This is a genomic window from Sphingorhabdus sp., assembly GCF_046292425.1.
In the GTDB taxonomy this organism is placed as follows: Bacteria; Pseudomonadota; Alphaproteobacteria; order Sphingomonadales; family Sphingomonadaceae; genus Sphingorhabdus_B.
Window position 1 is genome coordinate 1 of record NZ_JBKBQV010000002.1, and the last position, 57,671, is coordinate 57,671.

At 53.5% G+C, this 57,671-nt stretch carries 54 protein-coding genes (1 of these 54 running past the window's edge); 21 read left to right on the forward strand and 33 right to left on the reverse strand.

The window, feature by feature from the left end; translation table 11 throughout:
- The 6 genes from hfq to dusB all read right to left on the reverse strand — a co-directional run.
- The coding region (gene hfq, locus ACK4S7_RS00655) for an RNA chaperone Hfq (RefSeq protein WP_409643436.1) at positions 1 to 373 on the reverse strand (373 nt) is incomplete at its 3' end.
- Positions 374 to 488: 115 nt separating this feature from the next.
- The gene (locus tag ACK4S7_RS00660; protein ID WP_409643438.1) at positions 489 to 1,889 is read right to left on the reverse strand and encodes a sigma-54-dependent transcriptional regulator; all 1,401 of its coding nucleotides are present in this window, start codon (positions 1,887 to 1,889) and stop codon (positions 489 to 491) included.
- Between the two features lie 2 nt (positions 1,890 to 1,891).
- Positions 1,892 to 4,129, reverse strand: coding sequence for an ATP-binding protein (locus ACK4S7_RS00665; protein ID WP_409643440.1), 2,238 nt, complete (start codon positions 4,127 to 4,129; stop codon positions 1,892 to 1,894).
- Positions 4,130 to 4,238: 109 nt separating this feature from the next.
- Positions 4,239 to 5,660, reverse strand: coding sequence for a sigma 54-interacting transcriptional regulator (locus tag ACK4S7_RS00670; protein WP_409643442.1), 1,422 nt, complete (start codon positions 5,658 to 5,660; stop codon positions 4,239 to 4,241).
- Positions 5,657 to 6,748, reverse strand: a complete 1,092-nt coding sequence (locus tag ACK4S7_RS00675; protein WP_409643444.1) for a two-component system sensor histidine kinase NtrB — start codon at positions 6,746 to 6,748, stop codon at positions 5,657 to 5,659. Before ACK4S7_RS00675 ends, ACK4S7_RS00670 begins: the two co-directional genes overlap by 4 nt.
- Positions 6,749 to 7,744: a tRNA dihydrouridine synthase DusB gene (gene dusB / locus ACK4S7_RS00680; RefSeq protein ID WP_409643446.1), complete on the reverse strand. Its 996-nt coding sequence runs from the start codon at positions 7,742 to 7,744 to the stop codon at positions 6,749 to 6,751.
- Between the two features lie 82 nt (positions 7,745 to 7,826).
- On the opposite strand from dusB, the gene ACK4S7_RS00685 reads away from it, so the two are divergent.
- Positions 7,827 to 8,969 carry a bifunctional 2-C-methyl-D-erythritol 4-phosphate cytidylyltransferase/2-C-methyl-D-erythritol 2,4-cyclodiphosphate synthase gene (locus tag ACK4S7_RS00685; protein ID WP_409643449.1) on the forward strand — a complete coding sequence of 381 codons (1,143 nt, stop codon included), beginning with the start codon at positions 7,827 to 7,829 and terminating at the stop codon, positions 8,967 to 8,969.
- Between the two features lie 2 nt (positions 8,970 to 8,971).
- Positions 8,972 to 9,484 carry a CinA family protein gene (locus ACK4S7_RS00690; protein ID WP_409643451.1) on the forward strand — a complete coding sequence of 171 codons (513 nt, stop codon included), beginning with the start codon at positions 8,972 to 8,974 and terminating at the stop codon, positions 9,482 to 9,484.
- On the opposite strand, the gene ACK4S7_RS00695 is transcribed toward ACK4S7_RS00690, so the two are convergent.
- Positions 9,448 to 9,906 (reverse strand): type II toxin-antitoxin system RatA family toxin, encoded by a 459-nt coding sequence (locus ACK4S7_RS00695; protein WP_409643454.1) that lies wholly within the window; start codon positions 9,904 to 9,906, stop codon positions 9,448 to 9,450. The two genes, ACK4S7_RS00690 and ACK4S7_RS00695, sit on opposite strands and share 37 nt — an antisense overlap.
- Positions 9,907 to 9,920: 14 nt before the next feature.
- Complete coding sequence (gene lipA / locus ACK4S7_RS00700; protein ID WP_409643457.1) at positions 9,921 to 10,847, reverse strand: lipoyl synthase; 927 nt, start codon at positions 10,845 to 10,847, stop codon at positions 9,921 to 9,923.
- A gap of 51 nt (positions 10,848 to 10,898) precedes the next feature.
- Between lipA and ACK4S7_RS00705 the strand changes: the two genes are divergently transcribed.
- The 4 genes from ACK4S7_RS00705 to ACK4S7_RS00720 are packed head-to-tail and all read left to right on the forward strand — an operon-like array spanning position 10,899 to position 13,446.
- Positions 10,899 to 11,882: a sodium-dependent bicarbonate transport family permease gene (locus tag ACK4S7_RS00705; RefSeq protein ID WP_409643459.1), complete on the forward strand. Its 984-nt coding sequence runs from the start codon at positions 10,899 to 10,901 to the stop codon at positions 11,880 to 11,882.
- 3 nt (positions 11,883 to 11,885) lie between these two features.
- A complete protein-coding gene (locus ACK4S7_RS00710) occupies positions 11,886 to 12,197 on the forward strand; it encodes a P-II family nitrogen regulator (protein ID WP_409643461.1) in 312 nt (103 codons plus the stop codon).
- Entirely contained in the window at positions 12,197 to 12,820 is a 624-nt protein-coding gene (locus tag ACK4S7_RS00715; RefSeq protein WP_409643463.1) for a carbonic anhydrase, read from the forward strand. Before ACK4S7_RS00710 ends, ACK4S7_RS00715 begins: the two co-directional genes overlap by 1 nt.
- Positions 12,817 to 13,446 (forward strand): pyridoxamine 5'-phosphate oxidase family protein, encoded by a 630-nt coding sequence (locus tag ACK4S7_RS00720; RefSeq protein ID WP_409643465.1) that lies wholly within the window; start codon positions 12,817 to 12,819, stop codon positions 13,444 to 13,446. Before ACK4S7_RS00715 ends, ACK4S7_RS00720 begins: the two co-directional genes overlap by 4 nt.
- Here the strand turns inward: ACK4S7_RS00720 and ACK4S7_RS00725 are convergent.
- The 3 genes from ACK4S7_RS00725 to ettA are packed head-to-tail and all read right to left on the reverse strand — an operon-like array spanning position 13,417 to position 16,884.
- Complete coding sequence (locus ACK4S7_RS00725; protein ID WP_409643467.1) at positions 13,417 to 14,370, reverse strand: hypothetical protein; 954 nt, start codon at positions 14,368 to 14,370, stop codon at positions 13,417 to 13,419. The genes ACK4S7_RS00720 and ACK4S7_RS00725 overlap by 30 nt on opposite strands.
- Positions 14,367 to 15,197 (reverse strand): diacylglycerol/lipid kinase family protein, encoded by an 831-nt coding sequence (locus ACK4S7_RS00730; RefSeq protein WP_409643469.1) that lies wholly within the window; start codon positions 15,195 to 15,197, stop codon positions 14,367 to 14,369. Before ACK4S7_RS00730 ends, ACK4S7_RS00725 begins: the two co-directional genes overlap by 4 nt.
- 7 nt (positions 15,198 to 15,204) lie before the next feature.
- Positions 15,205 to 16,884 (reverse strand): energy-dependent translational throttle protein EttA, encoded by a 1,680-nt coding sequence (gene ettA, locus ACK4S7_RS00735; RefSeq protein ID WP_409643471.1) that lies wholly within the window; start codon positions 16,882 to 16,884, stop codon positions 15,205 to 15,207.
- A 113-nt stretch (positions 16,885 to 16,997) separates the two neighbouring features.
- Between ettA and ACK4S7_RS00740 the strand changes: the two genes are divergently transcribed.
- The gene (locus ACK4S7_RS00740; protein WP_409643473.1) at positions 16,998 to 18,395 is read left to right on the forward strand and encodes a M28 family peptidase; all 1,398 of its coding nucleotides are present in this window, start codon (positions 16,998 to 17,000) and stop codon (positions 18,393 to 18,395) included.
- Positions 18,392 to 18,628 (forward strand): hypothetical protein, encoded by a 237-nt coding sequence (locus ACK4S7_RS00745; protein WP_409643476.1) that lies wholly within the window; start codon positions 18,392 to 18,394, stop codon positions 18,626 to 18,628. The genes ACK4S7_RS00740 and ACK4S7_RS00745 overlap by 4 nt, the downstream gene beginning before the upstream one ends.
- Before the next feature lies 1 nt (position 18,629).
- Here ACK4S7_RS00745 and ligD read toward each other — a convergent pair whose 3' ends face one another.
- Together ligD and ACK4S7_RS00755 are read right to left on the reverse strand one after the other, a co-directional pair.
- Entirely contained in the window at positions 18,630 to 21,095 is a 2,466-nt protein-coding gene (gene ligD, locus ACK4S7_RS00750) for a DNA ligase D (RefSeq protein WP_409643478.1), read from the reverse strand.
- 6 nt (positions 21,096 to 21,101) lie between these two features.
- Positions 21,102 to 21,992, reverse strand: coding sequence for a Ku protein (locus tag ACK4S7_RS00755; protein WP_409643480.1), 891 nt, complete (start codon positions 21,990 to 21,992; stop codon positions 21,102 to 21,104).
- Positions 21,993 to 22,501: 509 nt separating this feature from the next.
- Here ACK4S7_RS00755 and ACK4S7_RS00760 point away from each other — a divergent pair.
- Together ACK4S7_RS00760 and ACK4S7_RS00765 are read left to right on the forward strand one after the other, a co-directional pair.
- Positions 22,502 to 22,864, forward strand: a complete 363-nt coding sequence (locus ACK4S7_RS00760; protein WP_409643482.1) for a response regulator — start codon at positions 22,502 to 22,504, stop codon at positions 22,862 to 22,864.
- A 57-nt stretch (positions 22,865 to 22,921) separates the two neighbouring features.
- Positions 22,922 to 23,674 (forward strand): esterase/lipase family protein, encoded by a 753-nt coding sequence (locus ACK4S7_RS00765; protein WP_409643484.1) that lies wholly within the window; start codon positions 22,922 to 22,924, stop codon positions 23,672 to 23,674.
- A gap of 41 nt (positions 23,675 to 23,715) precedes the next feature.
- Here ACK4S7_RS00765 and ACK4S7_RS00770 read toward each other — a convergent pair whose 3' ends face one another.
- Complete coding sequence (locus tag ACK4S7_RS00770) at positions 23,716 to 24,645, reverse strand: NAD(P)/FAD-dependent oxidoreductase (protein WP_409643486.1); 930 nt, start codon at positions 24,643 to 24,645, stop codon at positions 23,716 to 23,718.
- An 80-nt stretch (positions 24,646 to 24,725) separates the two neighbouring features.
- Between ACK4S7_RS00770 and ACK4S7_RS00775 the strand changes: the two genes are divergently transcribed.
- The 3 genes from ACK4S7_RS00775 (at position 24,726) to ACK4S7_RS00785 (ending at position 28,222) form a co-directional block, all read left to right on the forward strand.
- Positions 24,726 to 25,235 (forward strand): CinA family protein, encoded by a 510-nt coding sequence (locus ACK4S7_RS00775; RefSeq protein ID WP_409643488.1) that lies wholly within the window; start codon positions 24,726 to 24,728, stop codon positions 25,233 to 25,235.
- A 100-nt stretch (positions 25,236 to 25,335) separates the two neighbouring features.
- Positions 25,336 to 25,905: a hemerythrin domain-containing protein gene (locus tag ACK4S7_RS00780; RefSeq protein ID WP_409643490.1), complete on the forward strand. Its 570-nt coding sequence runs from the start codon at positions 25,336 to 25,338 to the stop codon at positions 25,903 to 25,905.
- A gap of 364 nt (positions 25,906 to 26,269) precedes the next feature.
- A complete protein-coding gene (locus ACK4S7_RS00785) occupies positions 26,270 to 28,222 on the forward strand; it encodes an MASE1 domain-containing protein (RefSeq protein WP_409643492.1) in 1,953 nt (650 codons plus the stop codon).
- A gap of 16 nt (positions 28,223 to 28,238) precedes the next feature.
- Here the strand turns inward: ACK4S7_RS00785 and ACK4S7_RS00790 are convergent, their stop codons facing one another.
- The 16 genes from ACK4S7_RS00790 to ACK4S7_RS00865 all read right to left on the reverse strand — a co-directional run bounded on the left by ACK4S7_RS00790 (position 28,239) and on the right by ACK4S7_RS00865 (position 45,148).
- Positions 28,239 to 28,955, reverse strand: a complete 717-nt coding sequence (locus tag ACK4S7_RS00790) for a prepilin peptidase (protein ID WP_409643494.1) — start codon at positions 28,953 to 28,955, stop codon at positions 28,239 to 28,241.
- A 56-nt stretch (positions 28,956 to 29,011) separates the two neighbouring features.
- Positions 29,012 to 29,707, reverse strand: a complete 696-nt coding sequence (locus ACK4S7_RS00795; RefSeq protein ID WP_409643496.1) for a type II secretion system protein N — start codon at positions 29,705 to 29,707, stop codon at positions 29,012 to 29,014.
- Positions 29,704 to 30,183 carry a type II secretion system protein GspM gene (gene gspM, locus ACK4S7_RS00800; protein WP_409643498.1) on the reverse strand — a complete coding sequence of 160 codons (480 nt, stop codon included), beginning with the start codon at positions 30,181 to 30,183 and terminating at the stop codon, positions 29,704 to 29,706. The genes ACK4S7_RS00795 and gspM overlap by 4 nt, the downstream gene beginning before the upstream one ends.
- Positions 30,180 to 31,265 carry a hypothetical protein gene (locus tag ACK4S7_RS00805; protein ID WP_409643501.1) on the reverse strand — a complete coding sequence of 362 codons (1,086 nt, stop codon included), beginning with the start codon at positions 31,263 to 31,265 and terminating at the stop codon, positions 30,180 to 30,182. Before ACK4S7_RS00805 ends, gspM begins: the two co-directional genes overlap by 4 nt.
- The gene (gene gspK / locus ACK4S7_RS00810; protein WP_409643504.1) at positions 31,262 to 32,248 is read right to left on the reverse strand and encodes a type II secretion system minor pseudopilin GspK; all 987 of its coding nucleotides are present in this window, start codon (positions 32,246 to 32,248) and stop codon (positions 31,262 to 31,264) included. The genes ACK4S7_RS00805 and gspK overlap by 4 nt, the downstream gene beginning before the upstream one ends.
- Entirely contained in the window at positions 32,245 to 32,880 is a 636-nt protein-coding gene (gene gspJ, locus ACK4S7_RS00815) for a type II secretion system minor pseudopilin GspJ (RefSeq protein WP_409643506.1), read from the reverse strand. The genes gspK and gspJ overlap by 4 nt, the downstream gene beginning before the upstream one ends.
- Before the next feature lie 5 nt (positions 32,881 to 32,885).
- Entirely contained in the window at positions 32,886 to 33,269 is a 384-nt protein-coding gene (gene gspI, locus ACK4S7_RS00820) for a type II secretion system minor pseudopilin GspI (RefSeq protein WP_409643508.1), read from the reverse strand.
- Positions 33,259 to 33,753, reverse strand: a complete 495-nt coding sequence (locus ACK4S7_RS00825) for a GspH/FimT family pseudopilin (RefSeq protein ID WP_409643510.1) — start codon at positions 33,751 to 33,753, stop codon at positions 33,259 to 33,261. Before ACK4S7_RS00825 ends, gspI begins: the two co-directional genes overlap by 11 nt.
- Entirely contained in the window at positions 33,725 to 34,207 is a 483-nt protein-coding gene (gspG, locus tag ACK4S7_RS00830; protein ID WP_409643638.1) for a type II secretion system major pseudopilin GspG, read from the reverse strand. The genes ACK4S7_RS00825 and gspG overlap by 29 nt, the downstream gene beginning before the upstream one ends.
- Complete coding sequence (gene gspF, locus ACK4S7_RS00835; RefSeq protein ID WP_409643513.1) at positions 34,204 to 35,421, reverse strand: type II secretion system inner membrane protein GspF; 1,218 nt, start codon at positions 35,419 to 35,421, stop codon at positions 34,204 to 34,206. The genes gspG and gspF overlap by 4 nt, the downstream gene beginning before the upstream one ends.
- Positions 35,414 to 36,970, reverse strand: coding sequence for a type II secretion system ATPase GspE (gspE, locus tag ACK4S7_RS00840; protein ID WP_409643516.1), 1,557 nt, complete (start codon positions 36,968 to 36,970; stop codon positions 35,414 to 35,416). Before gspE ends, gspF begins: the two co-directional genes overlap by 8 nt.
- On the reverse strand, positions 36,970 to 39,150 hold the full coding sequence (gene gspD / locus ACK4S7_RS00845) for a type II secretion system secretin GspD (RefSeq protein ID WP_409643518.1): 2,181 nt from the start codon (positions 39,148 to 39,150) through the stop codon (positions 36,970 to 36,972). Before gspD ends, gspE begins: the two co-directional genes overlap by 1 nt.
- A complete protein-coding gene (locus tag ACK4S7_RS00850; RefSeq protein ID WP_409643520.1) occupies positions 39,147 to 39,959 on the reverse strand; it encodes a type II secretion system protein N in 813 nt (270 codons plus the stop codon). Before ACK4S7_RS00850 ends, gspD begins: the two co-directional genes overlap by 4 nt.
- A gap of 189 nt (positions 39,960 to 40,148) precedes the next feature.
- Positions 40,149 to 42,845, reverse strand: a complete 2,697-nt coding sequence (locus tag ACK4S7_RS00855) for a TonB-dependent receptor domain-containing protein (protein ID WP_409643522.1) — start codon at positions 42,843 to 42,845, stop codon at positions 40,149 to 40,151.
- Positions 42,846 to 42,926: 81 nt separating this feature from the next.
- On the reverse strand, positions 42,927 to 44,498 hold the full coding sequence (locus tag ACK4S7_RS00860) for a hypothetical protein (protein ID WP_409643524.1): 1,572 nt from the start codon (positions 44,496 to 44,498) through the stop codon (positions 42,927 to 42,929).
- Positions 44,499 to 44,773: 275 nt separating this feature from the next.
- The gene (locus ACK4S7_RS00865) at positions 44,774 to 45,148 is read right to left on the reverse strand and encodes a tetratricopeptide repeat protein (RefSeq protein WP_409643527.1); all 375 of its coding nucleotides are present in this window, start codon (positions 45,146 to 45,148) and stop codon (positions 44,774 to 44,776) included.
- Positions 45,149 to 45,382: 234 nt separating this feature from the next.
- Between ACK4S7_RS00865 and ACK4S7_RS00870 the strand changes: the two genes are divergently transcribed.
- The 3 genes from ACK4S7_RS00870 to ACK4S7_RS00880 are packed head-to-tail and all read left to right on the forward strand — an operon-like array spanning position 45,383 to position 47,238.
- Complete coding sequence (locus ACK4S7_RS00870) at positions 45,383 to 45,889, forward strand: hypothetical protein (RefSeq protein ID WP_409643529.1); 507 nt, start codon at positions 45,383 to 45,385, stop codon at positions 45,887 to 45,889.
- On the forward strand, positions 45,886 to 46,344 hold the full coding sequence (locus ACK4S7_RS00875) for a phage holin family protein (protein ID WP_409643531.1): 459 nt from the start codon (positions 45,886 to 45,888) through the stop codon (positions 46,342 to 46,344). Before ACK4S7_RS00870 ends, ACK4S7_RS00875 begins: the two co-directional genes overlap by 4 nt.
- 12 nt (positions 46,345 to 46,356) lie before the next feature.
- Complete coding sequence (locus ACK4S7_RS00880; RefSeq protein ID WP_409643533.1) at positions 46,357 to 47,238, forward strand: DUF3618 domain-containing protein; 882 nt, start codon at positions 46,357 to 46,359, stop codon at positions 47,236 to 47,238.
- 148 nt (positions 47,239 to 47,386) lie between these two features.
- Here the strand turns inward: ACK4S7_RS00880 and ACK4S7_RS00885 are convergent, their stop codons facing one another.
- Positions 47,387 to 47,599 (reverse strand): hypothetical protein, encoded by a 213-nt coding sequence (locus ACK4S7_RS00885; protein WP_409643535.1) that lies wholly within the window; start codon positions 47,597 to 47,599, stop codon positions 47,387 to 47,389.
- 207 nt (positions 47,600 to 47,806) lie between these two features.
- Between ACK4S7_RS00885 and ACK4S7_RS00890 the strand changes: the two genes are divergently transcribed.
- From ACK4S7_RS00890 to ACK4S7_RS00900, 3 genes are all read left to right on the forward strand, one after another.
- Entirely contained in the window at positions 47,807 to 48,958 is a 1,152-nt protein-coding gene (locus tag ACK4S7_RS00890) for a zinc-dependent alcohol dehydrogenase (protein WP_409643537.1), read from the forward strand.
- 9 nt (positions 48,959 to 48,967) lie between these two features.
- Positions 48,968 to 49,471, forward strand: a complete 504-nt coding sequence (locus ACK4S7_RS00895) for a hypothetical protein (protein WP_409643539.1) — start codon at positions 48,968 to 48,970, stop codon at positions 49,469 to 49,471.
- A 104-nt stretch (positions 49,472 to 49,575) separates the two neighbouring features.
- Positions 49,576 to 50,355 (forward strand): ferredoxin--NADP reductase, encoded by a 780-nt coding sequence (locus tag ACK4S7_RS00900; protein ID WP_409643542.1) that lies wholly within the window; start codon positions 49,576 to 49,578, stop codon positions 50,353 to 50,355.
- Positions 50,356 to 50,375: 20 nt separating this feature from the next.
- Here ACK4S7_RS00900 and ACK4S7_RS00905 read toward each other — a convergent pair whose 3' ends face one another.
- Complete coding sequence (locus ACK4S7_RS00905; protein WP_409643544.1) at positions 50,376 to 52,727, reverse strand: zinc-dependent metalloprotease; 2,352 nt, start codon at positions 52,725 to 52,727, stop codon at positions 50,376 to 50,378.
- Positions 52,728 to 53,254: 527 nt separating this feature from the next.
- Between ACK4S7_RS00905 and ACK4S7_RS00910 the strand changes: the two genes are divergently transcribed.
- Together ACK4S7_RS00910 and ACK4S7_RS00915 are read left to right on the forward strand one after the other, a co-directional pair.
- Entirely contained in the window at positions 53,255 to 54,262 is a 1,008-nt protein-coding gene (locus tag ACK4S7_RS00910) for a hypothetical protein (RefSeq protein WP_409643546.1), read from the forward strand.
- Between the two features lie 79 nt (positions 54,263 to 54,341).
- The gene (locus ACK4S7_RS00915; protein ID WP_409643548.1) at positions 54,342 to 56,900 is read left to right on the forward strand and encodes a hypothetical protein; all 2,559 of its coding nucleotides are present in this window, start codon (positions 54,342 to 54,344) and stop codon (positions 56,898 to 56,900) included.
- Positions 56,901 to 56,964: 64 nt separating this feature from the next.
- Here the strand turns inward: ACK4S7_RS00915 and ACK4S7_RS00920 are convergent, their stop codons facing one another.
- Positions 56,965 to 57,671, reverse strand: the final stretch of a protein-coding gene (locus ACK4S7_RS00920) for an acyltransferase family protein (RefSeq protein ID WP_409643550.1). Its footprint extends 1,201 nt past the window's final position; only the last 707 of its 1,908 coding nucleotides appear in the window; its start codon lies off the right edge, out of view — the gene reads right to left on this strand; its stop codon occupies positions 56,965 to 56,967.

Genomic DNA, 57,671 nt, shown 5'->3' on the forward strand with positions numbered 1-57,671 from the left:
AAAAAAGATCATATGCGACAATAGCCCCTTGCAGCATGACGCCATTCACAAGAAAGGTCGTTACTGCCTCGCCCTTATCGCACATCGCGTGCAGGAATACGTCCTGCAACATCCCCGGGCGGTGCGCGGCACGGGACATCATGTCGTCAAAAAGCGACCTATCTGGCGACGCTGACGGCATAATTGTTGAAATGGAATGCTTATATACAAGCTGCGACATCCCGTCCCGGCGCAGAAGCACCGAGAAATTGTCAAACCACGTTACAACACCTTGAAGCTTTACACCCTTTACCAAAAACATGGTCACTGGTGTCTTGGATTTCCTGAGGGAGTTCAGGAAAAGATCTTGAAGTCCGTTATTTTTTTCAGTCATTGTGCTTATCCGATTATATTTATTGTTAAGCTCGGCCCGACTGAACGCCCATCAACCAGCCTGACAACCCAGCAAAAACGTTCTTACACCAATGACGTCATCTCCGCAATTGCGCTCACATCTCGCCATCTTGGCTAAAATCCAAGGCATTCTTTCGTACGGTGATGCCGAGTAGCTTAAGCTTCCGGTGGAGCGCGGACCGTTCCATTCCGACAAAAGCCGCAGTCTTAGAAATATTACCCGAAAAACGCTTGATTTGCACCCGCAGATACTCACGCTCGAACGCTTCACGAGCCTCCCGCAGTGGTGCCCCCATCAAGGATGTTACATTATGCTCTGCACCTTCGTAGCTGTTGATTATTTCAGACGGCAGCATATCGGCTTCAATTGTCGCAACGCCGTCAGCTGGCGCCAAAATAATCGTTCGTTCAATGATGTTCCGCAACTGACGGACATTGCCCGGCCATTCGCAAGCCTGAAGCGCGGCCATGGCGTCATCAGAAAAATGTGGCGGCGAAATGCGATGCTCCGATGCAAATCGAGCCGCATAATGATTGACTAGGTCGGGGATGTCTTCACGTCGTCCGGACAGCGGCGGAATTTCAACCGGAACAACATTCAGCCTGTAAAACAGGTCCTCGCGGAAACGACCCTCAGATATTTCAACCGCCAAGTCCCGCGCAGTGGCCGAAACAAACCGGACATCCACTCTAATTTGTCGATCGCCCCCTACCCGCACGAAACTTTGATCAGTCAACACGCGAAGAATTTTGCCTTGCGTCGTTCGAGGCATATCGGCCACTTCATCAAGGAACAACGTGCCTCCATGAGCCTTTTCCAGCATTCCTGCCTGAACCAGTCGGCCATCTTGCTCAATACCAAACAGTTCCTCGTCAAACCGTTCCGGTGACAAACGTGCGGCGCTAACGGATACGAACGCCGAGCCTGCCCGGGGGCTCCAGCTATGGAGCAAACGCGCCGCCACCTCTTTGCCAACGCCAGCCGGACCAGTGATCAACATCCGGCTGCCCGTTCCAGCAACTTTTTTTAGCGTTGCGCGGACTGCGTTGATGGACGCGGACGATCCCGTTAATTCCTCCGAGTGACCAACGCGCGCTCTCAACGCCGCATTTTCAGCGCGTAAACGCTCAGTTTCAGTCGCTTTTGAAACCAGGTGCAGCAATTTGCTGGCTTCAAACGGCTTTTCGATAAAGTCGGCTGCCCCGTGGCCGATTGCGGCGACGGCGGTATCGATATTGCCGTGTCCAGAAAACACTATCACCGGAATTTGGGGATCGCGACTTTTAATAGCGCGCAGAAGTTCAATGCCATCCATCGAGGAACCACGAAGCCAAACATCTAACAGGATAAGCGACGGCAAACGTGCGTCAAGCGCCGCTAGCGCCTCTTCCGCAGACGATGCGGTCCGCGTACCGTATCCTTCATCGTCAAGGACGCCTGAAACCAGGTCCCGGATATCTTGTTCGTCATCTACAATCAGTATGTCGAGTGCCATAATCAGCCCATAACCTCATCTGAATTGGAAGGAGTCGGCGCAGGTCTTGCTTTTCCGACTTTGGATGCCACGAGTGCCGGACTAAATTTCATGGTCACGACTGCACCCTCGGGAACATTGTCTGCCAGTGAAATTTCGCCGAAATGTTCTTCAATTATTTTTTTCACAATCGCCAGGCCTAGGCCAGACCCGGTTGCGCGATTGGTGATATAAGGTTCCATAATCCGCTGTCGATCGGCAGGTAGTCCAATCCCGTTGTCGGCAATCTGGATGGTAAGCACGTCGCCCTGCATGTGTAAATCAACGAATATAGCACCATCAAATTTGCTATTTTTCCTTTTTTCTTCAATAGATTCAACCGCATTTTTAAGGATATTTGTGATTGCCTGTCCTAATTGCCTGCGGTCCGAGATAAGTGTCGGGATCGACCCACCCTGGTTGTAAGTGAAAGTTATGTCGGGATGCGCGACTTCAAACATGAAAACAGCATGGCCAACGATGTCGTGAACATTTTCGGCTCGGAACAGCGGTTTTGGCATCCGTGCAAATGACGAAAATTCGTCAACGATATTGCGCAAGTCACCCACCTGACGAACTATTGTGCTGGTCAGTTGTTCAAATATCGCTTGGTCCTGTGGGATATTTTTGCCGAACCGGCGTTGTAAGCGTTCCGCGGCTAACTGGATCGGAGTCAGTGGGTTTTTGATCTCATGAGCAATTCGCCGGGCCACGTCGGACCATGCCGCGCGGCGTTGGTCGGCAAGCTGCTGGCTAATATCCTCGAATGTGACAACGCTCCCCTGTTCACGCGGAGATACGGTGACAGCAACGGTAAGAGGCTCTGGACCGTCCCCCAATTGAACCACCCCACGCGGGCTTTCGCTGGCTAAGGCAGCAAGCGCCGGAGCAACGAGCTCAAACTTCTGGCCGACAATGCTGTCCATATTGTTCTTGAGCAGCTTTTCTGCGGTAGAGTTCGCCAACTGGACAACGCCATTGCCATCAACAGAAACAACACCTGCGGATACCGATTCCAGAACAGCCTCGATGAACAGCCTTCGCTCGCCAAGTTGATGATTGGTCGCAAGCAACACGCCCGTCTGTTCCTGCAGGCGCTCCGTCATACGATTAAACGATTGGGAAAGAAATCCAACCTCGTCATCGCGAAACTGATCTATGCTCACGCGGGCTGAAAGATCGCCGTCCGCTATCTTTTGTGCCGCATCAACTAGGTTATTTACAGGCCGCACCAGTCGGTCCGCAACGCGCAGGGCAACCCACAAGGTGATACCAATAATCATAAGAGAGACGAAATAGAGCGCAAGATTGAATTGAATTTGCAGCGCACGCGACCGCGCAACCATCTTATCATAGTCCCGAAGGACCGATTGCGCTTTTTCGCCAAGCGCAAATGATGGCACCGATAAAGCCCGACTAGCGTACAAATAACTGCGCGGTTGATCGAACAGAACCGTTACTGCCTCAATTCGGTCAGCACGGTTGGCAATAACCATCCCCTCACCGGCGTTTAATTTCTTCAAGATGTCGGCGGCAATCCAATCCTGTTTCCGATCATCATTTTCGGTGGCAACGGCCTCCGTTCGTTGGATCCCGTCAATACCCACAGAAACAATGGCTGATTCACTTAGCCGACGACGGAATACCTGCTCGAGATAATAGCTTAAAAACGCCGGATCATCGGCATTTGTCTGGCTCAATGCATTCCGAAAATCGCCGGCCATGGTCTGGGTTTCGTCGCCGACATCCTTGGCGTTAACTTCATAATATCCCTTGGCCAGTTCGCCTGCATTTTCGAGCATTCCGCGCGCGGAGCCTGAAAACCAGAATTGAACGCCGCTCTGGAATAATAAGGAGGCGAATATCACGAGGAGAACCGTGGGAACTGCCGTGATAGCCGAGAAAATCGCAACCAAACGCACGTGAAGAAGCTGTTTACTTCCAATGTTGCTATTCTCTGCCCGCTTAAGCGCGACGCGGCGTCCAAAAAGTACAAGCAACAAAGTAGCAGGCAATAGATTGCTCACCAGCATCGTTGCCGATGCCGCGGGTGCCAATGGTTCTGACCGGGGTCCTTGACCGATCAAGAGCAAGGCAGTGACAACAGCCACGACGATTAACATCACAGCACTGGCAATTTCGAAAAATTTTATCGACTGGCTGTTGCCGAGTAAATCGGCAACACGGTCGAACAGGTGACGAACAGCGGAACGTGCGGTCATGTGCTTCGTTAATCCGATTGTTGCCATAAAGACACTGTGGCAGTCATTGCGTTGCCTGAAAAGCACAAACTCATGACGAAAGAGCCGAATATCGCGTTATGCGCTCGGTTTAGCGTCCGCCTGACGGCCCGATCCCGTAATCCGTGAGTTTTTTACGCAGGGTATTGCGGTTGATGCCCAACAAAGCGGCTGCCTTTAACTGATTGCCTTTTACTTGGCGCATAACATGTTGAAGCAAGGGAATCTCAAACTGAGCCAGTGCGCGAGGATATAATTTCTCGCGCAAAGCCCCACGTTGTCTTTGATCGCGTAAAAACTGAGCTACCGCAGCTTCGAAACTGGCACCCTGAATTGGCGCGTCGACTTCGGGCGCAGGCTCAATAAACTGCATGATGGTGGCATCAGTAATAACGTCTTCGCGGCACAGTAACGCGAGCCGATAGATTAAGTTCTTCAGTTCTCGAATGTTGCCTCGCCAAGGCATCGCCATCAGATGGCTTATCGCATTATCGTCGATTTTTCGAACGGGTAGACCGTCTTTCGCCGCCATGATAAGGAAATGCTGTGCCAGCAAACCTATGTCTTCTGTGCGGTCACGCAAGGGCGGCATTTCAATCGGCACAACATTCAGGCGATAAAAAAGATCTTCCCGAAATCCCCCTTTTTCGATTAGATCGGCCAGGTTCTGATTGGTCGCGGCGACAATGCGCACGTCCAAGCGAATACTTGCTTTTCCACCAATGCGGCTGATGACACCGCTTTGCAGCGCCCTTAACAGCCGTGTTTGTGCATGCATCGGCATATCACCAATTTCGTCCAGAAATAACGTGCCGCCTTGGGCCTGCTCGAAACGGCCAATTGACTGGCCGACAGCGCCTGTAAATGCACCTTTCTCGTGGCCAAAAAGCTCGGCCTCAATCAGTTCGCTTGGAATTGCAGCCATGTTGACGGCGACAAAGGGTCCGGTCTTGCGATGTCCAAGATTGTGAATGGCTTCGGCGACCAATTCCTTTCCCGTGCCACTTTCACCGGAAATCAAGACAGACAGGTCGTTGCGCAGGAGGCGCGCTACCATGCGGTAAACATCCTGCATTGCAGCGCTTCGACCGATCATTGGAAGGTTAGCTTCAGTCAGCGATTCAAATGGGTCATCTGCAGTGGACCGCCGCTTTTCAATGCCCTGCTTTACAGCCAACACAAGATCGTTCAGGTCAAACGGCTTGGGAAAATATTCAAACGCGTTAATCTCGCTGGCTCGCACGGCGGTTTCCAGAGTGTTTTGCGCAGACATGATGATCACGGGCATTTCGGGCGTTTTTTCCATTGCCTCCTTCAATGTCGCAAGGCCATCGCTATCCTTTAACATCACATCGGTCAGCATCAGGTCAAAATGCCCATTGTCCAATGCTGTGTCACGTGCGGCTACGGAATCGCACAACATAGTTTCGATATTTTCCGCTTCAAGCGCAGCGCTCACGACCAGACCAATAGACGCGTCGTCCTCAACTATTAATACCCGTGCCGGCTTCATATGCCCGTTTTCCCTGATGCGACCGGCAGCAAAAGCCGGAATATGGTTTGTCCCTGCACCGCATCGCGTTCAAAAAGCACGCGGCTATTCATTTGCAGGACTAACTTGCGCACTATGGCGAGACCCAGCCCCTGCCCGTCGCGTTTCGTGGAAACAAATGGCGAAAACAGCTCATCCGCAATATGGTCAGGTACGCCGGGCCCATTGTCGGATATGGCAATTTCAACTGGTAACTTCAGGGACCGTCGGTCGACGTCCGCGTCGCGCAATGCCCCGCTCATGACGTATCGTGTTGAAATTCCAATAACACCGTCCAATCGCCCCTGCAACGCGTCCGTCGCATTCTGGAGCAGGTTTATCAGCACCTGAACCATCCCGTCAGCATCAATGAGAACATCTGGCAAAGATGGATCATAATTTATAGATATCTCTGGCATGGCTCGGTTGGCTGCACGAAGTGACCGGATGGCGCGTTCGATAAGCAAGTGGATATTGGCAGGCGCCAGTTCGGTGGGTTCCGACCGACCTAGCTTTTGCATCTGGTCAAGTAGCCTGGCAATCCGGTCGACTTCGTTGACAATCAAGTCGGTTAAGGCGACATTTTTGTCATCAACTTGGCGGGCAAGTAATTGCGCCGCGCCCTTGATACCCGCCAAGGGATTCTTGATTTCATGCCCCAATATCGCTGGCGCACCCATCGCTTGCTGCTGCCCGCTATCGCGCTGCTCGCCGATATGTTCACGGCCACCGTTGCGGGGCGATATGATCGCGATTCTCCAGTCCGGGTCCTTGGACACCGACGACAGGCTGATATCGACTGTAATCAAACCATGAGGCGTTTTAAGCTCCATGTCCTGGGCAGATATGTCATTGTCGGATGACAACAACGCAGCGTTCATTCGTTCACTTTCGAAAATCAGCGTTTCGTCAATCCGCTGCCCCTCAAGCCTGCGTTTGCTTCGGCCAAAAAACGCTTCGCTGGCGTCATTTGCATATTCGATGCAATGGTTAGGCGAAATCAATACCACGGGAACCGCAATGCTCGCCAGCATCTGGCCATAGTCTGGACGATGCAGCGGCTCCGTCATTTATGCGGCGGATTTCGTAAGGAACGGCTCATAAAAGCGCGTCAGTTCGTCTATAACGATGTGGGGGTCGTCGATCCTGTTCACGAAATTCCGGAATTCAGCTGAACCATTGAGGCCCTTGGTATACCATCCGACATGTTTGCGCGCGATCCGCACCCCAACGTCGTTTCCATAATGGTCAAGCATCGCGCGGTAATGGTTGATGATCACATTGAATTGTGTGTCAATGCTGGGGTCGTCAATAGTCTGTCCCGTGCGGAACCAGTGCATCATCTGCCCCAATAGCCACGGCCTCCCATAAGCGCCCCGTCCCACCATAATGCCATCCGCGCCACTCTGCGACAGCGCCTGCTGCGCGTCATCAATTGTGCATATGTCGCCGTTGACGATCACGGGCAGGGACACCGCGTCCTTAACTTTGCGTACAAAGGCCCAATCAGCCGAGCCTTTGTACATCTGGTTCCGTGTACGGCCGTGGACAGTAATCATTTTAGCCCCGAGGTCTTGAGCAATGCGGGCAAGTTCTGGAGCATTCAGGCTGCTATGGTCCCACCCCATGCGCATCTTGACCGTCACCGGGACCGACACAGCATTCACCGTCGCCTCGATCAGGCTAGCGGCTAAGGGCAAATCACGCATTAGCGCGGATCCAGCGTCTCCGTTCACGACTTTCTTAACTGGACAACCCATGTTGATGTCGATGATTGCAGCGCCGCGATCTTCATTAAGCTTTGCCGCCTCACCCATTTCGTAAGGCGTGCACCCGGCCAGCTGCATCGAAACTGGCTCTTCGATCGCGTCCCACTCGCATTTCTGGATGCTCTGGCGTGTCTCACGAATCATCGCCTGGCTGGCAATCATCTCCGTGACATTCAGACCAGAGCCAAACTGGCGCACGATTCTGCGAAACGGCATATCGGTAACGCCTGTCATCGGCGCGAGAATGACCGGGCAATCGATTTTGATGTTGCCGATTTGAATGGGTTTAAGTTGCATCGTCTATAACTGCCTAAAATTTAGGCAGGCCGTTACCCGCTTTCAGCTTGGCGGGCAAGCCTGCTGTCGCTAGAGCGCGCAAATGGCATCTCGTCCACACACCGTTGCGCTAATTGTCGCCGCAGGCTCAGGTAGCCGCGCTGGCGGCAAACAGCCAAAGCAATTTCGACTTGTACGCGGCAAACCGATGTTGTGGCATAGCTATGCGGCTTTAACCAAGCATAACGCTGTCGATCGAGTCTATGTTGCTATTGGTGCTGGCCAAGAAGCCGAAGCAGCGGCGGCACTTGCTGGTCTCGAAAGTCCTATATTTGTCCAAGGCGGTGCAACCCGGTGCGAGAGCGTATATTTGGGGCTGAAAGCGATTGCCGCGAAAGGCCCGGTTGATCAGGTCCTTATCCACGACGCCGCGCGGCCCTTCCTCCCTGCCCAAGTTATTGATGATCTATTGAATGCCCTGACGCTAGCACCCGGTGCCGTCCCTGCCCTGCCCGTCGTCGACAGCCTTTCTCGAGGCGGTGAGGTTCTGTCTGAGACTGTCGAACGTAATCATCTGTGGCGGATACAAACACCGCAGGCTTTTTCCTTTCAGGCAATATATTCAGCGCACCAGTCCTGGACCGGTGAAGAACCTACCGATGATGCACGGATGCTAATGGCGCAGGGCGGCGAAGTGCGCATAGTAACTGGCGCGGAAGCGCTGAACAAATTTACCTTCACAAGCGATTTTGCAGGAAACGACATGCCGTCAGTCAGAAGCGGAAACGGTTTCGATGTTCATCGTCTCGTTCCAGACACGGAATTGTGGCTTTGCGGGGTGCAAATACCGCACGATAAAGGGCTCGCCGGCCACAGCGATGCCGATGTCGCCATGCATGCGCTGACCGATGCGATTTTGGGCGCAATTGCCAAAGGTGACATTGGTGATCATTTTCCCCCGAGCGACCCGCAATGGCGGGGTGCGTCTTCGGACCGTTTTCTCAACTATGCAATGAGGCTGGCCCGGGAAGACGGCTTTGATCTTGCAAATGCCGATGTCACAATTATCTGCGAGCAGCCCAAAATCGGTCCTTTTAGGGGACAAATGCGTGCGCGCCTTGCGGAAATTATGGCTGTTGATGTGGATCGTATTTCGGTAAAGGCAACCACCACCGAAATGCTTGGCTTCACGGGTCGAGGCGAAGGTATCGCCGCCCAAGCCACCGCCACTTTTGAGAAAATATGATCATGGATTCTGTCTTACCGTCCGAAATTGCCGAGCTTGCCGCGCGCGTTGTTGCCGAAAACAAGGCGGCCGGACGCATGGTCGCCATTGCAGAAAGCTGCACAGGTGGACTTGTCGCGGCTGCTCTTACCGAAGTACCCGGTAGCAGCGCAGTTCTGGGATATGGTTATGTAACTTACAGCAACGACGCCAAAATGAAGATGCTTGGCGTGAATGAAGATATTATCGATACTTTCGGCGCCGTGTCAGTCGCCGTGGCGTGGGCCATGGCGCAAGGCGCACTTAAAAAAAGCGGCGCTGACGTTGCCGTGGCCATTAGCGGCGTCGCCGGCCCCGATGGCGGATCGGCCAACAAACCCATCGGCACTGTTGTTTTTGCAGTCGCGTTAAAAGGTCAAAATCCCGAGGACGTGGTCGGCGACCGAAAGTCCTATGGATCAGACAAAAGTCGCGCTGATATCCGTGCTTTTGCAACACTTCACGCGCTGGAGCTGTTGCTCCCTTCGGCACCGTAGAGCGCGTCGGCCCGTTCAATAAAAGCAGTCGTCATCTTCCGAAGCGCGGAGTCAAAAAACTGCCCCGCCAGTGCCTCAAACACGCGGTTCCGGAATGAAAAATCGACTGTGAAGTCCACGACAGAGCCGCCGCCTTCAATATCTTCGAACTTCCACGCATTATGTAAATGCTTCATTGGCCCGTCGAGATAATCCACAATAATCGATGTTTTGGGGGATTTGACCACACGGCTACTGAAAGTTTCCCGCAGCGACTTGAATCCGACGATCATGTCCGCCAGCATTTCGTCGTCGGCATCCTTACGAATACGAATAGCGCTCACCCATGGCAGGAACTCAGGATAGCGGCTTACGTCCGCTACCAGATCATACATCTGTTCCGCACTGTGCGGCAGGTTGCGACGTTCATGGTGGTGCGGCATCGATTAAATCAGTCCTAGCGCGCCTTACCGAGTTGCGCCGCACGCGCGTCTCGCATTTTTACAAAATCATCACCGGCATGATAGCTTGATCGAGTAAGAGGGCTCGACGCGACCAGCAAAAAGCCCTTTGCCCGAGCGATGGCTGCATAAGCGTCAAATGCGCTCGGGGTTACGAAATCCATGACCTTGGTATGCTTTGGCGTTGGCTGGAGATATTGGCCCATTGTCAGAAAGTCGATGTCGGCACTGCGCATATCGTCCATAACCTGATGCACTTCCATGCGCTCTTCACCCAACCCCAGCATCACGCCCGACTTGGTAAAAATGGAAGGATCATGCCGCTTCACGGTTTCCAGCAAACGGAGCGAAGCATAATAGCGGGCGCCGGGCCGAATGGTTGGATACAAACGCGGCACCGTCTCCAAATTATGGTTATAGACATCCGGTCGCGCACTAACGATCGTCTCAATGGCCGCTTGCGCCTTATTCCGGAAATCGGGAGTCAGGATTTCAATCGTGGTGTTGGGGGTGTTGCGCCGCAGCGCCTCGATCACCTTCACAAACTGGCTTGCGCCGCCGTCGGGCAGGTCATCGCGGTCAACGGACGTGATTACAATATGTTCGAGCCTCATCTTCGCTGCGGCGATCGCGACATGTTCCGGCTCAAGCGGATCAACCGCGCGTGGCATGCCTGTCTTTACGTTGCAAAAGGCGCAGGCCCTCGTGCACACATCGCCAAGGATCATCACTGTCGCGTGTTTTTTCGTCCAGCATTCCCCGATATTAGGGCACGCGGCCTCCTCGCAAACCGTGTTTAAATTGAGGTCACGCATGAGTTTGCGGGTTTCGTTAAACCCGGCTCCCGTCGGCGCCTTAACCCTGACCCAATCAGGTTTGCGTTCTCTCTTTGGGCGCTCAGATATATTAATGGGGGCGTTCATCCTGCCCGAATAGCCGTTGATCGTCACCTTGCCAACTGCAACTTGCCTGCTATGGGTTGCAAAATCCGCAAAGGGGGCATGATGATAGCCGATACACTCACTTCGCCGGTGATCCTGTTCTTTGTTCTTGGTTTTATTGCCGCAACCCTGAAATCCGACCTCACTATCCCGGAAGCATTCGCCAAGGCTATGTCCATCTATCTGATGGCAGCCATCGGTTTGAAAGGCGGCGTTGAAGTATCCAAAAGCGGCATTACGCCTGAAGTTATCGTCGCTGCCCTCGCTGGCTTAGCACTCAGCTTTCTTTTGCCCTTGCTGGCCTTTGCGCTGTTGCGTGGCGTTGGCAAGTTATCAAAGGTCGATGCCGGTGCGGTCGCCGCGCATTATGGCTCGGTCAGTGTTGTTACCTTTGTAACCGCGATAGAATTGTTGACGGGCGAAGGCTTAAGCCCGGCTGGCTATATGGTCGCTGTTTTGGCGCTCATGGAGACTCCCGCTATCATCACTGGCCTCATGCTCGCACGTCGTGGCGACGCGACTACTGGCGAAACCAATGCCACGCCGTGGCACGAAGTGCTTACAAATGCGTCGGTGATGTTGTTGGTTGGCAGCTTCATCATTGGAGCGATCGCAGGGGCCGATGGGTTTGCGGCGGTAAAACCGCTTTTTGACACAGGTTTCCGCGGCGTGCTGTGCCTGTTCCTACTTGATATGGGCCTCATTGCTGCACGTCGCCTCATGCAATCACGCAAGATGACATTGCGCTTGGTTTTGCTCGCCATATTGCTTCCGATGATGAACGGCTCAATCGGCACTGTTGTTGGCACGGTTATTGGGCTGGATGTAGCATCCGCCGCTGCCTTGGGCATCTTGGCCGCGAGTGCGTCATATATTGCAGTTCCGGCAGCTATGCGTCTTGCTCTTCCTCAGGCCGATCCCGGCATTTATCTCAGCATGTCACTTGGTGTAACCTTTCCTTTCAACATCATCTTTGGCATCAGCATATTTGCGGCACTCGCCCAGGCATTAGGATAATTCATGGTTCAAACGGTTTCGCGTAAGCGCATAGAGATTTTGGTGGATACTCCGCTGGTCCCCCGGATTGTCAGTTACCTTAAGGCCGTGGACATTTCGGGATGGAGCCTGATTCACATCGACTCCGGCGGCGGCCGCGCGGGCGAATGGCAGCATGATGATGTTACTGGCGCCAGCGCCAAAACCATTGTTTTGGCCATAGCGTCCGACACCAAAACAGCCGCCATGATCGACGCGATCGCGCCTTTGCTTGACAGTTATGGCATGTTGTTAACTGTTGGCGACGTTCAGGTGGTGAGAGGGGAACGTTTCTAATGCCAGAATTCGCTGTTCTGGTTGAGGGCTATCGCCGCTTCAAATCAGACGCCTATGTGCGCCAGAAGGCCCGCTTTGATGCCTTGGCGAGCGACGGACAGTCGCCACCGATCATGATCATCTCCTGCTGCGACAGCCGGGTAGATCCTGCGACTGTTTTTGATACCACGCCGGGTCAGGTGTTCGCTCTGCGCAATGTCGCCAACCTGGTACCGCCCTATGAAACGGGCGGGGGTTTGCACGGGGTGTCGGCGGCTATAGAATTTGGCGTGCTGGGTCTTGAGGTCCGTCATATCGTCGTCCTGGGACACGCCCAATGCGGCGGGATAAAGGCGTCTTTGGAAGGCGGCGACCTCGGCAATGCCGGATACAGCTTTATTGACGGGTGGGTGGACATCGTTCGCCCCGCCCGCGAAAAGGTGCTTGCGTCCTCATCTAATGACCCGCAACGCGATCTCGAGCTGGAAGCCATTCGCGTCAGCTTAGCAAACCTACGTAGTTTTCCCTTTATTGCGGCGCGCGAACAATCGGGGCAGTTGAAATTGCACGGCGCCTATTTCGGTATTGCCGATGGTAATCTCTACGTACTGAACGACGAGAGCGACACTTTCGAGGTACAATGACAGAGTTAAACAGCTTACCTGCGCATTATGACGATCTAAAGCTAAGTTTTGAAGCTGTATGGGGAATAGTGGAAGCTGGCGTCACCAATCGGCATAGTCCCGCCCACATGCCGGCGGTTGGAACAACAGACCAAACTGGAACGCCACAATTACGTATCATGGTCCTGCGCGCGGCTTTACGCGACGCGCGAACATTGCGGTTTCATACGGATTCGCGTTCAATCAAGGCAGAACAACTTCGACAAAATGCAGCAGCAGGCGTGCTGATCTATGACCCGGCGGCCAAGGTCCAAATCCGGCTGTCGGGAAAAACCAATATAACGCAATATGGCGATGTAGCAGATGCTGCTTGGTCCACGTCCACACCGTTCGCCCGGCGATGCTATATGGCAGAGGCTGCCCCCGGAACGCCATTGGATCGGCCGTCATCAGGTCTGCCGGATTGGATACAGGGCAAGCAACCCGAAGAGGAGCAATTGTCCCAATTCCGCGCAAACTTTGCGGCCTTACTGGTCAAAGTAGAAACAATTGAATGGTTATATCTTGCCAATGCAGGTCACAGGCGGGCGCGATGGCAATGGGATGCAGGGCAAGGTTCATGGACGGGTAGCTGGCTTGTCCCATGAAGCTGTACATTTTTCGAGATAAGTCTTGATCATGACGGCGTGACGTCCCGCGGCTAATGCAAGGTCGATCTCCGCGCGGCTTTCTGCGTTCATGTACGAAATGTCAGGACGGTTCAGGGCCAGATAGTTAGACAGTGAAGCATCGCTTTTACCAACTGCCTCGTGCCAGAAATGGATGCCGGCGTGCGACATGCCCAATCCGCAGGCCGCATCACCATTGGTTGGTTTTCCCCTTGGCCCTATAAACGCCGATAAGGCGAGAGTATCAGGATTATCCATTTCCGGGAGTGGATTAACGGCAAGTCTGCCGTTCTTGCGTGCCTTGACCTCTCCGCGCGCAAAGGCGCTTCGGTCATAAATGGTTATGTCGCCACGACCCCCTGCCCCATCGCCTGAAAACCCGTGGCTGTTCGTATGCAGCGCGATCACGGGCTGATTGGGTCGAAATATGCTAAGGAATGCAGCCGTGAATAACGGGGACCGGGCGTCAAAATTACGGTTGGGATCGCAACCGGTGACTCGCGCAGGTTTTACGCCACACACCCCATCGCCGGATTGCAGACGCGCACTGCCTGCCCCGGAATTGACGGCGATGCCCGTCCCGCCATATTTCTGGATTGCAGAGATCATCGCATCAAACGCGGCGTTCTCGTCATCATGGGGAACGACCCATGTCGGTCCTTCTGGCTTGTCAACGCTCGAAAAGCGGATGAGGTGCCATTCAAAACCGTTTTCTGAAAACCGGCGTTCGCTGGTTTGGATATTGTCGAAAAATTTTTCACGGGTGATGTTGCGTGAGATATCGTCGTCGATACCGACAAGATTGCTCAGTTCTACATTCATCCACGATTTAGGCGGCATGGAAACGGCTGTTGTCGATGCCCATAAGGCAAGACAGGCCGCCTTGGCCCACCATATTTTCACGGTGTAATCCTTAAAAAGCGGACCGAAGACATCCCTGCGCAGCATGTAAGCGGGAGAGCCCGATCCTCATATTCCCCATCAACCAATATGCCAGTATCCAACTGGTCCCCCATCACAGTTGCTTTGTGCATCATGCCCAATTCGTCACGTGGCCCCTCACGAAAGTCATGCCGAAGCCAGGCCAGACCATGGTTTACCATGTCACCCAGGCCGTTGGCCCTGAAAGCAATAACATTGATGTTTTCCGCATCAAATGGCTCGACAAAGATCCCTGCATAAGATTCATGTGTTGCGCCTTCCAACCAAACACCCTCATCACCCAGAGTTTCGGACCATGCTTCCGGTATAGTTGCACTAAGGCTGGTGATATCGGCCTGCCGAATTCCTTCTCGTACTTTACCCCAACGTGTGGAGGGGCCAACGGTCAGACCTGTCAAGATTTCTGTTTCGCCAACCTTTATAATCGGCACGGACGATGCGACCGCGGAACTGGCCGGCAACATTTCAAGAAGCTCAGGCAACGCATACTCGCCGTGCAGCCGGCGTGCCAACAGGTTCATCGTGCCACCTGGCAAGACCAGTATTTCGCCATCCCAGCCTGCGAGTTTGGTGCACAGGCTGCTGATCGTGCCGTCACCTGCACATATGGCCACCGTGTGGAAACCTTCGGCTTCTACCGCAGCGCGTGCAGGCAGGTCATCATCAGGCAGCAAAACCCGGTCTAAAATCTGAAACCCTCCCGCCTCAAAAGCAGCGATTAACACGTCTTGATCAACCGAATTTGCGTTGCCGCTGTTGCTGTTGATGACGAGGAGGGTTTGCTTCATGCGATCATCAACGCGTCATCTTCTTATAAGTTGCACGGTGAGGACGAGTGGCCTCGTCACCTAGACGCGCAATTTTGTCTTCTTCGTAAGATTCAAAGTTGCCTTCAAACCATTCGACGTGGCTGTCGCCTTCAAACGCAAGGATGTGGGTCGCCAGACGGTCAAGGAAGAAGCGGTCATGGCTGATGACCACCGCGCAGCCAGCGAAGCTCTCAAGAGCTTCTTCAAGCGCGGACAGCGTTTCAACGTCCAGATCGTTGGTTGGCTCATCAAGCAGAAGCACGTTGCCGCCTTCTTTCAACATCTTGGCCATGTGGACGCGGTTACGCTCACCACCTGAAAGCAAACCTACCTTTTTCTGCTGGTCAGTGCCCTTAAAGTTAAAGGCGCCAACATAAGCGCGGGTGGGCGTCTCATGCTTCCCAAGCTTCATGAAGTCGGCGCCGCCCGAGATTTCTTCCCAGACGTTCTTGTTGGGATCAAGGTCATCGCGGCTTTGATCAACAAAGCCCAGCTTCACGGTTTCTCCAATTTCCACTTCGCCCGAGTCAGGCTTTTCCTGGCCGGTAATCAGTCGGAATAGCGTGGACTTACCTGCGCCGTTCGGTCCGATCACGCCAACGATGCCGCCCTGCGGGATCGTGAAGGAAAGATTTTCGAAAAGCAACTTGTCGCCATAAGACTTGGTGACATTCTTGACCTCGATAACCTTGCTGCCGAGGCGTTCGGGAATCTGAATGACAATCTGTGCCTTACCAGGCGTACGATTTTCCTGCGCCTCGACCAGTTGATCGAAGGATTTGATACGCGCTTTGGACTTGGTCTGACGGGCTTTCGGGCTTTGCCGGATCCATTCAAGTTCGTCCTTGATTGCCTTTTGACGGCCAGCATCTTCGCGCGACTCTTGCTCGAGGCGTTTGCCCTTTTTCTCCAGATAGGTCGAATAATTGCCTTCATAGACAAAATAGCGGCCGCGATCGAGCTCAAGTATCCAGCTGACCACGTTGTCGAGGAAGTAGCGATCGTGGGTTACAAGGATGACGTTACCCTTGTAATCCACCAGATGCTTTTCCAGCCAAGCCACAGATTCTGCGTCAAGGTGGTTGGTCGGTTCATCGAGCAGCAGGATATCGGGTTTTTCCAACAACAATCGCGTCAGAGCAATGCGGCGTTTTTCACCGCCGGATAGGCTGGTGACAGGGCTATCACCTGGCGGGCAACGCAGGGCGTCCATCGCAAGCTCTAGCTGGCTATCCAATGACCAGCCATCAACTGCGTCAATCTTTTCCTGAAGCGTGCCCATTTCCTCCATCAGAGCGTCAAAATCTGCGTCTTCCGGAGGATCGCCCATAATCATCGAAATTTCATTGAAACGGTCGACGAGATCAGCGACCGGACGGACACCATCCATCACATTCTCACGCACGGTCTTGTTAGGGTCTAGCTCAGGTTCCTGTGCCAAATAGCCAACACGGATATTTTCGCCGGGCCAAGCTTCGCCCGTAAATTCGGTGTCCATGCCCGCCATGATTTTCATCAGAGTGGATTTACCCGTACCGTTTGGTCCAACGATGCCAATCTTTGCATCAGGGTAGAATTGCAAATTGATATTGTTGAGAACCGGCTTGCTCGCACCGGGGAAGGTTTTTGTCATTCCCTTCATTACGTAGCTATATTGGGCTGCCATGGGGATTACTTCCTATACTACTATACTTTGATTTGGCCGCCTCACTAGCTATCTGCACGTTTCCTCGCAAGGTGGGATTGCAATACCGTGCGATGAGATTAAGCCTGCAGCCCATGAAAAAACAAACCGCTTTGTTCGCCGCAGCGTCTACGCTGCTTTTTATGCCGTCACTAACGCTTGCAGCACCCCTTGATCCAAAAGCTGACGCCATTGCCGCGTTGCGCGACAAGGCGCTGAACGGCGACGATATCGCTTATAACATTGTTGAGGGTCTGACGACCGAGATTGGACCACGACAGGGCGGCACGGACGCCGAAGCCCGGGCCCGCATATGGGCTGTCAACAAGTTGAAAGCTCTGGGTTTTGATAATGTTAGGGTGGAAGAATACCAAATGCCAACCTGGGTACGCGGCGAGGAAACCGCAGAAATAACCGCGCCCTTCCCTCAAAAACTTGCCATTGCTGCGCTCGGCAACAGCGGCAGTACAGGAGATGCAGGACTTGATGCGGAAATCGCCTATTTCCCGACAATCGACGATTTGCGCGCCGCGCCGGATGGCAGCCTGAAAGGCAAAATTGCCTTTGTCAGCCACAATATGAAGGCAACACAGGACGGCAGCAGCTACGGCGCATTTGGCCCTGCCCGTTTCGTCGGACCAAATATCGCAGCCAAAAAAGGGGCCGCGGCGATTGTGATCCGCTCCATCGGCACCGATTACCATCGCAACCCGCACACGGGGAACACCAATTTCGAGCCGGGGGTGACACCAATCCCTGCTGGCGCTTTGTCGATCCCAGATGCCGAGAACCTTGAACGCATGATTTCACGGGGCAAACCGGTGCGTATGAAGTTAAAGCTGACACCACAAAATATCGGGATGCAGACGTCCGGCAACGTGCTGGCCGAGGTGAAGGGGTCAAGCCCCAAATTGCCCATCATCGTTATTGCCTGTCATCTGGACAGTTGGGACCTAGGAACCGGCGCAATTGATGATGCCGCGGGCTGCGGAATCATTGGTGCGGCTGCAAAACATCTAAAGTCGATGGGGCAGCCGAAACGCACCGTGCGCTTACTCTGGGCCGGTGCTGAAGAAGTGGGTATTTGGGGCGGCCGGGACTACGGCGAAAAGCACGCCAATGAGCCGCATGCTCTGGCCATGGAATCGGACTTTGGCGCAGGCAAGGTCTGGGCGGTCGATTTTCGCTTCCCCGCAAGCGCAACGGGCCTGCGTACTCGGATTATATCAGCATTGGCGCCGCTGGGCATCGTGCCACGCCGCGAAATTGCAGGTGGCGGTGCCGACGTAGGTGCGATTATTGCAGCGCAAAAGCTGGGCATCGTGGATTTGCAGCAAGACGGGACGAAATATTTCGATCTTCATCACACGCCCGACGACACGCTGGACAAGATCGACAAGGTCGAACTGCGTCAGAACGTGGCCGCATGGGTTGCAACGCTGGCGTTGCTTGCAAATTACGAGGGTGAGTTGAAACCGGAGCCTGCGCAATGAAACAAGGTCTGTTACTGGCACTGACTGTTCTTGTTCTCACAGGGTGTAACAATACGCCAACGGCGCCTGAACCCAAGTCATCGGACGCGTCGGCATCAAATCAACAAGAGGAGCTGGCTAAGCAGAAATTGACTATTGAACAAGCTGCGGAAGAAGCGACAAAGTTGATTGAGGCAGACGCCAAAACTGAGATCGAGGCCGTCACGCCAATAACGCCCGAACCAGCACAATAGCTTACAGCGACGGCAACTTTTGTTTCTTGGCGGCCCAGTTACTTAAGCTGGAAGATCCCGCCCGCTTAACGATCGTATCGACGTCCTTCAGTGAATAAGCGGATGCGCTTTTGACTTCAGTCAGTTCATCCCAATCTATCGGCATCGCGACGGGTGCACCTTCCCGCGCGCGCACCGTCCAAGGCTGCACAGCAGTTGCACCGCGTTGGTTTCGCAACCAGTCGATAAAAATTCGGCCCTTTCGTTCGGCTTTCCGGATACTCGCAGTGAATATATCCGGCTTGGCTTGGGAAAGTGCGCGTGCAAAGCGGCTGGAAAAATCCTTCACTGTGGGCCAGTCACTCTTTCCGTCAAGCGTAACGACGACATGTATACCTTTGCCCCCTGATAACATCGCACTGCTGACAAGGCCCATATGCGACAGCTCGGTTTTGATCAGTAGCGCAGCCTTCTTGACCGCTTCAAAATCCAGCCCGACGTCTGGGTCCAGATCAAAGATAAGTTTATCGGGATTTTCGAATTTCGGCACGCGCGCGCCCCAGCCGTGGAACTCAATCGCGCCCATTTGCACACAGCCCAATATTCCATCTGCGTTGTCAACATACAGATAGTCGTCACTTTCTCCGTCCTTGTCTTTCACGGAAACGTGATGAACGTCAGGACCAAAAGTGCCTGCGTCATGTTTTTGGAAAAAGCATTGCTTTGCGCGGCCCTGCGGACATCGCACGACGCTTAAGGGCCGGTGCGCCATGTTGCGTAATATGGCTTCCGATAGCAGCGCGTAGTAGTCCGCCAGCGCGCCTTTTGTGACGCCGGATTCGGGAAAGATGACCCTTTCTCTGTTCGTGATATTCACCGTCGATAAATCAGGCTCCGAAATGGGCACGGCCTTCTCCGGCTTCACTTCCCTTGCAGATTTATCTTCGCGCAGTCCTAGAAAGCTTGCATGTCGCAATACACCACCGTCTTGTAACGGACCGGTGATTTCAGCATAAGCAATTTCTGCGATCAGTTCGGGTTCAACCCAATGGGCTGCGCGTGCCGCAGCTTTTGGCACCAGCGCGGGCGGATCTGCGCGTGTCAACGGATCCATCTTGACCAATAGGTCGTTCATCAGCGATGCAGTAAACCCGGTGCCGACCTTGCCGACATAATGCAGCTCGCCGTCAACCCAGCTACCCAGCAACAGGGACTTGAACCCTCGGGCCTTCTCGCTTTTGGTAAAGCCGATAACGATAAATTCCTGACGCAAGGTACACTTTACCTTCAGCCAGTTGCGCGTGCGTTTTCCCAAATAAGCGGCATCTGCTTTCTTTGATATGATTCCCTCATATCCGTTCCCACAAAGTGTCGTGAACAGTTTTTCGCCTTGCAAAACATGCTCCGCCACAAATATCGTCTTGTCGCGCTTCGCGGCTTTAAGCACATTCTGCAATTGCTCCTTGCGCTGAATATTTGGCAAAGCGCGTATGGATTTTCCATCCAGTTCAAGCAGGTCAAAGGCAAAGAATGCCAACTTGCCAGATTCGCCCTTTAGAACCGATTGCAAGTGGGAGAAACTCGGGCGCCCTTCACCGTCTAATGCAACAATTTCTCCGTCAATTAAACATGGGGGCAAATCGAATTTACGGATAGCGGCCACAATCTCGCCAAACCGCTCTGACCAGTCGAGTCCGCTTCTGGTGTAAGCCCTTACTTCTTGCCCGCAGGCAGAGATGAGGCAGCGGTAGCCGTCATATTTTACTTCATGGATCCAACTCCGCCCCTCGGGCACGCTGTCGACCAGGGTGGCTAGCTGTGGCTCCGAAAACGCAGGCAACTTGCCCCGGGCCCTTTTGTCGGGCCCTTTGGATTGGGCGTTTTTTGTGGCTTTGCGCGAGACGAAACTTTTGCCCGAAGCAATTTCACTCATGGTTCTACCGGTTGCGATGCTGGTCAACTCGGTATCGATGATGATTGTCGTCTCACTCGCGGCATCATCCTGGATTTTTCGCAGCAACCAGTTTTCCCGTTTTTCTTTTCCCCGCGGTTTCATGCGTACGAGCAACCATTCTCCCTTCAGACGCTGCCCATACAAGTGAAAGTGCAAATGGCCTTCTTCGATAGTGACTTTCGGGTCTTTGCCCTCGACAGACTCCCAATGACCACTGTCCCACAACATCACCGTCCCGCCGCCATATTCTCCTTCCGCAATCGTGCCTTCAAACTCCGCGTAGGAAATTGGATGGTCCTCGGTCCGGACGGCAAGCCTTTTGTCGTCCGGGTTGAGGCTTGGGCCCTTTGTTACAGCCCAACTTTTTAGAACCCCTTCGAGCTCAAGTCTGAAATCATAATGCAGCCGGGTCGCGTCATGCTTTTGAACGATGAAAATGCTGCCATCGGATGTGCCAATTTTCCCCTCTGGTTCAGCTGTAACTTCGAAATTACGTTTTTCGTTATAGCTCGAAAGAGGATTCTTGGATGCCATGACACATCAGGCTCTTTTGCGAGCGGGTGCGCGTTTTGTGGCGGGGGCGGACTTTGGAGCAGCTTTTGCGGTTCGTGTCGTAGGCTTTGCCTTCCGGCTTGAATCATCGGGGCTTTCTCCAAGCGAACTTTTCAGTGCAGCCATAAGATCAACAACATTCCCACCGGACGGCCGATCGGGTTCATCCTCGGCTTCAATTTTGGCACCTTTGTTCTTTAACTTCTTGTCGATGAGTACCTTTAGCGCATCGACATAGCGGTTTTTATATTCCCCGGCGTCAAACTTGCCGCTCTTCTTTTCGATCAAGTCAGTCGCTAGACTTAACAAATCGCCGTCGGGCTTGGCCTTGCCGATGCTTTGGAAATAGGAGGACGCCTTGTGCAGCTCCTCGTCATAACGTAATGTTTCAAGAACCAAGCCTGAGCCGCAAGGTTTCAGACTCACAATATATTCACGTCCTCGTAACGCCAGTTGGCCGATGCCGATTTTGCGCGTTCGTTTCAATGCCTCTCGCAGGACGATAAACGCCTCTTCGGCTAGGTCGTCTGAGGGCACTACATAATAAGGTTTCTCGAAATATATGGGATCAATGTCGTCCTTTTCGACAAACTGCGACAGGATCAGCGTCTTCTTGCTTTCAAGCTTGACCGCGTCGATTTCGTCTTCGTCCAACAATACATAATTGCCCTTCTTATATTCATAGCCTTTCATGATTTCGCCTGCATCTACCGGGCCAATGCCAGTGACTACTTTGTCATAATGAATTGGTTTCCCGGACGGCTCGTGGATTTGCCGGAACGATATGCTCGGTCCACTACGCGTGGCGGAATATATCTCGACAGGAATTGATACGAGAGCCAGTCGAATTTGGCCCTGCCAGTATGGCCGTGCGGCCATGTTAAGCCCAGAGCCTGAAAAGAAATGCCATGATTAACAAACTCCTGTTTCGGGGTCTCCTACAAAATGGACAGCCGAGCAGAAGGTTCCATATGGAGGTGATCCAAACCTTATTTGCGGATTGATACTGTAACATTATCCGGGCCCCTGACAGCACACTGGAACAAACAGACGCCAAAATCGCTAATGCGGTGAACAAAAGCAGCGTTGCGTCCATCCCGATGGCAATGCGAAGCTTGAAGCGAGGACGCAATTCAAAATCCAGTTGTAAATCCGGCGCAGGTAAAAGTGGCAGATCGAGCTATGTCATTATGTCCCGTAGACGGCCCAGGTATGTCCCGACGCAAGGCTGAAGGCGTTGACGAAGGCGGATACGCTTCCTGTTCCAGCGCGACCAAGAACGAACGCCACAGACCTGATTACAGCAGGCTCGGGCTTTATCAATGGACTGCACTAAGCTGCCGATACCCTCTCACCACACCCCGATGCGCCGAAAGTGACGATTAACCATGCTACAAGGAAAACGCATTCTGCTGGTTGAGGATGAAGCCATCATTGCCATGATGCTTGAGGACATGGTTGTGAAACTTGAAGGGATAGCCATCGGGCCAGCAACCAATGTGCAATCTGGAATGGACATGGCCCGCATGGAGGATTTTGATGCAGCTGTGCTTGATGTCAATCTGGGGGACGGGACAAGCATTGAGATAGCCGATCTACTGACTGAACGACATATTCCGTTCATCTTGGCAACTGGCTATGACGCGACCACACAGAATACGCATAAAGCACCTATTTTGCAAAAGCCCTATATGATGCGTGACCTGGAACTGGCTCTTTCGCAAATATTTTGCCGCATAAAGACCAATTAAGGACCTTGTTACCCAGAGCGTTGGAACGATATTCATGTTATCGTCGTTCGTTTGGTCATGGAATCGCTACCCAAACGCTGGCTGACATGGGCTGAGATGCCTCGCGCTATCTATGCGCTGGTCTTGCTTCCCTTCCAATGGCCTCGTCTGTCATTAGCTGCCAAGGGTGATCAGCGACCGGTGTTCGTCATACCCGGATTTGGCACAACTGACCGATCCACCGTCATACTTCGCTATTACCTTCAGTTTTTGGGTTATAGGGTATATGCGTGGGAGCTTGGACGAAATTTAGGCGCAAAAACGATTGGATTGCACAATGAACGTCTGCTCGCACGTTTGGATGAGGTGTACTTGGAGGAGCGCCAGCCCGTCACTTTGATCGGGTGGAGCATGGGCGGCATTATGGCGCGCATGATTGCACGCGTTAACCCCTATAAAATCCGTGAAGTAATTTCGCTTGGCGCGCCATTTACGGGCGATCCCTACGCGAATACGGCATGGAAGATTTATGAACGCCTTAGCGGACACAGTCTTGCGCATCCTGTCGCTCAAGCACAAATCAAGGAGAGCAAGCTCCCGCTTCCCGTCCCGGCATGTTCCATTTACTCCAAAAGCGACGGTGTTGTTTCGTGGCAGACCTGCCTTGAACCCGACACCAAACTAGCAGACAATATTGCCGTCCGTTCTGCGCATTGCGGCTTTGGTTTTACTGCGGTTGTGTTGCGCGCAGTCGCAGAAAGGCTCGCTTCAACGGGCGAGCATGCCTCCCGGCGCTTTCAGCATCGACGCACGTGGACGTCGGCGGCCTGATGTTCCACTCCTAAACAAAAATCAACAGTATCCGCTGATCCTTATCGCTTTATAGGTTTGGTTTGCGACAGGTCGTTCCGTATAGTTACTGCTGCCACACCGCCTTCCCCCATGGCATGGCTTATCTGGTCCAGCCCCAACACGACGTCGCCTGCAGCATAAATGCCGGGTACTGATGTCCGCTGGTGGGTGTCGACAATGATGGCGCCAGTTTCGCTACAGCGCACCCCGGCCATTTGCGCCAGTAAGTTGTTCACGTCCGAACCAAGTGCCGGGTAAACGCAATCGAACAAGACAGAAGAAGTCGGCGTACGTAAGTAAATCCCGCTGGCGTCTATGTCTTCGACAAACGTAGGGCCGTCCACGCATGGAATGTCATATGCACTTGCTTTATCACGGGCTGCATCGTCGAGTTCATGCACACCATCTGGGCTAAGCAGTGTCACCTTGGCGGTAAAACCCCGCAAGAATAGTGCTTCCGACAGGCCCTTGTCTCCAGTTCCTATAACCGCCACATTTTGATCGGTGACCTCAAAGCCGTCACAAACAGGGCAATAGCGAATTCGACCTTCCTGAAGTCCTCGCGCATGCAACTCTTCATCGACGGCGGGCCGCCGATTCACAACGCCGGTAGCCATAAGGATCACCGGAGTTTCAATTTTGCCATGCCCATATTCGACCAGAAAAGAACAGGCATCATTCCTTCGCGAAATTTTGAATACCCGACCTTCTATGTGTTTGGTTCCATATTTTAAAGCTTGATCGCGCATGCGGCTCACAAGTTCTTTTCCCGTTATACCATGCGGGAAACCAGCATGATTGTGCGTTTCAGGAATCCACAACGCTCTGCTTTTGCCGGCGTCGATTACCGCAATATCGAGATGGAAACGCGCCAAATATATGGCGGCTGTAAGCCCCGCTGGTCCGCCGCCGATAATGACGCAGTCGCGCACTGGAATTTCATTGGTCATCAGTGACTAGAAAAACCCTGTGATTTGTAGAACGTTCCATATGGAAGGGAACAAAGGACCAGAGGGGTCATTTTTCCGTTATGTCAGACACAGGCCCTAATCCAGCGCAGGATGTTGCAGCACTTTCACACCAGCTTCTAGCTTTTGCTGAGTGCCGAAAGCTTAAGGTGGTAACCGTCGAAAGTTGTACTGGCGGATTGCTGGCATCCGTGTTGACCGACGTCGAGGGCCTTTCGCACGTTTTTGACCGGGCGATGGTGACTTACACGGAGTCCGCCAAAACCGATTTGGCAGGGGTGCCTGCAAAGCTGATCGCGGAACACGGGGTTGTATCTGCAGTGGTCGCACAGGCCATGGCAACAGGCGGAATACTTTCACTCAGCGAACCTTGTTTGTCTCTGGCCATTACCGGCTATGCAGGACCTTCGCCTGATGGTGGGCCGGCCGGGCTTGTGTACATCGCAGTGGCGTCACCGCACCAAATAGCGTGCGAACGGCATGAATTTGCAGCCGATGATAGACAGGCCATAAGGTATGCAGCTGTCCGGGAAGCTTTAAACATGGGGATAGCTTTGTGCGCTCAACAATAGCGCCGAGTCCATTCATCGCAATTTTGGACCGGGTGTCTAATATCCAAGGAACCACTCACTGACACGTCTGTTGTTTAATCATTCCAAATGGAGATGAGCAATGGATCAGCAAACGAAAAACGGAAATAGCACGAATACCTCCAAGGTCGTGACTGCGGCGGTTGGGGGTTTGGTTGTCGGATTAATGGCAAATGCCGGACGAAAGGTCGTTATGCAGCTGATGGAATCGACTGCTGGCGAGTGGGATGAGATACTAAAAGCCGAGCATGACGCCACGCTACTGATTTTCGACAAGCTTCAGGAAACTGGACCTGACAACACCGCCAAACGAACTATGTTGTTGCTACAGTTGAAGCACGCATTGACAAAACACGCACTTGAAGAAGAAAATGTCGTGTATCCGACGCTTCGCGACAACGGCCTAACCGCTGAAGCAGATGAGTTGAATAATGACCACGGATACGTGAAGCAATTTCTCTATGAGCTCGGGAAGATGGAGCCATCGAACCAAGAATGGGGAACAAAAGTTGCCGAATTTCGTCGCCAGGTCGAGGCTCATATGCGCGAAGAAGAAAATACCTTATTTCCACAATTAAGGGAAAAATTGAGCGAGGAGGCAAACACTGCCATGACAGCCGCACTCAATAAAGAAGGTATGATGGCCGCATGACGGGTACGCGCAAGGCGAAGGACCCGCAGGTTACTGAAATTGATCGGGGCCCGTATGGCGATGCGCGCCCCGACAATCAGAAGGACGACCCGAGGGCGAACCGGAGTCTTCCTCAGGAAGATGTTGATGACCGGGAAAACGTGTCCAGGGTGACACCCGAGGACTACCCCGCTGCGGACCGAGAAATCTCTTCGCCCAAATAACGCGGCGCTGTGTCGGTGTTACCGGGAAATGGATGATGTTGGCTTCCAACTTCGAATGGCAATCGATTTCCGAAGGGCCTGACATTGATAGGGGCTGGAAAATCGGGGTTTGATATGTCAACCACCCCTTGCCGGATATTTTTCTGGCACGGGGTTTTGCTATGGCGTTTTCTGGCATCGCTGAAAAATCTCTTGTTCATGCGATGGCACTATATGTGGCCTGCGTTGCGTCAGCTTCAATCACAGAATTGTTGTGGACTATACCCGGTTCAGGAATATCGATATGGTTGCCGGCGGGAATTGTGCTCGCCGCGATGTTGTCGTCGGCCAAAGGCAAATGGCCCTTATGGTTAGCTGCCGCCGTTTCGGCGGAAATGACTGGCAACTTTGTCTGGTACGGTCACAATATTGGACCTGCAATTTTATTATCGCTTGGGAACAGCATTGCCGTAGCTTTGGGTGCACTGGTTATCCGCAGATTTGCAAACCAGCAGTATTTTCTAACTACGATAAAAGACACTGCGATTTTGATCGTCGTAGCCGGGTTTATGATCCCGCTTTTAAGCGCAACCAGCGGCAGCATCGGGTTGGGCTGGTCATATGGTCGGCCAGTCACGGATTTCTGGCTCCGTCTTTATTTGGGTGACGCCACAGGTGCCATCATAGCTGCGCCTGTTGGCTTGCTGTTACTGAAAACTGCGGCTCAGCCATTGCGCCTTTCGCCCCGCAGAACGCGAGAGGCGGTCGCTCTTGTTGTCGTATTTGGCGCGATGGCCGCAATCTCTTTGGGTGGTATAGCGCCCTTTGCGTATCTTATGATCCCGCCGCTTCTTTGGGCGTCGCTCAGTTTTCGTATACCCGGTGCAGTCGTCGCGATCATAGCCATCACCATGTTTACGGCATTGTTTACGCTCATTGGACTTGGTCCATTTGCGCGCCCAATGATGTATATCGATTATCAAAACGAAGCGCTTCAGCTTTTCCTGATGGTAGTGGCAACAACAGGGCTTTTAATTGGTGCTATCGCCGAAGAAAACAGGCGCGGCATGCGGGATTTATATGCCCTTAATCAGACGCTGGAAGATCGCGTAGCCGAACGGTCGGCAAGTCTGGCTGCGACAGAATCGCAAGCAAAACAGACCGCAAATCTGCTCTCTGCAATAAGCGAGTCCTTCCCGGATCAGATCTACGCCAAAGATCTGAAATTCCGTACGATTTACGCAAACAAGGCTGCTTTGCGGATAGTGAACGCCAAAAGCATCGACGATTTGCAACAGATCGGCGAAGAGCGGTTATTTACGCGCCCTGAAGAATTTAACCCTATTCGCGCAAACGATCGCAAGGTGCTTAAAACGCGAAAAACCCTTGTTGCTGAGGAAATCATCACAGACCAAAATGGGGTGCGAAAAGTGTATCGGACAACAAAGTCGCCCTTGTTTGACAGTGAAGGAAATCTCGCGGGTCTAGCCGGCGTGTCAGTCGACATTTCCGACATGGTAAAAATTCAGACGCGCGAGAAAATGTTGGTACGCGAGGTTGAACATCGGGCCCGCAACCTATTGGCAGTCGTGCAAGGCATCGTTGCACTTTCGCGAGCAGACACTGTTGCAGAATTAAAAGACAGTCTCGCAAAACGTATTCGTGCTCTTGCCCATACCAATGGAGCTATTGCCGCCTCCGATTGGGAAGGTGCGGATCTGATGGATATATTGGAAACCGAGCTGGCACCGTATCGAAGGGATGATGGAGCAAACGTTCTGCTTAATGGTTTGCCGCTCACGATCGAACCTGCGACCGCACAATCTCTGACTTTAATAATACACGAGCTGACTACCAATGCCGCCAAATATGGGTGTCTCTCGACAGTCGGCGGCCAGTTAATCGTTGATTGGACAGTCACCCAGGATGATGGGCAGGACAAGATTTTGAATTTTTCATGGGTTGAAACGGGCGGGCCACCCGTTTCGTCGCCAGTCTGTAAAGGGTTTGGCACAACGGTGATAAGCGTATTCGGTCAGGAAAGACCAGGAAGCAGCGTCAACTTTTCTTGGCTGACCGAAGGTCTGTGCGTTAAACTGATACTGCCCCTGCCCACAAAAAAGAATCAAATTTAAATGCCGGTGTGGACAGCTAAGGCGTGGTCGCCGTGGCAAAGGCCGCCAAACACAAAAACGCCCCAAACGGGATTTGCGGTTGCGTGCTTCTTCTGCGCAATTGAGTCAACAATAGATATCCAAAGCCAAATAGGCATGCCAACAGCAACACGAATGGCAAGGCCTGCCAGCCGGACCAGATACCGATGGCCGCGAATAATTTGGGATCACCTCCACCCATTCCTTCGGCATTACGCACCATTCGAAATATCTGTCGGATCGCCTCCAATGACACGAAGCCGAAGAAGCCCCCCAGCGCCCTGTCGGGCCATGAAATGTCCTGCGTCAATAAGGGTCCAACTAGCAACCCAAACACAGCCAGGATCAGGACCAGCCGATTGGGCAGCCATAACCTTTCCATATCGAGGATAAACAGCGGTAGAAGTAACCAGCCAAATATCGCTGCCGAGACCGCCTGGATATCTGCCAGTACCGATACAGCGGCTACACCAATGGCGGCAGCAGCAAGCTCGGTATACAGCGTCCTGGGGTCAATAGGCTGCATGCAATATCTGCATTTGCCCCTAAGCCACAGATAGGAAAGGACCGGGACAATATCTTTTGCCGCCAGCGTCGACCGGCAATGGTCACAATAAGAACGGCCACCCGAGACCCGCTCACCCCGTGGCCATCGGCTACACAAAGCTGCAACAAAGCTGCCCCAGATCAATCCCAAGACAGCCACCAAAACCATTTGATACCAAGATGGCAAGGCGAGCAACGGATCGCCCGTCAGCGCCAGCAGCTTGCTCAGAACTTGCCCTTTTGCACAAACCGGTAGCCGCCAGCCACGGGTCGGAACCCGGCGAGATTTAACATTGCCGCTTGATCGCCCCGACCGGCATCAAGCGTAACGGTAACAGTATAAGAGCCATCAGCCGACAGACGAATGTCCGCCCGTTCCATGGCAGATTGGCTGATCAGCGGCAGTAACAACCGCGCGCCGTCACAGCGTGGCTGGCCAAGCATGCCATTCTGCAAGCCCAGCCCCGGAACACTATCCGACAAAGTCAGCCGCACTTGGCCCCCTGAATCAATGCATTTGCCAGCAGCGAAGCGCGCGTGAAAGCCCTCAAACTGAATAGTTTCTGCCGGAAAGGGTGCAAAGAGCGAACCAACCGGCAAAGTCGCAGACAGGTTGTTAATCGACACACCGCCAATGCCGCGCGAAACCGAACCGGATATGCCTGGCGCAAAAGCGGCATCGCCGCGCGATATCATAATCTCGGCACGGCCAAGGAATAATGGCCAGAATAGCAACCGCGCGTTTACATCCCCCACGGGCAACTTGCCGATGGTCAAATCACGTATTGCCCCATCCCAAATTATGCCTTCCGCTTTTCGCACCGCGACGCCCTCGGCGCCCATTATCGCTCGTAAGGGCATGAAGATGACAGCAGCAATTGCGAGCATCACTACCGACGTGATAACAACCCGCCGTTTCATGGCGTTGCCATTTGCATTTGTGCGTCGACTGTGACGCTGCCATTGGCCCCCGAACGCAAGGTTACGCTGCGTACAACAACATTCTGCGCCTCAAGTTCAGTCAGCCAAGCTAATAATGCCGGCGCGCGAGCCTGGTCGATTCTAAAGCTTATTTGACCCCGCGGGGCATTGGACGATTTGACAAGATCAAAGCCCTTTTCTGCGGCACCTTGTGTAACCACCAAATCAATATCCGTCGCAACAGCCGAACCCCGCACCGTCTGCGGTGTCAGCGCAGCGTCAACTGTCGCCACAATTCGCCCGCGTCGTTGAACGGCCTCGTCATGTTCCAGCGCAGCGGTTTCAATCATTGAATAAACAGGCATGGCTATCCCGAAAATAGCTACGATCAGAGCGGTCAGGACACCGGCAGCCCCCACCAAATACTGCTCGCGCTGGGTAAGCGCTGCGAACCATAAACGAAAGGCAGCTATCATGGCATCCTCACCGTCACATCGACCAACGTCGATCCGCTGTTGTCCTGCCGGGGCATTGCTGTGATGCGAAACCCGTCTTGCTGAATGGCCAGGAGTGTCTTATTAATGTTATCTGCCGTCGGTGCAGCAATGACCACTGTCAATATACCGTCCGACGCAAAACGCATTTCGCGGACTGACACGTTCGGCGAGACCTTCACACTGCGCCACAATGCCGCCGACAATGGCGCAAAGTTACTTTGCTTTTTGCCTTGTCGGTAAAGGGATGCGCCAAGGGCACTTTCCGCCTGATTGATGTCCGTGATGGCTGGATCAACCTTTTGCGCCGCTGCAAGTGCTGTTTCGTTTTCAGACGCCGTCGCGGTCCAGTATTTTGCCAACGTCACGAAGGTCAACATGATTGTCACAATGAGGAGCGAAGTCAAAAGCCGCCTGATCCAGACGCGCTGCTCTGGGGTTGTCCAAACTGTTCTTTCCGTTTTGGCGAACATGCCTTCGCGCAAATTGAGCACAGGCGCCGCGCTTGCGGCCAGCAACATCGATCGGAGGACATCGGCATCAATTAGATTTATCTTTTCGTCGCCGACTATAAGGTTGCGCAATACCGTTTCGTTAGGAAAGGCAACACCCGGCCCTCTCACGACCTCCATACCGTCCATCTGAGCGACGAAAAAGCCATCCGAACCAGTGTTTACAACCAATCCAAAAGGTATCACGATATCTGCATTCAATCCGCGCGCGGACAGCCGGTCGAGCCCTCGCTGCATGACGTCAGGTGCGATCGTCGCGGTGGCAATGGTCGCGTCGTAATCAAGTCCCGCACAGCAATGCACAAGGCCAAGGGATTGCTCGGCTGCGCGTAGCTTCGCCACGGCCAAGGCCTGACGCGATTCAAGATCAGGTAGCGTGAACCAGTTGCATCGGACATCTTCAGGCGGGACCAGAGCCATCACTGTCATGTGCGCAACCGACGGCACAAATTCAGACAATATGACTGAATCTTGCCATATGCCTTCGGATACGCGGTACACCATAGGGTCATCCCGTTCCGTCGTGGGAAATGTGGTGACAAACAATGTCATTCATCTTCTCCCCAACTGCGCCAGATAACACGCGCAGGCGCAGGGGATGCCACAATCATCGACTGGCCAGCCAGCGTCAGTTCGCCAAAAGTCACCTGCGTGGTCAAAAGGAAATAATTGCTCGTCAGTTTTACCTGCCCTTGCACCTGAGAAGACGGCTCGAGAGCGGCAAGTTCGGGCGCCGCCCAGAATCGAATGAGGCTGCCATAGCCACTTGATGGCCGCTTGGCGAGATGGCTACGCGCAATGGCAAGGTTCATCGAGCCAGGCGGAAACAACATTGCGAGCAATGGCGCTTGCTCAGGCAACAGCGTGTTAACGTTAAGTCGAGACAGAACCAATTCGGGCAACGCGCATATCCAGGGCTGTAGCTTTGCATAAATGGCGTTGTTTACGCCTTTGACGGCGCGCAGTTCGCTGGGATGCGCAAAGGGCCGGTTCGCAGCCAGGTACGGCGTTGCTTCCGAGCGATAGCCCTCATCTTCAACGCCGTTTGCAACAGGCATCATATCGCTGTCCGCCCAATCCGCGGCAGCCGCAGCGACTGCGCGCGCGACATTCTCATCGGTGCCCAAACTAACCATCAGGGATGTCATCTGGGTCATGCCCGTCGCACTCGCCAGGTATCGCCCATCAGTCTCAGTCACGAGGCTATTCAGATTAAAACAGTTTCCCGTATCACGAACCATGGCTGTTGCAGAGCCAACCGGGATGGGGATGGACTGTTGTTTTCCTAGCCAGTCGCCGGCTAGCGTGGTTTGCGCGGCATCGCGGGCAACCAGATCCTCTATTCGCGCCGCAGCAATCGCCTCGGCCGCGTACGTAAACATACGCGCTTGAGCGAGCGCGTTGCCATTTGATGACAGTTTGCTGGACAATGTAAGCCGGTCAAGTGTGGTCGCTGCGATCACCGCAAGCACCGCTACCATAAGTAATACCGACAGCAAGGCGGCGCCCCGTTCCGAGGGCGTCACATACTTCATCTTGGCGCACCGGTCTCAACGCTGGGCGGATCAACGCGTGTCTGTGGTCCGACCAAAAACAACATGCGCAGTTCGGGCTTGCCCTCCACAGTTATGCGCAACGAGACGGCACGTGGCAACGCATTGGCATCAGTGGCCGTCCAGTCGTCGCGCCAAACCCCCGTGTCATCGCGATATGCTACTTGCGCAGAAACCACCTTTTCCAACAATATCGCGGCGTCAACAGGAGTGGACCCATCAAGCATGGGCCAGCTTAAACGTTTTAGCCCGCCATCTTCCAGCACATATGCTACGCGCTGCAGCCCCGCCCGTGGCGCGCCATCGAAATTGGACCACCCTGACCGAACGAAGGAAAACAAGGCTCCGGCAGTCTGCCCATCGCCTTGCACAAAGGCCGGAATTGGCTGCCCGGATTGATCGCGAACGGGACGGACGATGGCCTGCGCCAAATCCGCTTCTAAAGTGTTAGACAATCGGTGCGACAGCGACATTTCCTCAAGACGATTCTTGACCGCAATCTGCGTGTCGCTGCCCGAGCGCAACAACATGACCCCGGCGACCGAGATGAGAGCGAAAATCGCGAGCGCCACCAATAATTCAATTAGTGTAAAACCGGCTTCCGAACTGCGCATTTGGCTCACTGCTCAACTGGCCTTGCAATAGTCAGGCGGGCCCTACGCAGAGCAGCGCTGCCGGTGCCTGCGACGACAATATCTACGGTAACCAGACGGCTATCATCAGTCGAACTCGCCGTTGCAGTCCACATCCAATTTTGGCCTCCGTTCATGTCTTCGCCGCGCGTTTCTCCCAACGTCGGCGACGCAGGGTTAGAAAGAATGTCTACGGCGACATTGCGTGCCACCTGCCAAGCCACGCTGCTATCGCCCAAATTCGCGGTTGAGCGCACAGAGTAACCCTGCAAACGGACCATCGCCAACGCCGCAAGACTGAAGATTGCCAAAGCAACCATGATTTCCAACAGCGTAAAGCCGTTTTGCTGCGACCGGGGATTAGCGGACAACACGGATATCGCCGGTGGCCGAAAGCATTAGTGTAACGGCTGCATCATCATGTTTGATGACTATTTTTGCCGCACTGGATGGCATTCCGGTGCTATCGAACGCGACGCGTATCTGCCGTGCGTCGGACAGATCGACTGTTGTGCCACGTTGCCATTCCGTCGTTGAGAACGGCGGTTCTGTCAGGGAAGTCCAACTGCGATCCTTGCGCGCCTCAAAGCCGTAACCAGACGGACGAACCGTCACCGCCATTGATCGGGATTGCAAGATTGCGTGATCTCTCAGCGCGGCAACGCGAGCGGCAAACTGCTCGGCTTCATCGCGCACTCCTCGTTCCGGTGAGCGTACGGTCATAACAACGGCGGCGCTGGCAATCCCGATTATAAACAGCACGACCATCAATTCCGTCAAGGTGAAGCCGCGCTCATGATCGGGCGTAACATATTGAGCTGAGCGTTTAGTCCCCGTAAATATCGGCATTTTCATTCTCGCCCCCGGGCGCGCCATCGGCACCTAGAGAATAGACATCAAAGGCGCCGGTTTTTCCAGGCATGCTATACTGATATGGGCGATTCCAGGGGTCCATTGGTAATTTTTTGATATAACCTTCGCTCCGCATTCCATTTGAGGCAGGCGGCGTGACCAAAGCTTGCAGGCCGGCACCGGCGTCGGGGTATGTCAGGTTATCAAGCCTATAGGTTTCCAATGCTTGCCCCAAAACGGCAATATCCGCCCTCGCCTTTTGCACCATTGCCTTATCCTGATTAGGCAGCACATTGATGGCGACAACCGTCGTCAACAATGCCAAAATAAACAATGTCACCATCATTTCGACAAGGGTAAATCCGTTCTGCTGGACCTTATTGGTCTTTCGGCTGAATTTGAGCGGTGGCCGGCTTGTGTCCGTAAGCAGATAATAGAATAAGCGGAGCATGACTATAGTCCCGTCAGGTTTTGAAGTTGGAGAATGGGCAGCAAAATCGCCAATATGATGAGCGCCACCACCCCGCCCATCGCGACGATGATGAGCGGCTCTAGCAAAGCTAGTGCTGTACTGGTGAAGTTATCAAATTCGCGCTCGAGATATTCGGCCGCACGTTCGAGCATCACATCAAGCTGACCAGCGCTTTCACCGCTTGCGGTGAGATAAACCAGCAGAGGCGGAAACACACCGCTGGTGCGCATCGCGCCTGAAAGACTGCCGCCGCTGCGCACGGATTCGACGATCTGGTCATTCGCTTCGGCCAATACTTTGTTGCGAATGGTCCCTCCGGTAAGACGCAATCCCTCCAACAACGGCAACCGGCTGGCGACCATCGTTGCCAATGTGCGTGCCATGCGCGCAGCGTGCAGATTGCGTAACAGCTTTCCCAGCAGCGGAATGCGAAGGACATTGCGGTCAACAACCAAGCGAAACGCTGGCTGTTTCAGCGCTTGCGTAAACAGAAACGCGCCCACAAAGGCAATGACGATAAGCACCCAATAATAATCTGCCAAAAACGCGGAAATGCCAATCACAATCCGTGTGATCAGAGGCAATTGTTGGTCGACATTGTCAAACTGTTCAACGACTCGCGGAACCACGGACACCATTAAACCCATCACGACCAAGATCGCGACGAGCGACAGAATTGCAGGATATGCTAGCGCGCCGATCAGCTTGCCACGCATTTCCGCCTGTCGTTCTAACAACACTGCGAGCCGCTCGGTAATCAGCGGCAAAGTCCCTGCCCCTTCGCCCGCAGCGATCATTGCGCGGTACAACGCCGGAAAGCTGTTGCTCTCGCGCCGCATAGCCTCCGACAGCCTTTGGCCTTCAACAACGCCTGCATGCACTTTGGTCAAGATTTGCCGCACGTGCGCCTGTTCGCTTTGACGGCTGATCGTCCGCAAAGCTTCTTCCAACGGCGAAACCTGCGCCAATGACGATAACTGCCGCGTGAATAACGTCAATTGCTTTGTATTTAACCGCGCCTGCCGCTTGAACGGCAAACCGGTTAATGGGGATGCCCGCACTTCCGCTGGTGCCACGCTGACGATATAGAGCTTTTTTAAAATTAACGCTTCGCGTGCCCGGTCATCATTGGCTGCGGCGATCCGGCCACGCCGTTCGCGTCCGTCAGGGTCAATGGCGTGATATGCAAACTCAGGCATCAACTATGTCTTCACGGCGTGAAATGCGAATGGCCTCCTCCGGCGTCGTCTCGCCGCTTCGCACCAATTTGCGCGCGGCGGCACTCAGATTGGGTTGGTTCACAAACGCGTGACGGGCCAAAATGGCTTCATCGCCTCCATCATTTATCAAGCGACGGATGGTGTCGTCTACGCGCACCGCCTCAAATACCCCAATGCGCCCCTGATACCCCGTGTTATTGCACTCAGGGCAGCCAACAGCCTTGTATACGGCCGTACCCTTATCAAAACCAAGCAGGGACGCGGCATTGCCATCCGCCTGAACCGTTTGGCGGCAAACCGGGCACAAACGACGGACGAGCCGTTGCGCAATGACCGCACGCAAGGTCGATGCAAGCAGGAACGGTTCAACCTTCATATCGCGCATCCGCGTAATTGCACCTAGCGCGTCGTTGGTGTGGACCGTCGTGAGCACGAGGTGCCCCGTAAGTGCGGCTTGAACGGCAATATCAGCTGTTTCTCGGTCCCGAATTTCGCCGACCATCACGACATCGGGATCCTGTCTCAATATGGCACGCAATCCAGCCGCAAAAGTCATCCCGACCTTGGAATTCACCTGCGTCTGGCCGATGCCTTCGACTGCATATTCGACCGGATCTTCGACGGTCAAGATGTTGCGTGTACCATCATTCAGACGCTTCAGGCCCGCATAGAGCGTCGTCGTCTTACCGGAACCGGTCGGTCCCGTGACAAGAATGATACCGTTCGGTTCGGCTAGCGCTTCACGCAAAATCTTTAGCGTCTCTTCGGACATACCAAGCAGATCCAAAGAAATTCCGGCGTTTTCATTATCAAGAATACGCATAACGACGCGTTCGCCTGCGCGACTGGGTAAGGTGGATACCCGCACATCTACCATCTTGCCGCCAAGAGTCAGGCCTATCCGCCCGTCCTGCGGTATGCGGCGCTCTGCGATGTCCAGACGTGCCATCACCTTTATGCGGCTGACGACCACCGGTGCGACATTAGCAGGCAACCGAAGCCGTTCTTGCAAAACACCATCGGCGCGCATGCGGATGACGAGGCCCGTTTCATAAGGCTCAATGTGAATGTCCGAAACACCCTGGCGAACGGCCTCGGCGATGATACCATTGATTAATCGGATCACGGGCGCGTCATCTGCGCTGTCTAGCAAATCGTCTGCACTCGGTAACATATCAGACAATAAATCGCTGTCATTATTACCAATTGACCCGGCCATCGCTGCGGCGCTGCCGTCCATCGCATAATGGTGCGACAGATACCGATCAAATGTCTGGTTATCCGCCATTTCCACGTCGAAAGGCATTGCGAGATAACGCCGCACCTCAAGCAACATAAGCGGATCGGCACCCTCTCGCATGGCGACGATCATACGGTCGTTGCTTTCCTGCCGTAAAACCAGTCCCTGGGCCGTGGGAAACGCATAAGGCAAATCGAGCAATGGGGTGATCTGGTCAACTGTAACAGATGCGCCGGGGCCGGAGCGTGTGACGCTCTCCTGCTCCGATGCTCCCCCCGGTCGAGTCATTATTGACCGTCCCCGTTGACGACGGCGCTTGGCGGAACCGCCTCGGGCTGAAGCGGACCTCCTGCTGGCAGCCGGGTTAGATTTCCGTCCGCTCCGATCATGATGTCATTTGCACGGGGACTTGGTTCCGTTGGAGGAACCGCGCCCATATAATCACGCAGCAGCTCATCGATGCTCGGCTCAATATCCGGATTGCGAACGCGCTGCATATCGCGGACATAATCATATCGCCGCGCCGTCAACCGGTCACCGTCTTCACGGCTGCGCAAGATAGTGGGCCGGATGAACACCATCAAATTGGTCTTGCTTCGGCTACGGCTGCGCGATTTAAACAATTCACCGATGATTGGGATGTCACTTAGCAAAGGAATGCGTTCAATTGTGCGTCGTTCGTCATCGTTCAGCAAGCCACCAATCGCCAGCAACTGGCCGTCGCCGACGGTCAGCGTCGTCTCAAATTCGCGCTTGTTGAGAATTAGGTCACTTGACCGGGAAGAAACAGGACCAGCGACACTCGACACTTCTTGCTTCAGGAACAATTTGACGTCACCCTGCGCGTTTACCTGCGGTGTTACCTCAAGCTTTATGCCGACTTCTTGCCTTTGCACCGTGCGGAAAGCATTTTCGAAATTGGCGGATAATTGCTCGCCTGTGCTTACGGGCACTTCTTGGCCGACAAGAAACTTCGCCTTTTGGTTGTTCAACGTCACAATATGCGGCGTCGCCAAAAGGTTGGATTCAGTATCAGCGGCAATCGCGTTAATAATCGTGCCAAATATGGCGTTCCTGCCAATGTCGAGCGCAAAGCCGCCGAAACCTCCTGTTGCGCTTAATATCGACGCCGCAGCAGCCTCTTGAAGGCTGTCACCCAAGGCGCTGTTCGTCGACGTAGTCGTTGTGTTTCCATTGACCGTTGTTGTTGTACGCGTCAGTTCTTCGGCGCCGATAGCGCCAGCGATGGTAAGGATGTTGGGGGTTGCGTTGGAATAATTTGTCGCCGCAAAAGGCGCGTTTTTGCCGCCAACCAAAAATTGAACGCCAAGCTTTTTTGCAGCCTCATTCCCGATTTCAACAACGATCGCCTCGACTAAAACCTGTTCAGGCCGGGTATCAAGTTGCCGAATGAGTTCGCCTAACGTTCGCTGCACCTCAGGATTGGCGGCGACAATTAGGGCATTGGTACCTTCGTAACGCGTTACGACGACTGGACCCCGTCCGCCAAAGCCGTTGACGCCCGTCCCTGACGAAGTTGCGGCAATCGGTGCTGCTACTGGCGCCTGTCCACCATTGGCCGCGGGAGCGGACATAGGTGGCACACTGTTGTTCTGTGATCCGCCATTTTGGCCACCGATAAGCGATTGCACAGTTTCCAACAATGTAGCAGCATTGGCATGTTCAAGCCGGTAGACCCGGATTTCCGCACCCGATTGCGCCCGCGCATCAAGCTGTTTCGCCATGGCGACAAAGCGGGCCACAGACGTCGGATCACCACGCAGGGCAATTGCGTTACTGCTGTCGATAGCAGCGATCGATACGGGTGACCGCCCACCCTCGCCCCCGCCTTGGCCTGCTAGCCCCTGTAACGCGGTTGCGATTTCGCGGGCCCCTGCATTGTCCAGGGTAACTATCTGTGTGGCTGCGCTATCGCGGTCGATCTGGCGAAGCAGATCACGGATGCGGCGGATATTGTCTGCATAGTCTGCGACCACAAGGCTATTCGCGCTACGGTTTGCCGTCAGCGAGCCTTCACGGCTGATGAGTGGGCGTAATGTTTCCACAGCAGTGGTGGCATCAATTGAACGCAAGCGGAAAACTTCGGTAACAAACTGGCTGGCGGCGGCGGTTCGGCTGCCAACGCGAGTGGGTTGAGTTGCAGCACCATCAGAGGGCTGAATGCGATAGCCACCTCCCCGAATAGGGATGGCGACAAGGCCATTGGCGCGTAGTGTTGACAAAAACACCTCAAAATATTCCGACCGCGACAATGGTCTGTCGGTCACAACGGAAACCTTACCCGTTACTCGGCCATCCACGATGAAAGTCTGGCCTGTGACCCGCGCGGCGTCTTGCACAAACGCACGAATATCAGCGTCTCGCACATTAAGCGTGTGCTGCGCAGCCAACGGGTTGGCAAAGGCCAACGCGCTGCATGCCAACAATAAGGAAAATTTACGGATCACTGTTGTTCCAAATTTAGAGCTATGGGAATCTTGGAGCCGCCGCGTTCGACTTCAACGCTCACACGGGCTCCCGGCCTCAATTGAGCAGCAATGTCGGCCGCAGAGGAAACTGGCCGGCCATTGACGGAGACAACTACGTCGCCAGCTTGAAATCCAGCAAGGCGAAGCATCGTCCCATCGTCGCGGGGTTGGAGAACAAAGCCCGTTACCCTGCCCGCTTCATTGCGTGGCGCAAAACCGATGGCTTTTTGTAAGTTGTCAGCATTCAACCCCCCAATACTGCCCAGTGCGGACGCTCCAGCTTGCGGCATGTTTCCTGACGGGCCGACCGTTTCGGCGGGCACCGATTGATCAAGATAAAGCGATTCCTTGACCCCGCCTCTCGACAAAATGACATGGTCAAAGGCAACGGAATCGAGCGTTACTCCGGGGGCAACCTCTTCACCGACCCCGAAGCTGTTCTGAACGCCGTCATCGCCCGCGATAATCGCTGAACCTCCACCAGAACTTTCATTTGCACGAACACCAAAAAGGACGAGGCTTAGGGCTGTAACATTTTGCGTTGCCGTCTCAGTTGAGTCGTTACGATAAAACGGGTCGAAGCCAGAAAACAGCGAAAACCGGGCCGACGGCGGCACTATATTGACCGACGGCGCCCGCCAGCCCGTAGTTGGACCGATTGGCGTGACAATGACCCAAAATAGCCGCGCTACCTGAACCGCTAATAAAATGCCAAGCAAGACAATAGCTAAGCTGCCAAGTGGCACCGACGTCAGCCGATGCGATTGCACCTTAACCCTTTCAGCCAACGATATTGCCACACGACCTCCTAAGCGAATCCGCCCGATGATGCGGAACTAAGACGCCGCTGTGACTTAAAAGTGAAGTTAAAATGACAGATTCGTGACGAATTACACATAGCAACAGACGAGGTACAAAATTACGGCGACACATTTGTACCCAAATATGTCGCCGCAAGTCTGGCGGGGGTAAATCCGTTAAAAGGTAATTTCGACGCCTATCGAAGCGCTTATGCCCTGTTTGAAGCGGTTGTAAAAAATTCTGTTCTCTCCGCTTTCTTGCAATTCCTGATATCTGGTGTTGGTCAGGTTCCGAACTTCAAATTTTAGTTCAGCTTCCTTCCCGCCCACGGTGAAGCCTTCGCGAGCAACAAAATCCAGTTGAATGCCAGGTTTTTCCTTAATGTCGGGCTGCCCCGATGCGCCACGGCTCGTGACACGCTCGGTGGCATAAGTGAACAAGATAGTTTGCTGCGACAGGCGCTCGGTATCCTCAAAACCAAGCTGCAAGTTGACCAAATGGTCCGATTGCCCCGTCAATGGCGAACCGTCAGTGAAGAAATCGAGTGCGCTTGTGGACGACGAGTTGAACACTGCAACCGGATCGCCTGCTTTCACACTCAGTTTCGACTGCGTGTAAGTGTAATTAGCGATAACGATTGCCCGGCGGGTTGAGAAAAACCCTTTCTCACCCAAACCCGACAAATCGAAAAATTTCTGCGTTTCAATCTCTACGCCGTACAGGTCCGCTTGGGGTGCATTGGCAAAGCTGGTCACGACCGAGTTGTCGTCAAAGCTTGAAAAAGACTCAATCGGCTTGTTTATCCGTTTAAAAAAGCCAGCGATGGTGAACCGTTGGTCGCGGTCAAAATACCATTCATATCGGGCCTCGGCATTGTACAACTGGCTGTCGGTCAACAATGGGTTTCCGCGGAACAGACGATTGGAATCTGTGTCGTAGTAATTTTGGAATATCAGCTCGCGGAACTGCGGACGCGCGATAGTCTTGGAGCCGCTCAGCCGGAACTTCATTTGGTCGGTTATGTCCCACGTCAACGTCGCGGCTGGCAACCAATATGCCCGGTCCAGGCTCGTCGAAGCCAGCGACGCTGTTGGTACATTGAATACTTGTACCGGAGCAACCGACTGTGTCGCAGTTTCGTAGCGAACACCTATGTTCAAGCTTAGTTCCGGCGTTATAAACGCCTGGAGCTGGCCATATCCCGCATGGGTGAGCAATCCGGCATCAAAAACCGGGTTGGCCTCATTCGTGTCGGTCAGTGTGATGTTGTAGAAATTGATGACGTCAGGCTGAAGCAGAAAATCCGGCCGGAACAGCGCAGAGACGACAGGCGTACCGCCCGGAGCGGTGAACAAAAAGTCGCGACGCTCGGTGCGACGCTTTGTGTCTGAATAAGCATAGCCAATCGCGCCCGTGATATCTGGCGTGATCTTGGCCGACAGGTCAACGCTGCCTGACCACAAATTTTCGTTGAGGTAGGAATAGCTCACCTCCGCGCTGCCTTGCTGACCATTGTTAAGCCGGTTAATAAAAACCTGACCAAAGGGATCGGACGCCTGGTTGCTGCGATAATATTCAAAACTGAGTTCGTCCGGAGCTTCTCGTTTCGAATTGGCATAACCAACACGGAAGCTGAAATTGACGTCTGGTGAAAGCTTAAATTCACCGACAAGCTGCGAATTCACGAGCTGGCGTTCATACCAGGCAGTATCCTGCTGCAACAGGGTTGCAGTTGGTGACAGATTTTGGCGTGTACCAATTCCAAGACGGGCTTGCTTTAGCGTGTCGCGGATGAAAACATTTGTCCACCGGACCTTCTGCTCGCCCGCTTCGATGCCAAATCCAACAAGGCCATTTACGACAATTCGGTTGTCGGTAATGACCCGCTGAAAATCGAGTTCTTTCTGGCTAAGGTCTAGCGTCGACGCTGTTTGCTGCAACGTGTCACGTGTGCGCCATCTGTTGCTGTAGCCAGCATTAAACAAAATGCCCATGGTGGCGTCATCGCCAATTTCAAAATTGGTGCCGCCGGTGATGTTCGCAGAACCATTTGCAGGCAAGTTGTAATCACGCTGCACGACGGCGTTGCGGCCCGTCACCAATTGGCTGGCAATGGCTTGGGTATCAACGCCGCCAGCACTGATACGCTGGCCGCTGGCGAGATAGGCCGCAAGTGCGGGCTTCAAATCACGGCTTCCGTTGTCAAAGCCGCTCCAATCCATTGAGCTGCCATAATATGTATAGCCAAGCTGATTGGTTGTTTCGCTGTTGATGCTAACGTCAGAGCTAACGGTAAGGAATGTTTCGCGCGGAATAGCCTTAGTGGTGAGGTTAATAACGCCCCCGCCAAATTCGCCCGGAAAGTTCGCTGAATAGGTTTTCTGGACCAGCGACGAGGCAATTACGCTTGTCGGGAAGAGATCCAGCGGAACCACACGCTTCAGGGGTTCGGGGCTTGGTAGGGGCGAACCGTTGAGCAAAGCAAGGGAATAGCGATCGCCCAATCCACGCACATAGACGAAGCCGCCGCCAACAACACTCAAGCCGGTCACCCGCGAGAGCGCGCCAGCAATATCGCCCTCCCCGGTCCGTTCAATATCGGCTGCGGACAGCACTGACACAACTTGCGGGGCATTTTTTGAAATATTCCGGTCAAGATACCCACGCACGACGATTTCTTCGCCCCCGATCGAGACATCAACTTCTTCTTCAGCCGGTCGCTCTGGAGTGTTTACGGCGCTCTGCGGCGTTGGCTCTGCTGCTTCATTCGCTTCGGTTTCCGCTGCCTCGGCACTTTGCACTAATGCCATCGCAGGCGAGGCAAGCGCGGACGTTACAAGCAACAGGCTGATTGCCCCCAATGGCTTCAACATTTTTATTCCCTTTTTCTTATTTAAAAAAGGGGTGGGACGCCTGGCAAAGCCTGCATCCCACCCCCAATTAGCTATCGGCTATCAAAAGGTAGGGAGCGACGTGCAAAGACCGGTGACGCTTGTGCCAAAAGTGGCAGTTGCGCTGTTGCAGGTCCAACCCGCATACCAGGTATCGTTGGCATCGCGAACCGCACCGACATAGGTTGTTGCATCAAAGAACGCGTTCAGCGTGCTTGCGTTGAAGGCGGTGACGGCCGTTTCATTTGCACCATTTACGAATAACGAAGTCAGGCTTGGCGTGAACGCGATGTTGTTATTGTTGCTGCCGGAACCAAATACTGCTGCAACGTCTGCCTCAGATACCCCGTTCGAACCCCGGAAAGCTGGCGTGCCACATTGCGCGACGACGGAGCGGACCAAAGGCGCGCCGGCTTCATCGATGCTGGGGTCAACTGTCGCCGAAATGGTCTGCGGGCGGCTGATGCGCAAGCATGACGTGTTCGGGCTGACAATTACGCCGTTGACCAGCGAATAATCGGTACCCCCACGCAGCAAGATCGCCGACAGATTCCCGATATTGGCGCGTTGGATGAAAGTGAAGTTTGCTAGTCGGGTATTCTGACGCGGCAAGTTGCCATCAAGCGCATTGTCCGAATCGGCTTCAATCATCGAATCGCCAGCCCCTGGACGCTGCACGGCAATCATATACTGGATATTCGCTTTGACGCCGGTGTCAGTGTCGAGATTGTCGTCATCCGCGCCAACTGCCACGAAATATTTCATATTCACGCTGCCGCCGAAAAATTCGACTGCATCGTCTGAACTATTGAAGGACTGGATATGGTCTAGCACTGTACCGGAACCTACGCCTCCCGTCGTAAGCGACTGAAGTTCTGAGTCACCGGAAAGCACAAAGCCGGAATAACGGATCTGTACGTAACTCATTCGACCGCTGTTGTCGGCAGAGTTCGCGCCGCCATAACGTGCCGGATCGACTGCGCCCTCAACCTGACGTTCGCAAGCGACGGTGCCAGGTGTGGCCGCTGGTGCAAGGCAATCGGTGACAGGAGCGCGACCATTTAGGACGACACCGCCCCACTGGCCAATGGAGTTGTCGGTATTCAGGCCCAAAACATTATCACGGCTGGTGAATATGATAGGGAGCGCGGCGGTACCCACGGCATTGATCCGGTTGCCGCGGTTGACGTTAAGCCAGGAAACACCAGTTCCCCCAAAGACAATTACGCCCGGCGCGATAGTCAACGTAACCGCAGTATTGGTTGATGAAGCGCCTTGATCGGTGCCAACATCAACGCGGCCACCTAAACGGTATAGCAATCCGGCTACCTTAGGCAGCGATATGCTCGTGTTGATTTGCGCAGGCAAAGTGCAGACGCGGTAAGTGCCGGTTGGGCCTGAAATTGTGCCACTGTCCGTGAGGCCTTGCGGGTCAGAAATAGTAGGGCAACCAGTCGCGGCTGCAACAGTGGCCGGTGGCGGTGGTGGGGGTGGCGGAGGCGGTGGAGCAGCTGGGTTATTAATGGTGATGTTACCGCCGGTGCCTGGCGACGCGATATCGTCTGCGCCACAGCCAGTAACAAGGACGGCGGCTGCTGTCGCATACACGATTCCGCGCAATTTAGGGTCTAACATTCTCATTCTCCGCAACAATTATGACTTGCCCGATTATAGGCAGATGCAACGGACCAGCGACGAATCAACATAAGGCCCCACCCGTTGACCTTGCGGCGAATAGAAGCCCCCTGTGACACGGCTGTGCTTTTCACATTGCAGTTGAAAGAATGTTTTGCGTCAATCTCGTGACATTGCGCAGTGGTGCGTAGCCCATGCCTCAGGCATGCAAAAAAAGGCGAACCGTTGGCTCGCCTTAATACAGTCGTCTTTGTGAAGTTCTGAAGTTAGATTATTTATCGGGCCGCCATACGCGTCTGCAAATTGGCGTAGGCTTGACGCGCAACGTCTTTGGAATTCACCACACGGCCGTCAGCAAGGACCAATTCGACATTTTCCCGGCTTAGCATTGCCGTCCTGAACATTTGCGCCGCCTCATCAGTCCGGCCCATGCGGGCATAAGCGCGGCCAAGATTTAACAACTTCGCCGGATCGTGCTTGCTCACCAGACCGCTTGTCATGATTTCAGTAACCGCTCGTTCGTTATCGCCACGTATGAGCGCTTCATAACCAATCGAGCCTTTTGGATAAGCGACTTCACGGCTGGGCTCCGCGTGCGCAACGCCCCAGGTCGATCCAATAACAACTGCGGACAATACAAGCAGTTTCATAACACATCTCCTCATACGACAAATATTACACTTATATGACATGTATTGCAATATAATTGTCACAAAGGCGACCGGGTTGCTCGGCGTAATAGTCCGAGCTCGATTACGCGGCTCAACAGCATCAGGTGAAAGCTTGCTAGCGCGCTGTGAACCGTGAACGATATTCATTTTCTCAAGGAACCTTCACAGCGCAGCGCCATTCCTAATTTACCTACAAACTAGAAAGGGCCAATCATGCAGCCACAATCCGAAACCGCAAAACCCGTTGGCGCCGAACTTCTGTCCGATGCTAAAAACGTTGGTTCAACCGCCGTAGATCGACTCCATAGTGAAGTCGATGCACGCAAAGGCGATGCAGTAACTCAAGTGCAAGCCGTTTCTTCAACCATCGAACGCGCCGTCGAAGGTTTGGATGCTAATGCGCCGTCTTGGCTTAAGTCTGCGCTCGAACAGGGTGCACAACAGGTCAAATCCTTTGCCGAAACACTGGACCAGAACGACAGCCGTCAAATGGTTACTCAGGTGAGTGAATTTGCGAAACGCTCGCCAGGGACCTTTCTTGGCGCTTGCGCCGCAGTAGGGTTCGCCGCCGCTCGAGTCTTTAAAGCAGGCAGTGACGAACAAAGCCCGACGCAATTGAATGCCGTGTCAGGCGTTGAGCCGATACCCACGATGACAACCGATACCACAATGGGAGGCAGTCAGATTAACCCAAATATGCCACGTGGAGAATTTGTATGAATGATCTCGACAGACGCGTCGTGCCAGGGGAGAGCCCTGGTACAACGGCTGGCATAAAGCCCACCACCCATGTGGGCGAGAGCGACAACATCGTCGACCTGCTTCGCGATCTGGTCAACCAAGGTACGCACCTTGCCGATCAGCAGCTCAGTTTAATCAAAGCTGAAGTTCGGGAATCAGCCAGCGACATTAAGACTGCAGCTACCGGGTTAATCGGGGCTGCCGTTGTGGGCATCTCAGGTCTCGGCGTTGTATTGATGGGGCTTGCTTACCTGCTTGCCGACGCAATTGACAACTTAGGTCTAGCGACCCTGATCGTTGGGGCCGTAACCCTTGTGCTTGCGTTCATTCTTTATCGCAGCGCCGCTGCAAAAATGAATGCAACAAATCTCGCTCCCGACCGCACACAACGCACCCTTCAACGTACGCCCGACGCTGTTCGTGGCGAGCTATAAAGGAATAGAAATATGACAACGACGAAACATGACGATCCTGCAGCGATTGAGCGCGAGATCCGCCGCACCCAAGAAAATATGAGTTCAACTGTTGACAGAATTGGCGACCAGTTGAGCATCAAAAACGTCTTTAACGCCCTGCTTGATAAAGCCGATGAAAGCAATGTTGACGCACGCATGCTGCTTGACGGCGCTCGACGCAACCCCGTCGCGCTTGGGCTGATCGCCGCTGGAGCAATCTGGCTCGTGAGCGACAATGATGCCAAACTGCCCTCAATGCCATCAATCGGGTCCAAAACGCCCAAAATGCCGAAGCAGAGCAGCGACAGATTCACTGCAAGCCATGGCGATTATATTTCGCATATGTCGGCCATTGAACGGCATCCCGATGAAGAAGATGCAGCATACCAACGTCGCCGGGACACTGCCCGGTCCAACTTCTTCATGGTTGAACGGGGACATGACGAAGACGAACACACCTTCCGTCAACGTCTGGACGCCATGTCAGAAAAATTCCGCGAGAAGCGACGTGCATGGGCGAATACTTCGACTGATCTACGCGAGTCAGCAAAACACAAAACGCAATTGGCCGCGCACAAAACGCAGGATCTGTATGATGCTAACCCCCTGGTTGGCGGCATATTGGCCGCAGCCATCGGCGCTGCTTTTGGTTCGGTCTTGCCGGTAACGCGGCAAGAAAAAGACAGTTTAGGTACGATAGGACAAAAAGCCCGTCATACGCTTAGCGAGCAAACCGAGCAGGTGGGATCGATGGTCCGCGAAAAGAAGGACGAATTGCTTGAAAAGGCAGATGCGTCATTAAAGAAAGAAAACGCGTCAAATGAAGGCAGCATTGGCGGTGAAGCCGAAACACCTTTCATGGTCAGAAGTTAACTTACCCTCATAAACAAGCCGTCGTTAAACCGCCGTCAGACACAAATCTGGCGGCGGTTTCTTTTTAGACTATCCGGGGGCATCAAAGCGGAAAAGCCGCGGGAGGGTATCCCGCGACCGAAGAATAATAGCGCTAAGGTTAAACAGACTAGTTGGAGCGATCGACCACATGCTCACCGAGGCGCGAACCTTGGGAGTCAAATATGGTCACAATTGTGTTGTTATTTCCCACTGCATCAGGAAGCCTCTTGATGGCATCATCCAAAGTCAGAAATATACTTTCAATGTATCCTGCACCCTGACGCAGCAACTGCCATTCATTATTCTGGCGATCTTCCAGTAACTGATAATGTTCGGTCATGTGAGATATCCTGAGCTGGAAAAGGGTGGACACACCATACCAACAACGGGAGGATTCGCAGGCGATGTGTCCGGACAGCTAACATCGAAAGTTCATCATTGTTCCCGTTCGGGGCCCTACCCCACCTTTCGCACAAGCTGGCCCTTATTGCCGTTTCTCCGGAACATCGAATGTGGGGTTCCGTTGCCATGTCACAAAGGAGCACACATGTTGGCAATGGATTACCGCGGACCTTACCGGGTCCGCCTTACAGAAAAACCGATGCCGGAAATCCTACATCCGCAAGACGCTGTTGTTCGCGTCACACGGTCGTGCATTTGCGGTTCCGACCTCCATCTCTATCACGGACTAGTGCCCGACACCCGCGTGGGCATGACATTTGGACATGAGTTTTGCGGCGTGGTCGAGGAAGTCGGTCCCGACGTCCAGAATCTCAAAACGGGCGATCGCGTTCTTGTACCTTTCAATATTGCCTGTGGTAAATGTCATTTTTGCAAGCAAGGACTGTTCGGAAATTGTCATGAATCCAATGCGCAGGCTACGGCGGTCGGCGGCATATTTGGCTACTCCCACACCGGCGGCGGTTATGACGGCGGCCAGGCAGAATATGTTCGTGTGCCTTATGCCGATGTGGGTCCTCATATTATCCCTGAGTGGATGGATTTGGACGATGCAGTATTGTTGACGGATGTTGTGCCCACCGGATATCAGGCAGCCGAAATGGGCGGCATTCAAAGGGGTGATACCGTCGTCGTGTTCGGTGCCGGACCGGTTGGAATAATGGCCGCGCGGTGCGCATGGCTTTTCGGCGCTGGTCGCGTGATTGTGTTTGATATGCTGGATTACCGGCTTGAATTTGCACGAACCTATTGTCCAGCAGAGGTTTATAACTTCAAAGAGATCGACGATGTCGTTCTGTTTATGAAAAAGACGACTGACGGCCTTGGTGCTGATGTCGTAATCGACGCCGTGGGCAGCGATGCCAGAGGCAATTTCCTCCATACATTGTTCGGTACAAAACTTAAGCTTCAGGCTGGCTCGGCCATCCCGCTTCATTGGGCAATAAATTCAGTGAAAAAGGGTGGCATTGTTTCAATCGTCGGCGTGTACGGCCCGACCGGCAACATGGTTCCCATCGGCAATGTGGTGAATAAGGGGCTAACGATCCGTGCAAATCAGGCATCAGTCAAACGCCTGTTACCGCGTCTCATCGAACATGTGCGTACTGGCCGCATCAACCCAAAAGCGATGATCACGCATCGGGTCCCCCTCGCCGATGTCGCTGACGCATATCATATCTTCGCAGCAAAACTTGATGGCTGCATCAAACCTGTGTTGTTGCCAAGTGGCGAACAGTAGGAAACCTACATGAACATACCTGTAAAAAGCCTTAGTCCTTTTCTCGCAAACACGTCAGCAATCATCGGTTGGGGTATTGATGCCGACCCCAATAACGACCCTACCTACCCGATCCGAAATCAATTGGGGGACAGAGGCCTGACGCGCCAATGGAGCCGTCCTCCGGTACAACAGCCCCATGTCGAAATCCTGCAATCGATCGAGCATTTACGTCAACCTGCTGTCGTCGGCACATCCACCCCGCCCAAAGGCCTAAGTGGCATGTTGCGCCGGAGGGCGTTTCGTTGGAGTGAGTCCAACTGGCTCCACTGGTTGATCCTGCTAGGCGCAGATCGAATTAATGTGGTCGAAGGCATAATTACTGATTTGCTACGCGGGCGAATTCTTAACATCCCTGCGGAAATGGGTATTCGTTCCGAACTAAGGTATAACAAAAGCGGCTTCATCAAAAAGCTGCTGGTTATGACCTTTATATTAGTCAGCTTCGTCGCACTTGCATTCTGGATCTGGTAGCCGCCCGACAATAACTGGCCGCAGATGCCCCACAGCGGCGAATGAAGGCCCTCTTTTTCGCTCAAAAGAAATGCTTATTGTGAAAACGGGCAACTTGCGTCCAAATGACCGCCCAATCTGGATCGGATGTCATGGCGTTTTCCACAGTCAAAGTTCTCACCACTCATCAGTGGAACACGGGCCTATTCTCTTTTTCGGTAGAGCGACCCACTTCCTTTCGTTTTGTCAGTGGCCAGTTTGTGATGCTGGGTCTCATGGTAAACGATAAGCCATTGATGCGTGCTTATTCCATAGTGTCGCCATTTTGGGAGGAATCACTGGAGTTTTTAAGCATCATCATTCCCGATGGTCCCCTCACCAGCCACCTGTACAAAATCAAACATGGCGACGAAATCCTTCTAGGCGCGAAGCCGACCGGCACGTTGACCATGGACGCCCTTATCCCAGGCAAGCGCCTCCACATGATTGGCACCGGCACGGGGCTCGCGCCGTGGATGTCGATCATTCGTGACCCTGAAATCTATGAGCGTTTTGAACATATCACCGTCCAACACACCGTCCGGCAAATTGAGGATCTGGCTTATCGGGATCTGCTGGAAAGCCAGCTGGCCAATGATCCACTCGTCGCGGCCGAGGCCAAGCAACAGCTTTCTTACGATCAATCGGTTACAAAATGTCCAACCTGGATCCATGAAAATCGCCGGATTACGGAACGTATTGCCTGTGGGGACTATCCTTTGGATCCAGCTATAGACCGCGTGATGCTCTGCGGCAGCATGGCCATGATAAAGGAGACAGGTGCTCAGCTTGAGGCCCTTGGCTTTATCGAAGGCGCGCACTCACACCCTGGCACATATGTGCTTGAGCGCGCCTTCGTGGGTTAACATTAAATCGGCATAATAGATCACCCGATGGGCATCCCTGGCGGAACCGTGGGGAGAAGTGTCCGGTCGTTAACCGCCGCGGCCAGCGCCGTTTGATCCGACAATAATGCACCAAGCCCACGTCGCCATTCCGCCTCAGCGTCCGAACCGCGGCTGGACGCCAGACGCTTGCTCCACGCCAACAGCTTTCCATTCAACTGCATGGCGATTGAGCGTGCTAGGCCCTTTTCGCGCGCTGTCCTCGCCAAATCCAGCGCAATGGTCGTCGCAATCCTGCGGCCAACCGCACCCGTCGAAGCGACAGAATCCGCTTGAGAGATTAGTCGCCCAATGACATCCACTGGCGACGGTATGGCAGACGTGCTGGCATGCTGCATTTCCAACCGGTTAAGCCGTTGCGGGTCAAGCAAGCTATCGAGAACATGGACAGCCCCAATTTCCGTTGCACGCAAACTGTCAAATACTGGTCCGCCCGCCGTGGGCATGATTTCAATCTGCGTTGCATAATCGCCGTCGTCCCCTTGGGCATAGGATAATATTGGTTGAAGACGCGCAGGAACGGTCAACGCCTCAACTGACAAAGCACTCAAAAGCGCATCCAACACGGCAATTTGCGCGCTTGCCGAAGCATTTGTTACCTGCACCGCGTCACCCGCGAGCGCGCTTGGGCTAGTCACGCCACCAAGCGTTTTGGCGGCTGCCTCAATCTGGAAACGGTGCAGCATCCAGATCGGAACGAACGCTCGCCGCAGACTGGCAAGATCCTGCCCGGCAGGAATCGCATCCACATTGAAGCGCGCGAGCGCTGCTTCGCGCACTTTCATAACGCGGCCAAGTTCAGCCACCGGATCGGCATAATCGTCCCACAGGGCACCTTCCGGGTTGCCTGTGGATATTGGGCGCGCATCATTGTCGGAAACGAACCGGAAACCCTTTGCCTGCGCGTCCTGTGCCATAAGGCGCGCAGCTTCGTCGGTTTCGGCATACAGATATCGCGTAGTGAACTTGTCCCACTCACCTATACCCACACCATAAGCGTCGCTTAAATCTATCTTGCCATTTGTCAGGGTCACGCGCGGTGCAGGGTAATCCATAACCGAATAACGCGATTGTGTACTGGATGCGAAGTTGTGTTGAAAGCCAAGCGTGTGACCAACCTCATGCGCGCCAAGCTGCCGGATCCGCGCGAGCGCGGCGGCAACGGGGTCACTGGGGTCCCCACTGTCGGATAGTCCTGCGCCGACCAGCGCTTGAAAAATGAGTACGTCCTGCTGCGCGCGCAAAGAGTCGAGCATCACGCTGCCCTTGAGTATCTCGCCGGTGCGCGGGTCAATGATGCTTGAACCATAGGCCCATCCCCGCGTCGCCCGGTTAACCCAGTTCACGACATTGTAGCGCATATCCAATGGATCGACGTCGGCTGGCAACTCCTCCACGCGGAAAGCGTCTATATAACCGGCCGCATCAAATGCCTCGGCCCACCAACCCACACCGTCCAACAAAGCCTGCCGGATCGCTGGCGGCGCAGCAGAATCCACATAATAGACAATTGGCTTTTTAACCCGCGAACGTGCAGCATTCGGGTCAGTTTTTTCAAGTCTGTGCCGCAACGCGACCTTGCGCAGCATGGAACGCCCAAGCGGTACGGAAAAGTCATATTGAGGTACGTTGATGATATAATCATATGGATCATGCCGCACGGGCATCGGAATGACAGGCAAACGCACCAATGAATGACGCACCCATAAAGAAATGTCAGCGCCCGTTGGCGACACATTGCGCAGTTCTGGCGGTGGCCTGTTTGCGGTAAAGCTTAAAAGCGCGGAGAATTCAACATTGTCGGGAAACATACGCACTTTGGCCGGGTCAGCGACAGATCGGTTGGCAAGCAACGAATATCCCTCGCCAAGGCCTTGCGCAAAACCGAAATGATCCATCGCCAGAAAGGGCGCAAAATCAAATTTGAAGCTACCGTCCTTTTCGGTAGAGGTGATGTCACCCACCCACAATGTGGCATTCGTAAAGCTGTTGGCAACTGACGCCTTTTGTGCAGCTGAACCAGACGTTGCAACAAAGGTCGTATTTTCCAATTCAGCTATCACCTTGGCGCCGGCGCGCCTGAAGCGAATGATGCCGTTACGCAAAGGCGCTCCCCGGTCAACACCCGTTGCAGAGGATCCGATCCCGGTTTCAATCTGGGCGACATACAGAAAACGACCCGCAATACCGTCAGCATTCTGACGTGGCATTGTCAGGATGATCTTGCCATCCTCTTGCCCTGCCGTAACAGGAACCAGTGTGCTTTGACCGTATGCTGGCAAAGCTGGCCCCACCGCCGTCAACAGACTGGCCAGAATAACGCGTTTTATCATAAGCTCCACCTCTTGCAGGTGGCTTAAGGTAAACGTCTAAACTGTCAATTGGAGATTGGTGCAGCCTCCGGCTACACCAAAAGCGGAACCAAATGGAATTGCCGTTCTGCTTCCAGCGCGAAGATTAACAGGCGGGTGCGAAGTATGCTGCTTATCCGTCTTCTGCGCTGACGCTTCTAAGTTGGATAACATGGATCGCTTGGATGGGATGTTGCGCTAACAGTCCTTCTGTCAAAACCGCCCCGAAAACATAATAAACTTTGCTGCCACAGCGCTTTTTATTTCTACTATGGTTATATAACTAAAAGTATATAAATAATATCACCAAAGTAAACATTACTTCATTACTAGTAAATATCTTACAAAATACTGTCCCATTTTGAGGCGTCAACTTGCAATGACTCGCATTGTCAAAGTTAATGTTGTATTAACTAATCCGGGTTTGCGACTCAAGGGGAATACCCCTGATCTCGACTGACTGGCGTACTTTTTAAAAGAGCTACGCCCAACAAGATGGGGAATAGGACATGAAAAAAGCAAAAATCTTAATGATGATCGCACTGTGCGGATCATCTCTCTCACCCGCAATGATGACACCTGCATTTGCAATCACGCCGTCAGGCACAACAGAGGCTGCGATGGCAGCCAGATGCGCAACTGATCTCGGTGCGTTAGGAGGCGGATCTCTTCGTGACGGTACGCCTGTTTACAGCACGGTCGTTGTAGAACTTGGCTCGGTAAACGGTCCGACCACGGAAGTACCAAATTCGCGCGTGATTGACCCTGCGAGTGTCGTTGGAGCAGGCATATTCACGCTGTCCGCAAACACGATTGAAGGTGAACCATATCGCGTTGGCGGAAGTGTCAATATGTTCGGCAAGGAGGTCTCTGGCCGGAAAGACTGGTCCAAGAGCGAGTATAATTTCACCGCTGACTATTCGACCACCACGACATTTTCTTATAAATGTGAGGTAAGTCAGGCGACGGAGACATATTATCCTGGCACTCCTCCCACACCAGTGCAGGGCTATTACATAAACTGCGATTTCGGCAACGGACAAGGTAATGACAACTCGTCATCTTGCGAAGAGGTAGGTCAACCTCAGGGTGCTTGCGCAGCCTACAATGGTACAGGTTCGTCGCTTCCGTTCTGGGGTACGGATAAGGAACAATGCAAGTTCATCAAAACAGGTGACGGAGATCCTGGTGAGCCTGCTTACTGGGAAACTGATCCTGACCTGACGCCACGCCCTGATCTGAGCACGCAGCATACTGTCGACGAAACCAATATCGCTGAAGATGTTCCGGGTCGTGAATTAAATGGCGGTCCGGTATTTGAACTTGGACGGTTTATCGGACAGGCAGTCATCTGCATTTCACCAAGCAAGACTGTAAAAGGTGGCGTCCCAGGCGCTTGGCAGACTCAAAACGGCTACACCGGTAGCAATTGCACCACGGCTTGGTTCAATGCAGCACCTTGGGGTGCTGGCTCAGAAACAAGCCAGGGAACCTATATTTCAGTTCCTGCAGTGTAGTTAATCACTATTTAATCAATAAATCCGAAGACTTGCCCCGCTAAAGCAATTTAGCGGGGCTTTCTTCGAGAGGATAGTCATGCCTAAATTCCCTGAGAAATTATTTGGATTATTATCGGCTTGCTCATTGCTCGCGCTTTTACCAAGCGTGGTGCTTGCTCAGGGGGAAGTACCTGCGGAACAACCAAAACCGGAAATTAAACTAAACCCCGACGATCCGCAGATTGTCGTGATTGGCAACAGGACCATCATTGCCAGCCTTAAAGACGTAAAGGTTGAGCAGACTTATGATGCGGACCGCGCGCAATCCTATGGTGCAAGCACGGTTGGAGAGCTGCTGGATAACCTGTCTCGGGAGAATGGAGACAGCGCTCCGTCCCTTCTGGTAAACGGACAGCCGGTCGGCGACCTTGGCGATATCTCGGATTTTCCGGTGGAGGCAATAAGCCGGATCGAAGCGCTGCCCCGCGGCGCGGCTTCACGGGTTGGCGGCACCGCAGGACAGCGCGCCTATAATGTCGTCCTTCGATCATCGGTCAAAAGCCTGACAGCGACTGCCAGCGGGCAATTCGCAACCGAAGGCGACTGGCGGAATTACAAGGGTGAAGCTCTCGCTACCTATATAAAAGGCCAAGATCGGGTCAATTTGACATTCCGGCGGGCCGACTCTGATTTCCTTTTTAATTCGGACCGCAACATCACGCCACTTGCGGAGTCAATTCCTTTTGCGGCTGCTGGCAATATCATCCCGCAGTTCGGGACCGAAATTGATCCGCTACTGAGTGCGATCGCGGGACGTCCGGTGAACACGGTGGCGCTCCGATCAGATATCCTGCGGCCAACGCTCGCAAACCTGATCGATGGAGCCAACGCAATCAACCCAAGCAATGTTGGCGACTTCCGGACGCTTCGCGGCGCAAACACGCCCTATGAATTGAGCGTCGCGGGAAACAAAACGCTCGCGAGCTGGCTTGCCCTGTCATTTAATGGACGCTTGAACTGGTCCCAGACGACAAGTCAAAGCGGACTGCCTTCTGCACGTTTTCTCATTCCAGCAGATAATCTGTTCACACCTTTTTCACGCCCCGCGATAATAGCGATTAACGACCCCGTTCGGCCACTTCAGAATGTAAGCAATTCGACGAACGGTTCCGTTTCGGCGACCCTGAACGCTAATTTTGGCGGATGGCGGGGTACTGTCCTGGGCAGATACGATGAACAAGAGCGCAAATATAGCAATGAACGGGTCGGCGTAATTACCGGCGGATTAATTACCGTTGACCCCACGACAAACCCGTTCGCAGGCACCTTGGCCGGCCTTATACCGATAAATAAGAGCCTGACCCGAAGCAAAACGAAATTGTCCCAAATATCGGGCGACTTGGAAGGCCCCCTATTTAGCGTTCCGGCGGGCTCTGTCCGGCTTCGCGCTGGGGGCGCCATGGCTTGGTCCAACCTTGATGCCAGTGGGTCCAGCAGCTCAAATGACCGATCATTCCGGCGCCGGGAATTTACCGTCAAGGCCGGGGTAACGTTACCAATAACCGGCGGAGATGGTTCATCCGGATTCATGCCAGTGATCGGGCGGACAGAGATTTCTGTGGACGGCGCCAGATTGGACCTTGGCCGATTTGGGGACATCGACCGTTATTCTGTAGCTTTGAATTGGGAACCGCTTGACTGGTTGAACTTCTCTGCCAGCCAGGCAAAAGACGGTTTTGCTGTTGCGCCAGAACTGCTCTCTGCACCAACGATTGTAAACGATAATGTAAGCTTCTTTGACCCCCTGACGGGTGAGACAGCGGATGTTACCATCATAAATGGTGGCGCCGCCAATCTGCGCAACCAGACCCAGCGTGTAAAAACTTTATCCGCCACCGCGAGGCCATGGCAGAAATATAATCTGCAATTGAACGCCAGTTACCTCGTTACGCGTGTTAAAAACCAGATTGGCGCGTTGCCGCCACCCAGCACGGCAGTCGTAGTCGCGTTTCCGGAACGTTTTCAACGGGACAGTTCGGGGCGGCTTATAGTTGTCGACAACCGAACGGTGAACTTTGCGCGTCAGAACAGCCGTGAACTGCGGACGGGTGTGGGTTTCACCGTGCCGCTTTCTCAAAACGTACCGGGTTCACCCCGTCCTGCTGGACGGCGCGCAGGACGTATCAATCTACAGGTAAATGCTTCGCACACCTTCCTGCTCGAAAGCGAAACGGTTATTCGGGATGGTCTTGGTGTTGTCGACCTTCTTGATGGAGGCGCCATCGGAATTGGTGGGGGGCGTCAGCGCAACGTCAGCGATGCAAGCATTGCCCTTACCCAAGGCGGCACCGGCGTCCGTTTGAATGCCGCGCGCAGAGGCGCAAGTTTCCTTCGCACAGGCTCGGTTGCTTCCCCCGACCTGCTGACATTTGAACCTGTCACCAAAGTCGATCTGCGCGCCTATGTTGATATTGGCGCATTCGCACCCAAATCAAAATTTGCGAAGGGCACAAAGCTTACCGTGGCGATGGAAAACCTGACCAACAGCAGACAGCGTGTGACGAATTCGGCTGGAGCCGTACCTATTAGCTATCAGCCGGGCTATGTGGATCCCATCGGACGCACAGTGATGGTCGAAATACGAAAGGTGTTCTGATTTGCTGGAGTTGCAGAGTTTCATCGCAACAACAACGTTGCGTTTAAACATTGTCGATTGACCATTAGTTGGTGATAAAATTCAAGAGCTTATCATATTCTTCTAATGAGCGAAAATGCTGATAGGCCATTTTAGATCCGTGAATCGATATGTGCAGACCATCTTGGCTGTAGGGATGCTTCCCTGCATCCAAGCCACCCGCCGACCTATGATAATTTCCAAATAGCGATTCTTGACTAAGTATCCTGACGCGTGGGGAGCCTTTATAAACATCGGCAAGATGTAATAAAAACATCTCTGAAGCCCGGTCTTTCCTGGCATCGGGGTGCAATCTGTTGTGAATACCGTACGTGTATAGTTCTACAGATTTCCTGTTATAGTGCTTCGGCGTGGGCATGAAAATTATCTTGGCGCTGCTATTTTTGATAATCTCGTCGGCCGCGCCTCTCACGCTTTCCAAGTCAACAGAACTCCAATCACCCGAAAGAACGATCACGTCGTAGTTTTGGTAACTGCTCGCGACGTATCTTCTGTTTAACTCGCACTGTTTTTGTGAGGCAGAGCGTAAGGGTCCATAGAAAATATTACTCATTGAGGGGTGACACCAGTTGGTCGTAACGGAACGAATATGTAAGTTGTTCTCGATGCCTAGTGCACGGTAGAACGGTTCCCAGTGGGCAGCGAGACTATCCCCAAAAACAAGAATTTTTTGTCCGCTGCCTTTGGAAAGCAAGCATTTCAGTCCGGCTTGGCCTACTTCGAGATTCATCA

Bases quoted from the DNA above. Each gene is read 5' to 3' on its own strand.
- ACK4S7_RS00660 (WP_409643438.1), bottom strand. From the start codon at position 1,889: ATGGCACTCGACATACTGATTGTAGATGACGAACAAGATATCCGGGAC.
- ACK4S7_RS00665 (WP_409643440.1), bottom strand. From the start codon at position 4,129: ATGACCGCACGTTCCGCTGTTCGTCACCTGTTCGACCGTGTTGCCGAT.
- ACK4S7_RS00670 (WP_409643442.1), bottom strand. From the start codon at position 5,660: ATGAAGCCGGCACGGGTATTAATAGTTGAGGACGACGCGTCTATTGGT.
- ACK4S7_RS00675 (WP_409643444.1), bottom strand. From the start codon at position 6,748: ATGACGGAGCCGCTGCATCGTCCAGACTATGGCCAGATGCTGGCGAGC.
- dusB (WP_409643446.1), bottom strand. From the start codon at position 7,744: ATGCAACTTAAACCCATTCAAATCGGCAACATCAAAATCGATTGCCCG.
- ACK4S7_RS00685 (WP_409643449.1), top strand. From the start codon at position 7,827: ATGGCATCTCGTCCACACACCGTTGCGCTAATTGTCGCCGCAGGCTCA.
- ACK4S7_RS00690 (WP_409643451.1), top strand. From the start codon at position 8,972: ATGGATTCTGTCTTACCGTCCGAAATTGCCGAGCTTGCCGCGCGCGTT.
- ACK4S7_RS00695 (WP_409643454.1), bottom strand. From the start codon at position 9,906: ATGCCGCACCACCATGAACGTCGCAACCTGCCGCACAGTGCGGAACAG.
- lipA (WP_409643457.1), bottom strand. From the start codon at position 10,847: ATGAACGCCCCCATTAATATATCTGAGCGCCCAAAGAGAGAACGCAAA.
- ACK4S7_RS00705 (WP_409643459.1), top strand. From the start codon at position 10,899: ATGGGTTGCAAAATCCGCAAAGGGGGCATGATGATAGCCGATACACTC.
- ACK4S7_RS00710 (WP_409643461.1), top strand. From the start codon at position 11,886: ATGGTTCAAACGGTTTCGCGTAAGCGCATAGAGATTTTGGTGGATACT.
- ACK4S7_RS00715 (WP_409643463.1), top strand. From the start codon at position 12,197: ATGCCAGAATTCGCTGTTCTGGTTGAGGGCTATCGCCGCTTCAAATCA.
- ACK4S7_RS00720 (WP_409643465.1), top strand. From the start codon at position 12,817: ATGACAGAGTTAAACAGCTTACCTGCGCATTATGACGATCTAAAGCTA.
- ACK4S7_RS00730 (WP_409643469.1), bottom strand. From the start codon at position 15,197: ATGAAGCAAACCCTCCTCGTCATCAACAGCAACAGCGGCAACGCAAAT.
- ettA (WP_409643471.1), bottom strand. From the start codon at position 16,884: ATGGCAGCCCAATATAGCTACGTAATGAAGGGAATGACAAAAACCTTC.
- ACK4S7_RS00740 (WP_409643473.1), top strand. From the start codon at position 16,998: ATGAAAAAACAAACCGCTTTGTTCGCCGCAGCGTCTACGCTGCTTTTT.
- ACK4S7_RS00745 (WP_409643476.1), top strand. From the start codon at position 18,392: ATGAAACAAGGTCTGTTACTGGCACTGACTGTTCTTGTTCTCACAGGG.
- ligD (WP_409643478.1), bottom strand. From the start codon at position 21,095: ATGGCATCCAAGAATCCTCTTTCGAGCTATAACGAAAAACGTAATTTC.
- ACK4S7_RS00755 (WP_409643480.1), bottom strand. From the start codon at position 21,992: ATGGCCGCACGGCCATACTGGCAGGGCCAAATTCGACTGGCTCTCGTA.
- ACK4S7_RS00760 (WP_409643482.1), top strand. From the start codon at position 22,502: ATGCTACAAGGAAAACGCATTCTGCTGGTTGAGGATGAAGCCATCATT.
- ACK4S7_RS00765 (WP_409643484.1), top strand. From the start codon at position 22,922: ATGGAATCGCTACCCAAACGCTGGCTGACATGGGCTGAGATGCCTCGC.
- ACK4S7_RS00770 (WP_409643486.1), bottom strand. From the start codon at position 24,645: ATGACCAATGAAATTCCAGTGCGCGACTGCGTCATTATCGGCGGCGGA.
- ACK4S7_RS00775 (WP_409643488.1), top strand. From the start codon at position 24,726: ATGTCAGACACAGGCCCTAATCCAGCGCAGGATGTTGCAGCACTTTCA.
- ACK4S7_RS00780 (WP_409643490.1), top strand. From the start codon at position 25,336: ATGGATCAGCAAACGAAAAACGGAAATAGCACGAATACCTCCAAGGTC.
- ACK4S7_RS00785 (WP_409643492.1), top strand. From the start codon at position 26,270: ATGGCGTTTTCTGGCATCGCTGAAAAATCTCTTGTTCATGCGATGGCA.
- ACK4S7_RS00790 (WP_409643494.1), bottom strand. From the start codon at position 28,955: ATGGTTTTGGTGGCTGTCTTGGGATTGATCTGGGGCAGCTTTGTTGCA.
- ACK4S7_RS00795 (WP_409643496.1), bottom strand. From the start codon at position 29,707: ATGAAACGGCGGGTTGTTATCACGTCGGTAGTGATGCTCGCAATTGCT.
- gspM (WP_409643498.1), bottom strand. From the start codon at position 30,183: ATGATAGCTGCCTTTCGTTTATGGTTCGCAGCGCTTACCCAGCGCGAG.
- ACK4S7_RS00805 (WP_409643501.1), bottom strand. From the start codon at position 31,265: ATGACATTGTTTGTCACCACATTTCCCACGACGGAACGGGATGACCCT.
- gspK (WP_409643504.1), bottom strand. From the start codon at position 32,248: ATGAAGTATGTGACGCCCTCGGAACGGGGCGCCGCCTTGCTGTCGGTA.
- gspJ (WP_409643506.1), bottom strand. From the start codon at position 32,880: ATGCGCAGTTCGGAAGCCGGTTTTACACTAATTGAATTATTGGTGGCG.
- ACK4S7_RS00825 (WP_409643510.1), bottom strand. From the start codon at position 33,753: ATGAAAATGCCGATATTTACGGGGACTAAACGCTCAGCTCAATATGTT.
- gspF (WP_409643513.1), bottom strand. From the start codon at position 35,421: ATGCCTGAGTTTGCATATCACGCCATTGACCCTGACGGACGCGAACGG.
- gspE (WP_409643516.1), bottom strand. From the start codon at position 36,970: ATGACTCGACCGGGGGGAGCATCGGAGCAGGAGAGCGTCACACGCTCC.
- ACK4S7_RS00855 (WP_409643522.1), bottom strand. From the start codon at position 42,845: ATGTTGAAGCCATTGGGGGCAATCAGCCTGTTGCTTGTAACGTCCGCG.
- ACK4S7_RS00860 (WP_409643524.1), bottom strand. From the start codon at position 44,498: ATGTTAGACCCTAAATTGCGCGGAATCGTGTATGCGACAGCAGCCGCC.
- ACK4S7_RS00865 (WP_409643527.1), bottom strand. From the start codon at position 45,148: ATGAAACTGCTTGTATTGTCCGCAGTTGTTATTGGATCGACCTGGGGC.
- ACK4S7_RS00870 (WP_409643529.1), top strand. From the start codon at position 45,383: ATGCAGCCACAATCCGAAACCGCAAAACCCGTTGGCGCCGAACTTCTG.
- ACK4S7_RS00875 (WP_409643531.1), top strand. From the start codon at position 45,886: ATGAATGATCTCGACAGACGCGTCGTGCCAGGGGAGAGCCCTGGTACA.
- ACK4S7_RS00880 (WP_409643533.1), top strand. From the start codon at position 46,357: ATGACAACGACGAAACATGACGATCCTGCAGCGATTGAGCGCGAGATC.
- ACK4S7_RS00885 (WP_409643535.1), bottom strand. From the start codon at position 47,599: ATGACCGAACATTATCAGTTACTGGAAGATCGCCAGAATAATGAATGG.
- ACK4S7_RS00890 (WP_409643537.1), top strand. From the start codon at position 47,807: ATGTTGGCAATGGATTACCGCGGACCTTACCGGGTCCGCCTTACAGAA.
- ACK4S7_RS00895 (WP_409643539.1), top strand. From the start codon at position 48,968: ATGAACATACCTGTAAAAAGCCTTAGTCCTTTTCTCGCAAACACGTCA.
- ACK4S7_RS00900 (WP_409643542.1), top strand. From the start codon at position 49,576: ATGACCGCCCAATCTGGATCGGATGTCATGGCGTTTTCCACAGTCAAA.
- ACK4S7_RS00905 (WP_409643544.1), bottom strand. From the start codon at position 52,727: ATGATAAAACGCGTTATTCTGGCCAGTCTGTTGACGGCGGTGGGGCCA.
- ACK4S7_RS00910 (WP_409643546.1), top strand. From the start codon at position 53,255: ATGAAAAAAGCAAAAATCTTAATGATGATCGCACTGTGCGGATCATCT.
- ACK4S7_RS00915 (WP_409643548.1), top strand. From the start codon at position 54,342: ATGCCTAAATTCCCTGAGAAATTATTTGGATTATTATCGGCTTGCTCA.